General features: G+C 64.0%; 56 protein-coding genes and 1 pseudogene (2 of these 57 only partly in view). 22 read left to right on the top strand and 35 right to left on the bottom strand.

The features are described from left to right. The 4 genes in view from BMX92_RS13310 to BMX92_RS13295 are tightly spaced (each overlapping or abutting the next) and all read left to right on the top strand, a layout consistent with a single transcriptional unit that may run on beyond the window. Positions 1–180, top strand: the final stretch of a protein-coding gene (locus BMX92_RS13310; RefSeq protein WP_093017214.1) for a transglutaminase family protein. The gene continues 3,183 nt to the left of window position 1, outside the view; only the last 180 of its 3,363 coding nucleotides appear in the window; its start codon lies off the left edge, out of view; it ends in the stop codon at positions 178–180. Beyond that, a complete protein-coding gene (locus BMX92_RS13305) occupies positions 180–2,648 on the top strand; it encodes a circularly permuted type 2 ATP-grasp protein (RefSeq protein WP_093017212.1) in 2,469 nt (822 codons plus the stop codon). The genes BMX92_RS13310 and BMX92_RS13305 overlap by 1 nt, the downstream gene beginning before the upstream one ends. Continuing rightward, entirely contained in the window at positions 2,645–3,535 is an 891-nt protein-coding gene (locus BMX92_RS13300) for a transglutaminase family protein (RefSeq protein ID WP_093017210.1), read from the top strand. The genes BMX92_RS13305 and BMX92_RS13300 overlap by 4 nt, the downstream gene beginning before the upstream one ends. After that, positions 3,532–3,714, top strand: a complete 183-nt coding sequence (locus BMX92_RS13295; protein ID WP_093017208.1) for a hypothetical protein — start codon at positions 3,532–3,534, stop codon at positions 3,712–3,714. Before BMX92_RS13300 ends, BMX92_RS13295 begins: the two co-directional genes overlap by 4 nt. A gap of 154 nt (positions 3,715–3,868) precedes the next feature. Here the strand turns inward: BMX92_RS13295 and BMX92_RS13290 are convergent, their stop codons facing one another. From BMX92_RS13290 to BMX92_RS13280, 3 genes are read right to left on the bottom strand one after another with little or no spacing between them, the layout of a single operon-like run. Next, the gene (locus BMX92_RS13290; RefSeq protein ID WP_093017206.1) at positions 3,869–4,189 is read right to left on the bottom strand and encodes a hypothetical protein; all 321 of its coding nucleotides are present in this window, start codon (positions 4,187–4,189) and stop codon (positions 3,869–3,871) included. A 6-nt stretch (positions 4,190–4,195) separates the two neighbouring features. Then, the gene (locus BMX92_RS13285) at positions 4,196–5,566 is read right to left on the bottom strand and encodes a cytochrome P450 (RefSeq protein ID WP_093017204.1); all 1,371 of its coding nucleotides are present in this window, start codon (positions 5,564–5,566) and stop codon (positions 4,196–4,198) included. Beyond that, positions 5,563–6,696 (bottom strand): hypothetical protein, encoded by a 1,134-nt coding sequence (locus BMX92_RS13280; protein WP_093017202.1) that lies wholly within the window; start codon positions 6,694–6,696, stop codon positions 5,563–5,565. Before BMX92_RS13280 ends, BMX92_RS13285 begins: the two co-directional genes overlap by 4 nt. A gap of 21 nt (positions 6,697–6,717) precedes the next feature. On the opposite strand from BMX92_RS13280, the gene BMX92_RS13275 reads away from it, so the two are divergent. Together BMX92_RS13275 and kdsA are read left to right on the top strand one after the other, a co-directional pair. Further along, positions 6,718–7,011: a hypothetical protein gene (locus BMX92_RS13275; protein ID WP_093017200.1), complete on the top strand. Its 294-nt coding sequence runs from the start codon at positions 6,718–6,720 to the stop codon at positions 7,009–7,011. Between the two features lie 5 nt (positions 7,012–7,016). Continuing rightward, positions 7,017–7,844 (top strand): 3-deoxy-8-phosphooctulonate synthase, encoded by an 828-nt coding sequence (kdsA, locus tag BMX92_RS13270; RefSeq protein WP_093017198.1) that lies wholly within the window; start codon positions 7,017–7,019, stop codon positions 7,842–7,844. Between the two features lie 29 nt (positions 7,845–7,873). On the opposite strand, the gene BMX92_RS13265 is transcribed toward kdsA, so the two are convergent. The 5 genes from BMX92_RS13265 to BMX92_RS13240 form a co-directional block, all read right to left on the bottom strand. After that, the gene (locus tag BMX92_RS13265) at positions 7,874–8,212 is read right to left on the bottom strand and encodes a hypothetical protein (RefSeq protein WP_093017196.1); all 339 of its coding nucleotides are present in this window, start codon (positions 8,210–8,212) and stop codon (positions 7,874–7,876) included. A 91-nt stretch (positions 8,213–8,303) separates the two neighbouring features. Continuing rightward, positions 8,304–9,569, bottom strand: coding sequence for a glutamate-5-semialdehyde dehydrogenase (locus BMX92_RS13260; RefSeq protein ID WP_093017194.1), 1,266 nt, complete (start codon positions 9,567–9,569; stop codon positions 8,304–8,306). A 237-nt stretch (positions 9,570–9,806) separates the two neighbouring features. Beyond that, positions 9,807–10,907 (bottom strand): helix-turn-helix transcriptional regulator, encoded by a 1,101-nt coding sequence (locus BMX92_RS13250; protein ID WP_093017190.1) that lies wholly within the window; start codon positions 10,905–10,907, stop codon positions 9,807–9,809. A gap of 109 nt (positions 10,908–11,016) precedes the next feature. Next, positions 11,017–11,661, bottom strand: coding sequence for a class I SAM-dependent methyltransferase (locus BMX92_RS13245; protein WP_093017188.1), 645 nt, complete (start codon positions 11,659–11,661; stop codon positions 11,017–11,019). Between the two features lie 132 nt (positions 11,662–11,793). Further along, positions 11,794–14,088 (bottom strand): CDC48 family AAA ATPase, encoded by a 2,295-nt coding sequence (locus BMX92_RS13240; protein WP_093017186.1) that lies wholly within the window; start codon positions 14,086–14,088, stop codon positions 11,794–11,796. Between the two features lie 334 nt (positions 14,089–14,422). On the opposite strand from BMX92_RS13240, the gene BMX92_RS13235 reads away from it, so the two are divergent. Together BMX92_RS13235 and BMX92_RS13230 are read left to right on the top strand one after the other, a co-directional pair. Next, positions 14,423–15,304, top strand: a complete 882-nt coding sequence (locus tag BMX92_RS13235; protein ID WP_093017184.1) for a LysR substrate-binding domain-containing protein — start codon at positions 14,423–14,425, stop codon at positions 15,302–15,304. 72 nt (positions 15,305–15,376) lie between these two features. After that, positions 15,377–16,534: a GGDEF domain-containing protein gene (locus BMX92_RS13230; protein WP_093017182.1), complete on the top strand. Its 1,158-nt coding sequence runs from the start codon at positions 15,377–15,379 to the stop codon at positions 16,532–16,534. A gap of 283 nt (positions 16,535–16,817) precedes the next feature. Here the strand turns inward: BMX92_RS13230 and BMX92_RS13225 are convergent, their stop codons facing one another. Continuing rightward, positions 16,818–17,489: a glutathione S-transferase family protein gene (locus tag BMX92_RS13225; protein WP_093017180.1), complete on the bottom strand. Its 672-nt coding sequence runs from the start codon at positions 17,487–17,489 to the stop codon at positions 16,818–16,820. A gap of 57 nt (positions 17,490–17,546) precedes the next feature. Between BMX92_RS13225 and BMX92_RS28030 the strand changes: the two genes are divergently transcribed. The 3 genes from BMX92_RS28030 (at position 17,547) to BMX92_RS13215 (ending at position 20,225) form a co-directional block, all read left to right on the top strand. Next, positions 17,547–17,681: a hypothetical protein gene (locus BMX92_RS28030; protein WP_256213420.1), complete on the top strand. Its 135-nt coding sequence runs from the start codon at positions 17,547–17,549 to the stop codon at positions 17,679–17,681. Beyond that, complete coding sequence (gene acs / locus BMX92_RS13220; RefSeq protein ID WP_093017178.1) at positions 17,674–19,617, top strand: acetate--CoA ligase; 1,944 nt, start codon at positions 17,674–17,676, stop codon at positions 19,615–19,617. The genes BMX92_RS28030 and acs overlap by 8 nt, the downstream gene beginning before the upstream one ends. 95 nt (positions 19,618–19,712) lie before the next feature. Beyond that, positions 19,713–20,225, top strand: coding sequence for a cytochrome b (locus BMX92_RS13215; RefSeq protein ID WP_093017176.1), 513 nt, complete (start codon positions 19,713–19,715; stop codon positions 20,223–20,225). Between the two features lie 350 nt (positions 20,226–20,575). Here BMX92_RS13215 and BMX92_RS13210 read toward each other — a convergent pair whose 3' ends face one another. Both BMX92_RS13210 and BMX92_RS13205 read right to left on the bottom strand, forming a co-directional pair. After that, on the bottom strand, positions 20,576–21,784 hold the full coding sequence (locus BMX92_RS13210) for a UbiH/UbiF/VisC/COQ6 family ubiquinone biosynthesis hydroxylase (protein WP_093017174.1): 1,209 nt from the start codon (positions 21,782–21,784) through the stop codon (positions 20,576–20,578). Between the two features lie 137 nt (positions 21,785–21,921). After that, complete coding sequence (locus tag BMX92_RS13205; RefSeq protein ID WP_093017172.1) at positions 21,922–23,013, bottom strand: branched-chain amino acid aminotransferase; 1,092 nt, start codon at positions 23,011–23,013, stop codon at positions 21,922–21,924. Between the two features lie 158 nt (positions 23,014–23,171). Between BMX92_RS13205 and BMX92_RS13200 the strand changes: the two genes are divergently transcribed. Together BMX92_RS13200 and BMX92_RS13195 are read left to right on the top strand one after the other, a co-directional pair. Beyond that, positions 23,172–24,191 carry a threonine aldolase family protein gene (locus BMX92_RS13200; protein ID WP_093017311.1) on the top strand — a complete coding sequence of 340 codons (1,020 nt, stop codon included), beginning with the start codon at positions 23,172–23,174 and terminating at the stop codon, positions 24,189–24,191. Further along, complete coding sequence (locus tag BMX92_RS13195) at positions 24,184–25,080, top strand: DMT family transporter (RefSeq protein ID WP_093017170.1); 897 nt, start codon at positions 24,184–24,186, stop codon at positions 25,078–25,080. Before BMX92_RS13200 ends, BMX92_RS13195 begins: the two co-directional genes overlap by 8 nt. On the opposite strand, the gene BMX92_RS27355 is transcribed toward BMX92_RS13195, so the two are convergent. The 11 genes from BMX92_RS27355 to BMX92_RS13145 form a co-directional block, all read right to left on the bottom strand. Continuing rightward, positions 25,077–25,244 carry a hypothetical protein gene (locus BMX92_RS27355; protein ID WP_177185039.1) on the bottom strand — a complete coding sequence of 56 codons (168 nt, stop codon included), beginning with the start codon at positions 25,242–25,244 and terminating at the stop codon, positions 25,077–25,079. The two genes, BMX92_RS13195 and BMX92_RS27355, sit on opposite strands and share 4 nt — an antisense overlap. Positions 25,245–25,321: 77 nt before the next feature. Then, the gene (locus BMX92_RS13190; RefSeq protein ID WP_093017168.1) at positions 25,322–26,119 is read right to left on the bottom strand and encodes an NAD(P)-dependent oxidoreductase; all 798 of its coding nucleotides are present in this window, start codon (positions 26,117–26,119) and stop codon (positions 25,322–25,324) included. A 98-nt stretch (positions 26,120–26,217) separates the two neighbouring features. Continuing rightward, the gene (locus BMX92_RS13185) at positions 26,218–26,577 is read right to left on the bottom strand and encodes a HesB/IscA family protein (protein WP_093017166.1); all 360 of its coding nucleotides are present in this window, start codon (positions 26,575–26,577) and stop codon (positions 26,218–26,220) included. Next, the gene (locus tag BMX92_RS13180; protein WP_093017164.1) at positions 26,577–27,038 is read right to left on the bottom strand and encodes an SUF system Fe-S cluster assembly protein; all 462 of its coding nucleotides are present in this window, start codon (positions 27,036–27,038) and stop codon (positions 26,577–26,579) included. Before BMX92_RS13180 ends, BMX92_RS13185 begins: the two co-directional genes overlap by 1 nt. Beyond that, entirely contained in the window at positions 27,035–28,240 is a 1,206-nt protein-coding gene (locus BMX92_RS13175; RefSeq protein ID WP_093017162.1) for an aminotransferase class V-fold PLP-dependent enzyme, read from the bottom strand. Before BMX92_RS13175 ends, BMX92_RS13180 begins: the two co-directional genes overlap by 4 nt. Next, complete coding sequence (locus tag BMX92_RS13170; RefSeq protein ID WP_093017160.1) at positions 28,237–28,989, bottom strand: SufD family Fe-S cluster assembly protein; 753 nt, start codon at positions 28,987–28,989, stop codon at positions 28,237–28,239. The genes BMX92_RS13175 and BMX92_RS13170 overlap by 4 nt, the downstream gene beginning before the upstream one ends. 118 nt (positions 28,990–29,107) lie before the next feature. Then, positions 29,108–29,854, bottom strand: coding sequence for a Fe-S cluster assembly ATPase SufC (gene sufC / locus BMX92_RS13165; protein WP_093017158.1), 747 nt, complete (start codon positions 29,852–29,854; stop codon positions 29,108–29,110). A 16-nt stretch (positions 29,855–29,870) separates the two neighbouring features. After that, positions 29,871–30,326, bottom strand: coding sequence for a hypothetical protein (locus BMX92_RS13160; protein ID WP_093017156.1), 456 nt, complete (start codon positions 30,324–30,326; stop codon positions 29,871–29,873). A 129-nt stretch (positions 30,327–30,455) separates the two neighbouring features. Further along, positions 30,456–31,940 (bottom strand): Fe-S cluster assembly protein SufB, encoded by a 1,485-nt coding sequence (gene sufB, locus BMX92_RS13155; RefSeq protein WP_093017155.1) that lies wholly within the window; start codon positions 31,938–31,940, stop codon positions 30,456–30,458. Next, positions 31,937–32,347, bottom strand: a complete 411-nt coding sequence (locus BMX92_RS13150) for an RrF2 family transcriptional regulator (RefSeq protein WP_093017153.1) — start codon at positions 32,345–32,347, stop codon at positions 31,937–31,939. Before BMX92_RS13150 ends, sufB begins: the two co-directional genes overlap by 4 nt. 119 nt (positions 32,348–32,466) lie before the next feature. Next, positions 32,467–33,408: a helix-turn-helix domain-containing protein gene (locus BMX92_RS13145; RefSeq protein WP_093017151.1), complete on the bottom strand. Its 942-nt coding sequence runs from the start codon at positions 33,406–33,408 to the stop codon at positions 32,467–32,469. A 353-nt stretch (positions 33,409–33,761) separates the two neighbouring features. Between BMX92_RS13145 and BMX92_RS13140 the strand changes: the two genes are divergently transcribed. After that, positions 33,762–34,814: a quinone-dependent dihydroorotate dehydrogenase gene (locus BMX92_RS13140; RefSeq protein ID WP_093017149.1), complete on the top strand. Its 1,053-nt coding sequence runs from the start codon at positions 33,762–33,764 to the stop codon at positions 34,812–34,814. A 234-nt stretch (positions 34,815–35,048) separates the two neighbouring features. Continuing rightward, positions 35,049–36,749: a gamma-glutamyltransferase gene (gene ggt, locus BMX92_RS13135; RefSeq protein WP_093017309.1), complete on the top strand. Its 1,701-nt coding sequence runs from the start codon at positions 35,049–35,051 to the stop codon at positions 36,747–36,749. Between the two features lie 76 nt (positions 36,750–36,825). Here the strand turns inward: ggt and BMX92_RS28025 are convergent, their stop codons facing one another. The 4 genes from BMX92_RS28025 to BMX92_RS13120 form a co-directional block, all read right to left on the bottom strand. After that, positions 36,826–37,119 (bottom strand): hypothetical protein, encoded by a 294-nt coding sequence (locus BMX92_RS28025; RefSeq protein WP_256213419.1) that lies wholly within the window; start codon positions 37,117–37,119, stop codon positions 36,826–36,828. Then, positions 37,077–37,316, bottom strand: coding sequence for a hypothetical protein (locus BMX92_RS28020; protein WP_256213418.1), 240 nt, complete (start codon positions 37,314–37,316; stop codon positions 37,077–37,079). Before BMX92_RS28020 ends, BMX92_RS28025 begins: the two co-directional genes overlap by 43 nt. Before the next feature lie 74 nt (positions 37,317–37,390). Then, the gene (locus BMX92_RS13125; RefSeq protein WP_093017307.1) at positions 37,391–37,807 is read right to left on the bottom strand and encodes a SufE family protein; all 417 of its coding nucleotides are present in this window, start codon (positions 37,805–37,807) and stop codon (positions 37,391–37,393) included. Positions 37,808–37,916: 109 nt separating this feature from the next. Further along, positions 37,917–38,432, bottom strand: coding sequence for a hypothetical protein (locus tag BMX92_RS13120; protein WP_256213417.1), 516 nt, complete (start codon positions 38,430–38,432; stop codon positions 37,917–37,919). Positions 38,433–38,559: 127 nt separating this feature from the next. Between BMX92_RS13120 and BMX92_RS13115 the strand changes: the two genes are divergently transcribed. Continuing rightward, positions 38,560–39,444: an aldose 1-epimerase family protein gene (locus BMX92_RS13115; protein WP_093017303.1), complete on the top strand. Its 885-nt coding sequence runs from the start codon at positions 38,560–38,562 to the stop codon at positions 39,442–39,444. A 143-nt stretch (positions 39,445–39,587) separates the two neighbouring features. Beyond that, positions 39,588–41,165 carry a peptide chain release factor 3 gene (locus BMX92_RS13110; protein ID WP_093017147.1) on the top strand — a complete coding sequence of 526 codons (1,578 nt, stop codon included), beginning with the start codon at positions 39,588–39,590 and terminating at the stop codon, positions 41,163–41,165. Between the two features lie 18 nt (positions 41,166–41,183). On the opposite strand, the gene BMX92_RS13105 is transcribed toward BMX92_RS13110, so the two are convergent. Next, positions 41,184–42,434, bottom strand: coding sequence for a spinster family MFS transporter (locus BMX92_RS13105; RefSeq protein WP_093017145.1), 1,251 nt, complete (start codon positions 42,432–42,434; stop codon positions 41,184–41,186). Between the two features lie 97 nt (positions 42,435–42,531). Beyond that, positions 42,532–44,841 carry a TonB-dependent receptor gene (locus BMX92_RS13100; protein ID WP_093017143.1) on the bottom strand — a complete coding sequence of 770 codons (2,310 nt, stop codon included), beginning with the start codon at positions 44,839–44,841 and terminating at the stop codon, positions 42,532–42,534. Positions 44,842–45,002: 161 nt separating this feature from the next. Between BMX92_RS13100 and BMX92_RS13095 the strand changes: the two genes are divergently transcribed. Continuing rightward, entirely contained in the window at positions 45,003–45,617 is a 615-nt protein-coding gene (locus tag BMX92_RS13095; RefSeq protein ID WP_093017141.1) for a TetR/AcrR family transcriptional regulator, read from the top strand. Positions 45,618–45,821: 204 nt separating this feature from the next. Here the strand turns inward: BMX92_RS13095 and fdxA are convergent. The 3 genes and pseudogenes from fdxA to mgtE all read right to left on the bottom strand — a co-directional run. Continuing rightward, positions 45,822–46,160, bottom strand: a pseudogene (gene fdxA / locus BMX92_RS13090) (ferredoxin FdxA); the annotation flags it as partial. A 307-nt stretch (positions 46,161–46,467) separates the two neighbouring features. Beyond that, complete coding sequence (locus tag BMX92_RS13085) at positions 46,468–46,866, bottom strand: DUF1489 family protein (protein ID WP_093017137.1); 399 nt, start codon at positions 46,864–46,866, stop codon at positions 46,468–46,470. Positions 46,867–46,908: 42 nt separating this feature from the next. Then, positions 46,909–48,342, bottom strand: coding sequence for a magnesium transporter (gene mgtE / locus BMX92_RS13080; protein ID WP_093017135.1), 1,434 nt, complete (start codon positions 48,340–48,342; stop codon positions 46,909–46,911). 145 nt (positions 48,343–48,487) lie between these two features. Here mgtE and BMX92_RS13075 point away from each other — a divergent pair, with 145 nt between their 5' ends. Beyond that, positions 48,488–48,940: a peptidylprolyl isomerase gene (locus BMX92_RS13075; RefSeq protein ID WP_093017133.1), complete on the top strand. Its 453-nt coding sequence runs from the start codon at positions 48,488–48,490 to the stop codon at positions 48,938–48,940. A 70-nt stretch (positions 48,941–49,010) separates the two neighbouring features. Here the strand turns inward: BMX92_RS13075 and BMX92_RS13070 are convergent, their stop codons facing one another. Then, positions 49,011–49,697: a hypothetical protein gene (locus BMX92_RS13070; protein WP_093017131.1), complete on the bottom strand. Its 687-nt coding sequence runs from the start codon at positions 49,695–49,697 to the stop codon at positions 49,011–49,013. After that, on the bottom strand, positions 49,697–50,374 hold the full coding sequence (locus BMX92_RS13065) for a hypothetical protein (RefSeq protein WP_093017129.1): 678 nt from the start codon (positions 50,372–50,374) through the stop codon (positions 49,697–49,699). The genes BMX92_RS13070 and BMX92_RS13065 overlap by 1 nt, the downstream gene beginning before the upstream one ends. 315 nt (positions 50,375–50,689) lie before the next feature. Between BMX92_RS13065 and BMX92_RS13060 the strand changes: the two genes are divergently transcribed. Then, on the top strand, positions 50,690–51,244 hold the full coding sequence (locus BMX92_RS13060; protein WP_093017127.1) for an outer membrane protein: 555 nt from the start codon (positions 50,690–50,692) through the stop codon (positions 51,242–51,244). 148 nt (positions 51,245–51,392) lie between these two features. Further along, positions 51,393–51,935 carry a hypothetical protein gene (locus BMX92_RS13055; RefSeq protein ID WP_093017125.1) on the top strand — a complete coding sequence of 181 codons (543 nt, stop codon included), beginning with the start codon at positions 51,393–51,395 and terminating at the stop codon, positions 51,933–51,935. Positions 51,936–52,120: 185 nt separating this feature from the next. On the opposite strand, the gene ppc is transcribed toward BMX92_RS13055, so the two are convergent. After that, positions 52,121–54,823 (bottom strand): phosphoenolpyruvate carboxylase, encoded by a 2,703-nt coding sequence (ppc, locus tag BMX92_RS13050; protein WP_093017123.1) that lies wholly within the window; start codon positions 54,821–54,823, stop codon positions 52,121–52,123. 82 nt (positions 54,824–54,905) lie between these two features. After that, positions 54,906–55,349, bottom strand: a complete 444-nt coding sequence (locus BMX92_RS13045) for a c-type cytochrome (RefSeq protein ID WP_093017120.1) — start codon at positions 55,347–55,349, stop codon at positions 54,906–54,908. Positions 55,350–55,461: 112 nt separating this feature from the next. Between BMX92_RS13045 and BMX92_RS13040 the strand changes: the two genes are divergently transcribed. Then, a protein-coding gene (locus tag BMX92_RS13040; RefSeq protein WP_093017118.1) for an ATP-binding protein crosses the window boundary here: on the top strand, positions 55,462–55,543 show its beginning. The gene runs 1,370 nt beyond the window's last position; the window shows 82 of its 1,452 coding nt (coding positions 1–82); the start codon lies at positions 55,462–55,464; its stop codon lies beyond the right edge, outside the window.

Below are 55,543 nucleotides of genomic sequence, written 5' to 3'. Positions count from 1 at the left end.
CATCCGGGCGGGCGCAATTACGACACGTTGCCGATCAATGGCTATGAAGCCGAAGCGCGGCGCAAGGCGCGCTTTCAGGATTATGGCCACACACCCGGCCCGGTCGACATGCCGGCCGCCGAACTGCCCGGCGAATTTCCCATGACGCTCGACCTGCGCTTCAAACATCCGGGCATGTGATGGCTGCCGATGCAATTGCGCCGCCCTGTTCTGACGACTGGGCGGACGATTATCTGAAGGCTGCGCCGAAGGGCGACCTGTTCGCCGATGCATCGCCCGACATGGCGGCGCACTGGCGCACGATGCTGGGCAGGCTGTCGGCGCAGGCGCAGGCTGATCCGGCGCGGCTGGCGGACCATGTCGGGCGGCAGGCGAGCGATCTGGGCATGGCGTTCCGCCTGACCGGCGACGAACAGGAACGCCCCTGGCCGCTGGGGCCGGTGCCGCTGCTGATCGGTGCAGAGGAATGGACCCATATCGAGCAGGGCCTGACCCAGCGGGCCGAACTGCTCGAACGGGTGATTGCCGACATTTATTCCACCCAGTCGCTGGTGCGCGACGGCAAGCTGCCGGCCAGCATCGTTACCGGCAGCCCGCATTATTGGCGGGTGATGACCGGTACGCCGCCGCCGCGCGGCCATCATCTCCATTTCTACGCCGCCGATATCGGGCGCGGCCCGGCGGGCGAATGGCGGGTGCTGGCGGACCGGGTGCGAACGCCCGTTGGCGTGGGCTATGCGCTGGAAAACCGGCTGGCCCTCTCGCGCGCGACCGGCGACCTGCTGGGCGCGATGCATGCGCGCAGACTTGCGCCTTTCTTCGCCGATCTGCGCCGGGGGCTGGCGGCCGACTGCGCCCGCGCCGATCCGCGCATCGGCCTGCTGACGCCCGGCCGTTTCAATCAAAGCTATGCCGAGCAGGCGCATCTGGCCCGTTACCTCGGCCTGTTGCTGGTCGAGGGCGACGATCTGATCGTGTCGGACGGGCGATTGTTCATTCGCACGATTCAGGGGCTGAAGCGCATCGACGGCCTGTGGCGCTGGATGGACAGCCGGTTCCTCGATCCGCTGGCATTTGACAGCAAATCGCGGATCGGTGTGCCGGACCTGTATGACGCCTGCGCACGCGGCGGGCTGATGGTCGGCAACTGGCCGGGCGCCGGCGTGATCGAATCACGTGCCTTCGCCGCCTTCCTGCCGCAACTGGCCAAGGCGGTGCTGGGGCAGGACCTGATCCTGCCCAACATCGCCACCTGGTGGTGCGGCCAGACGCGCGAGCGCGAGCATGTCCGCGCCCGGCTCGACAATCTGGTGGTCGGTTCCGCCTTCGATCAGGATGTCGCTGGCCTGCCCGACGCGCATTTCACGCCGGGCGCCTCGCTCGACGCGGCACAGCGTGATACGCTGCTGGCGGCGATGGCGCGGCGGCCGATGGACTATGTCGGGCAGGAGGTGGTGAAGTTATCCACAACCCCGGCGGTGATCGATGGCCGGATCGCCCCCCTGCCCTTTACCCTGCGCGTCTTCGTGGCCCGTGACGGGGCGGGCCAGTGGCGGGTGATGCCCGGCGCCTTTGGCCGACTGGCCGGCCATGGCGATATTCGCGCGGCGCTGATGGGGCAGGCGGACATGTCGGCCGACATGTGCGTCATCGACGCCAAGCCGGTGCCGCCCGACACGCTGCTGGGATCGGGCACACCCGCGATCCGGCGGGTTGGCGGCATGCTGCCGGCCAAGGCGGCGGACAATCTTTTCTGGTTGGGGCGCTATATCGAGCGCACCGAAATGACGCTGCGGCTGATCCGCGCGATCGCGGGCGGATCGATCGAGGCCGATCTGGGCCCGTCGCTCGATTCACCAGCCATGGCGCGGCTGGTCGGGCTGCTGGTGCAATGGGGCGCTGTGTCGGGCAGTGGCGCGGCAATCGGCCCCCTTTGCGCCACCGCGCTGGGCGATGCGCGCCAACCCGGCAGCGTGCGGGCGCTGATGGCCGTGGTCGCCAATATCGGCGAAGGGTTGCGGGACCGGCTGGCGAGCGATTTCTGGCGGCTGGTGCGCCTGCCCCTGCCCAGTTTCGACGGCGCAGTGACGGAGACTTTGCTCGACGCATCATCCCGGATGATCGAGCGGATTTCCGCGCTGTCGGGTCTGGCGGCAGAGAATATGGGGCGCACCGATGGCTGGCGTTTCCACGATATGGGCCGCCGCATGGAGCGCGCGGCCAATGGGTGCCGGCTGATCAGCCTGTTCGGCGGCGACGATGCGTCGGCCGACGACCTGACCGTGCTGCTGGACCTGATGGACAGCCAGATCAGTTATCGCACCCGGTACCTGACCGGCCCGGCACTGCCGCCAGTGCGCGATCTGCTGGCGCTGGAACCCTATAATCCGCGCGCCATCGCCTATCAGGCGCTGCGTCTGGCGGAGCATGTCGCCGCCCTGCCGACCCTGCGCGCCGATGGCATGCCGGAAGAGCCCCGGCGGCTGGCCGACGCGCTGGTCGCGCGGCTGGCCCCGCTGACCGGAGACATGCTGACCTTGGCGGATATTGCCGACGCCGAAAGCCGATTGCTGGGCCTGTCCGACGCGATCGGCCAACGTTACTTCCTGCAACTCCACAAGACGGAAAATGCGGACCTTCTGTCATGATCTACCATGTCCGCCATCGCACCATCCTGCGCTACGCCGCGCCCGTGCAGGTCGCCCGGTTCAACCTGCGGCTGAAGCCCGCCCCTTGGCCGGGGCAATGGACGTCCGATCATGCGCTGTCGGTCAATCCAGCCCCGTCGGTGATCGAATCGCGCCCGGCGGCCTGGCCGGTGCAGGTATCCCGGCTGGTGATCGAAGGATCGATCCGCGAACTGGTGATCGAAAGCAGCTTTCGTGCAGGGGTTCAGGGCGGGGCGATCACCGCCCAGCCTGACGATCCCGACATCGGCACCGTGGCGCAGGCGGCGCTGGTCGATCGCGGCATGGGGCCTTCCGCACCGGCCAACTATCTTTATGCCTCGCCCCGCGCGCCGCTGCTGGCGGATATCGGGACATGGGCGGGCGAGACATTGTCGCCCGACCAGCCGATCGTCGCCGCGGCGCTGGCGCTGGCGCTGCGCATCCAGTCGGAATTCGCTTATCAGCCCGGCGTGACCGATGCCGGCACGCCGGTCGCCGACGCCTTTGCGGCGCGCCATGGCGTGTGCCAGGATTTTGCCCATGTGATGGTGGTCGCGCTGCGGCTGGCCGGACTGCCCGCCGCCTATGTCAGCGGCTATCTGCGCACCGATCCGCCGCCGGGCATGCCGCGTCTGGTGGGGGCGGACGCGATGCATGCCTGGGTCATGTTGTGGTGCGGGCCGACGCGCGGGTGGATCGGCTTTGATCCCACCAATGGCTGTATTACCGGCGACGGGCATCTGTTCGTCGCCATGGGCCGCGACTATGCCGAGGTCGCGCCGATGGACGGGCTGTTCATCGGCGGCACGGGCCAGAGCCTGTCCGTCATGGTCGACGTCGCCCCCGAAGAAGAGGAAGTTGCATGATTGCCGCCATCATCCTGGTCCTGGCCGGGCTTTATTGTCTGGCGCGCGGCGTCATGGACCTGCGCGCGAAGCGCTGGATCTGGGGGGCACTGGGCATCGTGGCGGGAATCGGGATCATGGCTGCGCCGATCCCGACGGAGGTGCAGGTCACTTTGCCGTCGAGCAGCGCTACCCGGTAGAGCATCGAGCCTTAAATAAGACCCGTTCGGCCCTTCGACTTCGCTCAGGAGAGCCTGTCCAAGCCCTGCCCTGTTCTTCAAGAAGTACGGCCCTTCGACAGGCTCAGGGCGAACGGACACAAAGGTGACCCCGATTTTGCGCACGATGCTCGAATCAATCGCCGTTCGTCCTGCCGGCATCGTCGAATATCTCTCGATGCCAGAACATGTCGGGATCACGAAACCATGAGCTATTTTCGGGCGTCTCGAATTTAGCAAGCTGCGACATGCCGATGCCATATCTGCGGCAAAATCCGATGATCTCCCAAATGTCGGCATCGGTCGGCTGGCGATTCAAATTGATGAATAAATCTCCGACCTCCCCACGGTAAGTCTCAACGAAGACCATCCTGTCGAGCCACTTGAAAAAAGCCCGCTCGTCAGCTTCGTGATAAAAGAGGACGTCGGTCGCCACAATCTGAAGCGGTTTCGACATACCCTTTCACCCCACCCGCTCGAACAGCAGCGGCATCCCGGTCCGGGGACGGATGGTGAGGCGGCTGATCGGTTCGGGCTTGAAGCCTGTCGGCACGGTCAGGCGATAGCGGCGGATGACCGAGGCGATCACGGTCATCACTTCCTGCTGGGCGAAGCCCGCGCCGACGCAGACGCGGGGTCCCCGGCCGAAGGGGAACCATGCCTGTTTCGCCATGTCGGCATTGGCCGGATCGTCGAACCGGTCGGGATCGAAGGCATGGGGGCAGGCCCAGTTGTCCTTGTTGCGCTGGGTCAACCAGGGCGCGACCACCAGCATCGCCCCCTGTTCCAGTTGCTTGTCGCGCATCGGCATGGGGCAGGTGACTTCGCGCGGCAGAAAGGAGACGGGCGGATAGAGGCGCAGCGTTTCCTTGAAGATGTTGCGGACCTGCCCCATGTCCTTGAGCATCGCGCCGGTGAACGGAGCGTCGCCCGCCACATCCGCCACTTCGGCGCGGACCCGGTCCTGAATATGGGCGCATTCGGCCAGCATATAGAGCGCCCAGGTCATGGTGCTGGCCGAGGTTTCATGTCCCGCGAGGAAGATGGTCGACACCTGTTCCATCACCTGATCGCAGGTGAAATGGACGCCGGTTTCGGGATGCTTCACCTCGATCAGGGACTGGAGGATATCGCGTTCCAGGGTTTCTCCGCGGGTGTGAAAAGCCTCGTACCGGGCTTCCACGATCGGGCGGAACACGTCGTGGATGGCGCGGGCGGGTTTGCGCGATCGCTTTTCGAACCAACCCGCCGGCAGGCCGTAGAGCCGCAGCATCGATGCGCTGTGGGCCAGCCGCTGAAATTTTCCGAAGGCGGTGTGGATGATGTTGGAGCGGGCCTCGTCCAGCGTCTGGCTGAACAGCGTGCGGAAGATGATGTCGGCCGCGACATGGGTCATCATCGGATCGATATCGACCGGTTTGGCGCGATCCGCCGCGTCGATCCGGGCGAGCAGGGCGTCGGCCGCCGCCACCATCAGCGGCATAGAGCGGCCGAGCGCGGTGTGCGCGAAAGCCGGGTTCACCATCGCGCGCTGGCTTTCCCAATCCTCGCCATTGGCTGAAAAGACCGAATTGCCGATCAGCGGATCGAGATTACGGACCAGTTCGCTATGTTTGGGATAGGCGGTGCCCCCGCGCAATATCTGGTCCACCAATGGCAATTCGTTGGCGATATACATGGTGCGGCCGGGCGTGCGGATTTCGCCCATCTTCATCGTATAGCTCTTGTCGAAGAGCACATGAATCCAGCTATGCCAGCCGCGCAGGAAGCGCTTTATGAGGCCGCGCTTGCTGCTGGGCGGCTGCGGATAGGGCGGCGTGAAGAGATCGGTCACGGGATCGTCCTGAAGGCGGCGACGGCTTCGTCCACGGTGCGGCGTCCGGCGGTCAGGCTGATGAAGTCGATCGGGGACAGGCGGTCGCCCACCCGCAGATAATCGAAATGCGCCTCATATTTGTTCGACCAGCCCCCATGATAATTTTCTGGCTCATAAAAGAGATGGAAGCGCGGCGATAGCATGTCGACGCGGGCGGCACATTGATCCGCGACAAGGCGAAATGGATTGACGTTATAATAGGCCGCGCCATCAGGCGGGGAGCTGATGTCGACATAGCGGAAGCGCGTGTCGGCCAAGGCGCGCAGATCGTCATGATACCAGTCGGCGTCGCGGCGCAGGCCGATGACCGGCACCACCTGCCCCAGACCCAGCATCACGAAATGATCGGGCAGCGTGCCGCTGCGCAGCGCGATCAGGCGGCGCATCAGCCGCATGCCGAGGATCGTGCCCGCGCTGTGGGTGACGAGTTGCACCTCATCCCAGTCGCCGTCCAGTTCCTGCGCGATGCGGGCGACGAACTGGTCGAGCCGTTCATCCAGCGCATCGCCCGGCCCGTCGGCCGCCAGCGCGCCATGATAGGTCATGAAGCGCAGCAGCCATGGCACCACCAGCTTGGCGAGGATGCGGCCGGACAGGAAGGCGCTGCAAGCCATGCCGATGATCGCGCCCGCCCAGAAGGGAAGCAGCAACGACAGCAGCAAGGCGGGCACCAGCGCCAGCAGCAGCGGGATCAGCACCGCCAGCACCGGCGGATAGAGGATGGTGATGACCGGCCCCTTGCGCAGGCGGCGCATGCGGGCGAAGTCCATCAGCCGCGCATGGCCCGCATAGGCGCGGGCGGCGCGCAGGGCGAGGCTCATGGGATTGCGAATCCAGACCTTGCCGATCAGATCCTCCCAGCGGAGATATTCATAGTCGGTTTCGACTGCGGCGGCCAAGTTATCCACAGCCCAGCGCGCGGACACGACCGAGCCTGCTGCGCCCGCCTGTCGCCCGCCCACGGCAATGGGATCGCCGGTCAGCGCGGCATGGCGCGCCGCCTGATCGCGGTAAAGCTGATGATAGAAACGAACGCCGCGTGGATCGAAACCGCCAAGGTAGAAGACTTTACGCTTGAATTTCTGCACTGCCCCGGTCCTAATCGGGACATGACCACGCCCGAACGCGATTACTGCTATTTCATCGACCACCGTAAGTACAACCGCAATGTTGGCTGCCGGAAGCATGACAATATGTACGGCATCAATGGCGGCGGCAGCGAGCGGGACCGGTGGCGTGCCGACATGCATTTTTATCGGCATATGAAATCCAATGGCGATCCGATGGCGTTGCCCGCCCTGCTCGCCTGCCTGACCTTCGGCTGGTTCTGCTGGAACTATCATCCGGGCAAGGGGCTGTGGCGCGGACAATTGTTGCGCCGCTTCGCCAAAGCGCCCAAGTGAGCGGCATGAGCGATCCCAAGCATGTGAAGGTCGGTGCCGTCACCTTCGGCAACGACCTGCCCTTCGTCCTGATTTCCGGCCCCTGCCAGATCGAAAGCCGCGACCATGCGCTGTTCATGGCAGAGGCGCTGGCGAAGGCGGCGGAGGATGCGGGTGCGCCCTTCATCTTCAAGAGCAGTTTCGACAAGGCGAATCGCACATCGGTATCGGGTCGGCGCGGCGTCGGCATCGACGCTGGGTTGCGCATATTGGCCGACGTGAAGGCGGCGCTGGGCTGCCCGGTGCTGACCGACATTCATGGGCCAGAACAGGTGGAAGCGGCGGCGCAGGCTGTGGATATCCTGCAAATCCCCGCCTTTCTCTGTCGCCAGACCGACCTGCTGGTCGCAGCGGGCAAGACGGGCGCGGTGATCAACGTCAAGAAGGGGCAGTTTCTGGCCCCCTGGGATATGGCGGCGGTGGCGCAGAAGGTCGCATCGACCGGGAATGAGCGCATCCTGCTGACCGAGCGCGGGGCGAGTTTCGGTTACAACACGCTGGTCAGCGACATGCGCGCGCTGCCTACGATGGCGCAGACCGGCTATCCGGTGGTGTTCGACGCCACCCATTCAGTGCAGCAGCCCGGCGGGCTTGGCACGGCGTCCGGCGGCCAGCGCGAATTCGCGCCGGTTCTGGCGCGCAGCGCGGTGGCGGCGGGCGTGGCGGCGATCTTTGCCGAAGCGCATGACGATCCCGACAATGCGCCGTCCGACGGGCCGGTGATGCTGCCGCTGGGATGGGTCGGGCCGATGCTTAAAACGCTGCGCGCAATCGATCAGGTGGTGAAAAGGTAGAGTCTGCCTCCCCTATTTGTAGCAGTCAGTCAGCTATTGAGCGAAAACTGAATTCTGATGTGGCGCGACAATACATCGGCCACCTTAACACCACCACTTACCGGGTTTTTCAGGTCAAAGGTAATCGCATCTGCCATCAGGGTCGCTACCGGGGTTCGAAGCGCTTCAGGCGTGCCCGTCTCTCCGATAGAGTACATAGCAAAGAGCTCATTGACCGCTTCATGCTGGGCATCGATCACATATTGCGACGGCTTAGATCGCTCAGTAGACCAAACCCGTCGGAACAATTTCGTTTTCTTATCGGATAAAAGCTGAGGAAGATAAAATAGACCCACCGCAACCACGACGATTAGTATAATCACTTCCATAATACGCCCTTTCCCTACACACCTCCTTATTGCAGCGACGTCCTAAAATTGTGTTTTATCAAGCGGACGGCAGTTGCGTTACCATGGACTTTTACGGCCGCGCCTGACCAGTGCCGCGCACGATCCATTTATAGGTGGTCAGCCCTTCCAGAGCCACCGGACCGCGTGCATGGAGGCGGCCGGTGGAAATGCCGATTTCCGCACCCAGACCGAATTCGGCGCCATCGGCGAACTGGGTGGAGGCGTTCCACATCACGATCGCGCTGTCGACGGCATTGAGGAAATGTTCGGCCACCGCCGCATCGTCGGTAATGATCGCATCGGTATGATGGCTGGCATGGGCGGCAATATGGGCGATCGCCTCCGCAACGCCGTCGACCAGCCGGATCGACACGATCGCGTCCAGATATTCGGTATCCCAGTCCGCTTCCGACGCCGCGATCACGCGGGCGTCCATCGCCTGTATCGCTTCGTCGCCGCGCACTTCGCATTGCGCGTCGAGCAGCGCCTGCACCAGCGCGGGCGCCTGCCCATAGGCGCGGTCGATCAGCACCGTTTCGGTCGATCCGCAAATGCCGGTACGGCGCATCTTGGCATTGACCACCAGATTGCGCGCCATGGCGGGATCGGCCGCGCCGTCGACATAGCTGTGGTTGATGCCGTCCAGATGGGCGAGCACGGGCACGCGCGCTTCCTCCTGCACGCGCGCGACCAGGCTCTTGCCGCCGCGCGGCACGATCAGGTCGACAAATTCCGAGGCCCTTAGCAGCGCGCCGACCGCCGCACGATCGGTGGTGGGGACCAGTTGCACGGCTTCGGCCGGCAGCCCGGCGGCGACGATCCCTTCCACCATCGCAGCGTGGATGGCGCGGTTGCTTTCCTTCGCCTCGCTGCCGCCGCGCAGGATGACGGCATTGCCGGCGCGCAGGCAGAGGGCAGCGGCATCCGCCGTCACATTGGGGCGGCTTTCATAGATGATGCCGATCACGCCCAGCGGCACGCGCACGCGGGAAAGCTCCAGTCCGTTGGGGCGCACCACCTTGTCGATCACGCTGCCGAGCGGATTGGGCAGGCCGGCGACCTGCTCCACGCCGGCGGCGGCGCCCTCGATCCGGCCTTCGTCCAGCCGCAGCCGGTCCAGCATCGCGGGCGACAGGCCGTTGGCGGCGGCATTTTCCATGTCGCGGGCATTGGCGGCGAGAATCGCCGGCGCCTGATCCCGCAACGCCTGGGCCGCGCGGCGCAGGGCATCCGCCTTCTGCGCGTCGCTCGCCTGCGCGATGACGGCGGCGGCCGTGCGCGCGCGCGCGCCGAGCATCGCGATCAGCATTTCGGGGGTCTGGGTCAGGTCGTTCATGCAAAGCTCTCGCCGGAAGATCGGCCGCGCCTGTAGCATGAAAGCGCCATCCGGCAAAAGCCTGTCAGGTCGATGATCACGGATATCGAGGAGGTGGTGCCGACGGCCGAACCATGGGTCGCATATGGTCCGGCCATCGGCGGGCAGAAGAACCCTGCCTCGCCATCCTTCCTATCCGCTTCGCCGGTCGCCCACATACCCCATAAGGGGTAGAGCCTCAGAAATGCGGCGAAAATCTCAGTGGCTGATCAGGCCGACGATGCGGACAAGCTGGGATTCCCGCTGGCATCCGGTCTTGTCATAGATGCTGCGCAACTGAACCTTCAGCGTGGCGGCGGAGACGCCCCGCGCGGCGGCGATGTCCGGTCGCGACTGGCCGGCAGCCAGACGAATGGCGATGTCCGCTTCGGCGGGCGTGAGGCGGAAGGTGCGCGTCAGCAACTGCACATGGCGGTCGCTGGGCGCGCCGACCCGCGCGATCGCAATGGCGCGCGGCGCAAAGGGCAAGGCCCAGGGCCGCACCGGCAGCGGATAAAATTCCAGCATGATCGCGACCCCGCCATCGGCATCGGCCAGCGCCACCGGATCGGCGGCGCGGCCGGGCGGTTCGATGACGGTGCGCACGGCGCGCAGGATGGCGCGTGTCTCGTCCGCCCGGTCGCTGGCGAGCCATCCATCGCTGACCCGGATACGGCTGGTCGACAACAGATTTTCCGCACGGGGCGTCATGCCGCCGACCCGCCCGGTTGCGTCGAGCAGCCAGCAGGCCCGGTCCATCGCCTCGAACGTGCCGGCCAGCAGGGCGAAACCCTGCTGCTCGATCGCCTGTTGCAGGCGGACGGCGGTGCGGGCGTGGCCGGCAATGTCTGCGAACAGGGCGCGTTGCCCCTCGGTCGTCCGGCCATCCTTGCTGCCGCGCAGCAGGGCGAGGCCGATCATCTGATGGTCGCTCGCCACCAGCTTGGACTGACAGCCGTCGAAAATGTCGAAATCCGAACAGAGGTCGAGATAATCGTCGGCACGCAGCGACCGGCGGGCGATATCATAATGGGCTTCGTGGACGATGGCGGGCCGATCGGGCAGGCGATCCGCCGCGACACGGAAATTGAGATCCGGCGCGCTCTGTTCGATCGACGCGCTTTTGGCGAGAATGCTGTCGTCGATCTCGCTGATCCAGTTGAAGGCGGACGCGCCCGCGCCAAAGCCGATCAACTGGCCATGACGCGATCCTGTCGCCTGCGCCATCGCATGGATGGCCTGTCCCCATTTTTCCGGCTCCAGTGCGGCCGACAGGAAGATGTCGGCCCAGTCATCCTTGCTGCTGGCGGATGTCGCCATCTCTAAATGCCCCCATGCCCCGGATCGGCGTTATCCGAAGGACAGGTGAAGTCAAACAAGATGTCGTGGCGGCACTTTATCCTTTTTTATTCTTGATCGAATTCAAGAATTAGGCGGCCTGTGCCATCAGATCCTGCTTCACCGCGCGAATCATGCGGCAGGGCGGGATATTGCGCCATTCCAGCGAGTCGCTGACATCATCGAACAGCGGCGTCAGCATGTCGCAGACATAACGCGAATATTGATAGATCAGGAAGGCGCCGCCCGGACGCAGCGCGGCGCGGGTTTCGGCGCAGATCGCCGTGCCCACGCCGTCCGGCAGGGTAGAGAAAGGGATTCCGGACAGGACATAGTCGGCCTGATAATGGCCCGCTTCCTTGATGAAACGGCGCACGTCTGCGGCCGAGCCATGGACGACGCGCAGGCGGGGATCGTCAATCTCCGCCTCCAGATAGGCGACGAAGTCCAGATTGAGGTCGATCGTCAGCAAGGTCGCATCGGCGGGCAACCGATCGAGGATCGAGCGGGTGAAGGTCCCCACGCCCGGTCCATATTCTACGAACAGGCGGGTGTTGCGCCAGTCGACCTGATCCAGCATCCGGTCCACCAGCGTAGCGGACGAGGGGATGACCGATCCGATCATGCCGGGATGCTTCATGAACTGGCGAAAGAACATGCCCCACTGGCGGAAGAATGATCCGGTCGACCCGGTACCAGCCTTATTCTTGTTCTTCTTCAACGGAATGGAGGCCATCAACGCTCGCCTGTCTCTATCATGGTCACGGCCTTGCAAATCCGAAGCCGACTGGCAAGCGGCTTTGCAATAAGGCCGTCACAAAACGCAAGGGCGGCGGACTTGTTCAATCCGCCGCCCCGGCGCCTGCCGTCAATCGGCGCGATCGCGCGGCCGCAACATGCCGGGCGAGACAAAGCCGATCGGATCGACCTGCATCGCCCGCTGCTTCAGTTGCGACTGGATTTGCTCATATTCGCGCTCCATTTCCGGCGTGACCGAGGCGCGCGTATCCTCCAGCGCGGCGTCGAAATGCGCCTGCGTGACCGAGGCGACACTGAGCGACTGGCGCAGCGCCACCAGACCGGCCCGCCGCACCAGATCTTCCAGATCGGCGCCGGTGAAGCGTTCGGTCTGCGCCGCCAGCGCGTCCAGATCGACATCGTTCGCCAGCGGCATCTTGCCGGTATGGATGCCCAATATGCGCCGCCGCCCGGCCTGATCGGGCACCGGCACATAGATCAGCTCATCGAACCGGCCCGGCCGCAGCAGCGCCGGATCGATCAGCGTCGGCCGGTTGGTCGCGCCGATGACGACCACCGACTGCAACTCCTCCAGCCCGTCCATTTCGGCGAGGATGGTGTTGACCACCCGTTCCGTCACCGCCGGTTCACCAAGGCCACCGCCGCGCGCGGGGACCAGACTGTCCAGTTCATCGATGAAGATGACGGTGGGCGCCACCTGCCGCGCACGGGCGAACAGGCGGGCGATCTGCTGTTCGCTTTCGCCATACCATTTCGACAGGAGGTCGCTCGACTTGGTGGCGATGAAATTGGCCTGCGCCTCCCGTGCGACCGCCTTGGCCAGCAGGGTCTTGCCGGTGCCGGGCGGGCCGTAGAGCAGGAAGCCCTTGGCCGGGCGGATGCCGATGCGGCGGAAGGCGTCGGGGTCCTTGAGCGGTAGCTCCACCCCTTCCTTCAGGCGCATCTGCGCATCGTCCAGCCCGCCGATATCGGACCAGCCGATATTGGGCGCCTGCACCATCACTTCGCGCATGGCGGAAGGCTGGACCCGCTTGATCGCGGCCATGAAATCCTCGCGCGTGACGGAGAGTTCCTCCAGCACGTCGGCGGGGATCGTGCCTTCCTCCAGATTGAGCCGGGGCATGAAGCGACGCACCGTCTCGATCGCCGCCTCGCGGCTGAGCGCCGCGAGGTCCGCACCGACGAAGCCGTAGGTCATGCGCGCCAGTTCGGCGAGGTCGACCTTGTCCCCCAGCGGCATGCCGCGCGTGTGAATGCCCAGGATTTCGCGGCGGCCACGCTCGTCGGGAACACCGACAACGATTTCCCGGTCGAACCGGCCGGGACGGCGCAGCGCCTCGTCGATCGCCTCGGGCCGATTGGTGGCGGCGATGACGACGAGGTTGGTGCGCGGTTCGAGCCCGTCCATCAGCGTCAGCAACTGGGCGACGAGGCGCTTTTCCGTCTCGCCGGTCACATTGCCACGCTTGGGCGCGATCGAATCGATCTCGTCTATGAACAGGATCGAGGGCGCGGCCTTGGCCGCCGCCTCGAATATCTCGCGCAGCTGCTTTTCCGATTCGCCATAGGCCGACCCCATGATCTCCGGCCCGTTGATCAGGAAAAATTCCGCTTCCGATTCATTGGCGACGGCGCGGGCGAGCCGGGTCTTGCCAGTGCCCGGCGGGCCGTGCAGCAAGACGCCCTTGGGCGGATCGACGCCCAGCCGTTCAAACAGTTCGGGATAGCGCAGCGGTAGTTCGACCATTTCGCGCAACTGGTCGATCGTTTCGGCCATGCCGCCGACATCGTCATAGGTGACGTCGGCCCGGCGCGATTCGCGCGGCTCCTCATATTCGGCGCGCAGTTCGACTTCGGTCTCCGCGTCGATATGGACGACGCCCTTGGGCACGGTCGACACCACGACCAGGCGGATTTCCTGAAGGGCATAGGCCGGTGCGGCCAGCATCTGGCGCAGTTGCGGCGGCATGTCGCCGGGCGGCACCTGTTGCTGCCCGGCGGTCGCGACGACATCGCCCGCCGCCAGCGGCCGCTGAAAGAAAACACGCTTGAGCGCTTCGGGATTGCCCTGCAACCGCAGGTTATTTTGTGCAGGCGCGAACACCACGCGCTGGGCCGGACGGGGTTCTATTTTTGCGATCTGGACGAAATCGCCCGATCCGACACCGGCATTGGCGCGTTGCAGACCGTCCAGCCGGAGCACGTCCAGCCCTTCATCTTCCTTATAGGGGCGCACCACCCGGGCGGAGGTCGGCCGCTTGCCGACAATCTCTATCACATCGCCTTCGGCCAGATGCAGTTCGGCCATGACGGCCAGCGGCAGCCGCGCCAATCCGCGTCCTGCATCCTCCGGCCGCGCATTGGCGACCTGAATCCGGCGTCCTGTCTGTTCCTGATCGGCCACGCATCATCCCCGCTTATGGTTCGCCAAGGAGATAGGAAACGCAGTCACGATCGGAAAGACCCCGTGGTCACAACCGCGCCGGACAAAAAAAGGGCCAGCCCGAAAGCCAGCCCTGAAAGTTTTTAGGAGAGGATGCCTGAAAGGCCTGTTCTATGTGCAGTGCGGCATGATTTTTTGCAAGTGCGAAATAATCCGATGAGTTGCAAAAAATGCATCTTGCCATTTCTCCCATTTTCCTGCTCTCTGTGCATAGGATGCTTGGAACCAGGATGCGCGCCGTTCGATAAATAGAATTGACGCGGCGCAGCGGATCGGCTTCGGAATTTTACAGATTATGCGCAGATTGCCGCCCCTAACGGCCCTTGAGGCCTTTGTTCAGGTCGCCCGCCTTGGCTCCGTCAAGGCGGCCGCCGAAGAGCTTGCCCTGTCCACGCCGGCGCTGAGCCGCCGGGTACAGGCGCTGGAACGCTTTATCGGTCGCCCATTGTTCGACCGGAAGCATCAGGCACTGGAGATCAATGTCGACGGGCAGCGCCTGCTGGACGATATCGCCCCCGCACTCGATTCGCTGAGCCAGGCGCTGGAAAATATCCAGAGCGGCGGCAACCAGCTGCGCCTGCGGCTGGCGGTGATGCCCCTGTTCGCGACTCAGCGCCTGTTCCCGCATCTGGGCCGGTTGCGCCAGCAGCATCCCCAATTGCATATCGACATCGAAACGACGCCGCACGCCGTAGCGCGCCTCGGCGAAGGGCTGGACGCGGCGATCGTGCTGATGGCAAAGGATATCGATCCGGCGCTTTATGCGCATGAGCTGGATCATGAGGAAGTCTATCTGATCGGCCGGCGCCAACTGGGCGAAGGGCCGCAGGCGCTCAAATCGCCCGAGGAGCTGGCGCAGCAGACCGTGCTGCTGCATCGCGACATGGCCTTGTCTTTCGACGCCTGGAAGGAAGCGGCCGGCCTGCCCGACCTGCAACCGCTGGCGATCGACAATTATGATTCGGGCCAGTTGATGCTGGAGGCGGCGGCGCAGGGGCTGGGCGTGGCGGTGATGCATGCCAGCCATTATGAACAGTCGGGCGATCCGCGGCTGATGCGGCTGTTCCCGATCCATGTCGACAGCCCCTATCGCTACTTCTTCGTCTGTCGCCCGCGGGCGTTGCAGACGCGGGCCGTGCGCATCTTCCGCGACTGGCTGATTGCCGCAGATATCTGAAGGATCGGGTGCCGCCATGATTCTTTGTGGCCGCCCCCTTAACCTTGTTTGGCCGCAGCCGTTATTGCCATCATGACTGGGGCAACATCTTCATCCGCTAGCCCGCAACATGGGCTAACCGACCGTCTGGCGCGCTGGGCCAGGGGGCTTTCCGGCAAGGTCGAGGAGTCGGAGGAGGAGGAAGAGCAGCGGCCGCGAACCGGCACCGCCTCCAATCGGGAAATCAACCGCCGTCGCCAGCTTTATGGGGATATCGGCGATTTCCTGTTCGCTCATGACCTGGACCTGACGCCGATCAATTTCAGCGTCGCGCTCGATTATCTGACCGGCGCCAATATCGGCGTGGAAAAGGCGATCCGCGCGGTCATGATGGAACGAGGCAAGATCACCAATAGCTGGATCGAATCGGTCGCCGCCGAACAGCGCGCCGATGAAATCACGCCCGAATCGCTGGCGTCGATGCTGGACAAGGTCGAGGAAAATCTGGGCCAGTTCACCGGACTGATGCATGAATCGCGCAATTCGGCGAAGGATTATGGCGCCGCGCTTCAGGAGCAGGCCAAGGATCTGGCCGCCGGTGGCGATAGCGAACCGGTGCTGTCACGACTGGTCGGCCTGACCCGATCGATGGTGGAAAAGACGCGGCAGGTGGAAAGCCAGCTGCGCGAAAATCAGAAGCAGACGCAAGCGCTGAAATCGAGCCTGGAGACGGCCCGCCGCGCGGCCGAGCATGACCATCTGACCGGCCTGCCCAACCGCCGCGCCTTTGAAGGCGTGCTGCGTGAGGAACTGACGCTGGCGCAGGAACAGCATGAAACCCTGTCGGTCGCCTTCTGCGATATCGACCATTTCAAGAATATCAACGATACCCACGGTCATGACACCGGCGATCGGGTGCTGAAGTTCGTCGCGGGCCTGCTGGCCAAGATTTCCAACGATCGCTGCCATGTCGCACGCCATGGCGGCGAGGAATTCGTGATGCTGTTCCGCGGCAAGACCGCAGCCGAAACCTGCGAAGCGGTGGACGGTGTGCGCGAGGATCTGGCCAATCGCAGCCTGGTCAACCGCACCAATGGCGAGCGCATGGACCGGGTCAGCTTTTCCGCCGGCGTCGCCAATGTGCTGGCTTATGAAGACCCGCGCGCCGCGCTCAAGGCGGCGGACCGCGCGCTGTATCTGGCCAAGGAACATGGCCGCAATCGCGTCTATCTGGCGGCGGAGACCGACTGACGGCCTTCGCATGCACGTTTATCGCAGCGCGCTTCTAGGCCCAATCGACATTCAGCCCTGACGGGCTGCAAATGGCGGCTTTCCGCGCTTCCGGTGCTCACGTACTTTTAGTACGCTGCGCTCCGGGTCGCGAAAATCCACCATTTTCGCTCCGTCATCATCTGAATGTCGATCGGCCCTAATATGATCCGTTCGTCCCGAACCTGTCGAAGGACGCGCGCAACGTCCTTCGACAGGCTCAGGACGAACGGAGATTGGTGATCCCAATTTAACGCTCGATACTCTAGAAATCGGGCTTTTCATAATGGGGCGGCGGGGTGATGATTTCCATCCGTTCCGACAGGAGCGGGCGGAAGGATGGCCGCGACTTGAAGCCGGCATACCAGCGCTTGACCGGTTCATGCCCGGCCCAGTCGATCCCGCCCAGATAATCCGCCACCGACAGATGCGCCGCCGCCGCGATATCGGCCAGGCTGAGCGTCCCGCCCGCCATCCAGCTGCGATGGTCGAGCAGATAATCCATATAGTCCATATGGACATTGGCGCGCTTCATCGCTTCGCGCAGCACGCGCGCGTCCGGCGGCGCCCGTTCGATCAGCCGCTTCTTCATCCGTTCGTGCAGCAACGGGCCGACCACATCGCCATAAAAGCTCTGGTCGAAAAAGGCGGTCAGCCGTCGCACTTCCGCCCGGCCTGCCGCCGTGCCGGAGACGAGCGGGACTTTCTCCACCGTCTCCTCAAAATATTCGCAGATCGCCTGACTGTCGATCAGGGTGACGCCGCGTTCCTCGTCCGCCATCACCGGGGTCAGCCCGGCGGGATTGAGATCGAGAAATTCGTCGCGCATCGCCCAGGGCGATTCGCGCACCAGATCATAGCCGATCCCCTTCTCCCCAAGGAGAAGCCGGACCTTGCGCGAAAAGGGGCAGAGCGGGAATTGGTAAAGCAACCACATAGGCGATCCCTGTTAGGCGCGCCCGCGCATTGGGGGAAGCGGCAAAATGCCCCGACGATGATCATGCTGCATGGCAATATTGGCCAAAAGGATGGCGGCAAAGGGCATGGTCCTGCCTTTCGATCCTGCTATCAAGGCGATAGAAGTGACCGCAATAATGGTTTCGCGATGGAAAGGATGCTTGATGTCTGACGATTTCTTCCCGGTGCCCGAAAGCTGGGCCAAGGGAGCATTGATGGACCGGGCCGCGCGCGAGGCCGATTATGCGCGCTCCATCGACGATGCCGATGCCTATTGGCTGGAGAAGGCGCAGCGGCTGGACTGGATCAGCGCGCCGACGAAAGCCAATGAAAGCAGCTTCCACGAAGCCGATTTCGGCGTGAAATGGTTTGCCGACGGCATATTGAACGTCAGCGCCAATTGCGTCGACCGGCATCTGGCGGAGCGGGCCGACCAGACGGCAATCCTGTGGGAACCCGATTCGCCCGATGCGGAGCCGCGCCGCTACAGCTATGCGCAACTGCATGAAGAAGTGTGCCGCTTTGCCAATGTGCTGAAGGAAGCGGGCGCCAAGAAGGGCGACCGCATCACCCTCTATCTGCCGATGATCCCGGAAGCGGCCTTTGCCCTGCTCGCCTGCGCGCGGATCGGCGCGATCCACAGCGTCGTCTTCGGCGGCTTTTCGCCCGAAGCGCTGGCGGGCCGCATCATCGATTGCGATTCCAACATCGTCATCACCGCCGACGAAGGCCGCCGCGCGGGCAAGAGCGTGCCGCTGAAGGCCAATGTCGACGCCGCGCTGAAGGAATGCCCCAGCGTCAGGAAGGTCATCGTGGTCAAGGCCACGGGCGGCGCGATCCGGATGCAGGATGGCCGCGACCTGTGGCTGCATGAGAAAGCCGCGACCATGTCCGCCGACTGCCCGCCCGAGCCGATGCAGGCGGAAGATCCGCTGTTCATCCTCTATACGTCCGGTTCCACCGGCAAGCCCAAGGGCGTGCTGCATACGACGGGCGGCTATCTGCTCTGGGCCAGCCTGACGCATGAGATGTGCTTCGATTATCGGCCCGGCGACATCTATTGGTGCGCGGCCGATATCGGCTGGGTCACGGGGCACAGCTATATCGTCTATGGGCCGCTGGCCAATGGCGCGACCACGCTGATGTATGAAGGCGTGCCCAATTATCCGACGCCGGCGCGCATCTGGCAGGTGGTCGACCGGCATCAGGTGCAGACCATCTTCACCGCCCCCACGGCGCTGCGCGCGCTGATGAAGGAGGGCGACGACTTTGTGCATTCCACCAGCCGCAAGTCGCTGCGGGTGCTGGGTACGGTGGGCGAACCGATCAACCCGGAAGCCTGGCGCTGGTATCACCATGTCGTGGGCGAAGATCGTTGTCCGATCATCGACACCTGGTGGCAGACCGAGACGGGCGGCGCAATGATCGCGCCGACGCCGGGCGCCACCGACCTGAAGCCGGGTTCGGCGACCTTCCCCATGCCCGGCGTGGTGCCGCAGATACTGGATGGCGAGGGCAAGGTTCTGGAGGGCGCGACCGAGGGCAATCTGGTCATCGCGCAAAGCTGGCCGGGACAGATGCGCACCGTGTGGGGCGATCATGAGCGTTTCTTCCAGACCTATTTCAGCACTTTCCCCGGCAAATATACCACCGGCGACGGCGCACGGCGCGATGCGGACGGCTATTACTGGATCACCGGCCGGGTCGATGACGTCATCAACGTGTCGGGCCATCGCATGGGCACGGCCGAGGTCGAAAGCGCGCTGGTGCTGCATGAAAGCGTCGCCGAGGCAGCGGTGGTCGGCTTCCCCCATGATATCAAGGGACAGGGCATCTATGCCTATGTCACGCTGAACAGCGGCGAGGAAGCGAACGACGCGCTGCGCAAGACTTTGGTGCAATGGGTGCGGACCGAAATCGGGCCGATCGCCACGCCGGACGCGATCCAGTTCGCGCCGGGCCTGCCCAAGACACGGTCGGGCAAGATCATGCGCCGCATCCTGCGCAAGATTGCCGAGGGCGAGGTGTCGGCGCAGGCGCTGGGCGACACCAGCACTTTGGCCGACCCGTCAGTGGTGGACAATCTGGTCGCCAATCGTCAGGGTTGACGGGCCGTCCCAGCGGGCGGTCCATAACTGAGTGAGGCCATGGGCATCGGGTAGGATGGTCATGGCTTTGGCCGACATCCCAAAAGGAGCAGCCCATGGCCCGTTATACCTCCGTTGCCCGTGCCCTGCACTGGATCATCGCCGTCCTGATAGTGGGCAATCTCTTCTTCGGCTTCGCGCATGAGGCGCTGCCCAAGGACTGGGCCGTCATGCCCGTGCACAAGTCGATCGGCCTGACCGTGCTGGTGCTGACCCTGTTGCGGATCATCTGGCGGCTGACCCATCGCGCGCCGGCGTTGCCCGCCGCGATGCCGCTGTGGGAAAAGGGCGCCGCCCATGCGACGCATTTCATTTTCTATGCGCTGATGCTGATCCTGCCGCTGTCGGGATGGATCATGTCGTCGGCCGGGCCGCGTCCGCTCAACTGGTTCTTCCTGTTCGACGTGCCAAAATTTGGCGTGGCGAAGGGGGACGCGATCGTCGGCCTCTCCCGTGGCGCGCATGAATTGCTGCCCTGGCTGTGGGTCGCGCTGATCCTGCTGCATGTGGGCGCTGCGCTGCGCCATCATTTCATGCTGAAGGACGATGTGCTGCGGCGGATGCTGTGACGCCGACTTGAATTTTTAGCAATTTTATCTTATACGGATAAATGCAAATGTCATGGGTCATCCCTTGATACCAGAACCCCCGTCATTGCCGTGGCGGGGGTTCACTCGTCCAAGGGGCGAGTTGCCGCCCGCCCCTTGTCCGTCGCACACCTTATTCGGAGCGCGAAACCTCCACGATCTTGAGGACCAAGGTCGCAAAGGCAATCATCACCCCAAGGGCGATGCACGCATCTGCAAATGTCATGCGTACTCCTTCATTGATACACGGCTTCATTGCCGCGAGGAGGAGATAAGCATGTGGTGGCGTGGGAACCAAGCCAGGCGCATTGGTAACAGCGGGTATTACCGCACTACACCATCTCGCCCGTGAGCAGCCTTGGCAATGCGCCGGACTGACCGCGGGCTTCGGCCATGAAGCGGTTCTTGAGCATGCCGCTGCGCTGCACCGCTGCCAGTCCCGCGCGACGGACCAGCGATGGGATCTTGCCCGGTATGTCGAACAGACGGACGAGGCCATCCATCGCCACGCTGGTCATCATCGTGTCGAGGCCGCGCCAGCGCTGATAGCGGGCGAGCAGTTGCGCATCGCCCGGATCGAGGCCGAGGCGCATGCCTTCCACCAGCACTTCCACCAGCGCGGCGACGTCGCGGAAACCCAGATTGACCCCCTGCCCCGCGATCGGATGGATGGCGTGGGCGCTGTCCCCCACCAGCGCGAGGCGCGTGTCGGTGATGCGCGCGGCATGGTGGAAGCCCAGCGGATAGGAGGAACGCGGGCCGGCCAGACTGATCTCGCCGAGGAAACCGCCGATCCGCTTCTGCGCTTCGGCCAGCCAGGCGCGTTCGGACAGCTTCATCATCGCGGGCGCCTGCTCGGTCGGCACGGTCCATACGACGGCGGAGCGAGTGCCCGGCAGCATCGGCAGCAGCGCGAAGGGACCGCCGACATAGAAGATTTCATAGGCGGTGTTGGCGTGCGGCACTTCATGGTCGATCGCCGTCACCATGGCGGTATGCTTATATTGCCAGCGCGTCGTGTTGATGCCCGCCGCTTCGCGCGTGGGGCTGTTGCGCCCTTCCGCCGCGACCAGCAGCGCGGCTTCGATCGTCGCGCCGCTCGCCAGCGTCAGCGACACGCCATCGGCATTGCGGTCCACATGCACCGCGCGGTCGGGCTGGAACAGGGTGAGATTCTTTGCTTCTGCCGCCGTCTGCGCCAGCGCGATGCGCAGGTCGCGATTGGGGACCATCGTCCCCATCACGCCGTCATCCTCATCCGGCACGAAATCGAGCGCGCCCGGCTCCAGCCCGTCGCTGACCCAGATGCGGTCGATGGGGCAGCCCTTGCCCGCCAGATGCTTGCCGACGCCAATCGCGTTCATCATGGCGAAGCTGGTCGAGCTGATGGCCGACACGCGGCCATCGAAACCGGCGGCGGTGGTGGCGACCGGATCGGCCGGATCGATCACGGCGCAGCGCACGCCATGGCCGGAAAGAGCGATAGCCAGGGTAAGGCCAACCAGCCCGCCACCCAAAATCACGACATCGAAGCGTTCCATGAAGGCGTGTCTAGGCGCTTGGGAAGGGATTGGGAAGTAAGAGCTTCTACCACCTCCGTTCGGGCAGGGCCTGTCGAAGCCCGCGCGCGCCCTTCGACAAGCTCAGGGCGAACGGAGGTGGTGTTTGACCGCTTCGATTACAGCGTGCGGACCCAGCCGGCGGGATCGGCGACCACGCCGCGCTGGATGCCGGTCAGTTCGGCGCGGAGCGTTTCCGTCACCAGACCGCCGTCGCCATTGCCGATGGTGAAGTCGCCATCCGTGCTCTTGACCGTGCCGATTGCCGTGACGACTGCGGCGGTGCCGCAGGCGAAGGCTTCGCGCAGCTTGCCGCTGGCGGCGTCGGCGCGCCACTGGGCGAAGCTGTAGGGCTCCTCGCGCACATCATGGCCCTTGGCGCGGGCCAGCGAGATGATCGAATTGCGGGTGATGCCGGGCAGGATCGTGCCGGTCAGCGGCGGCGTGACGATCGATCCGTCATCCATGACGAAGAAGACGTTCATGCCGCCCAGTTCCTCGACCCACTTATTTTCGGCGGCGTCGAGAAAGACGACCTGATCGCAGCCATGCTTGATCGCTTCCTTCTGCGCGACCAGCGAAGCGGCATAGTTGCCGCCGCACTTGGCCGCACCGGTGCCGCCGCGCGCGGCGCGGGTGAAATGTTCCGACACCCACAGGGTCACGGCCTTCTTCCCGCCCTTGAAATAGGCGCCGGCGGGCGAGGCAATGACGCAGAAGATATATTCGTTCGACGGGCGGACGCCCAGAAACGCTTCGCTGGCGAACAGGAAGGGGCGCAGATAGAGGCTGCCTTCACCGGTCGGAATCCAGTCGGCATCGATCTTCACCAGTTGCTCGACCGCTTCCAGGAACAGATCCTGCGGGATCGCCGGCATCGCCATGCGCTCGGCCGATTCGGCGAAGCGGCGGGCATTTTCTTCCGGGCGGAACATGGCGACGCTGCCATCTTCCAGCCGATAGGCCTTCATGCCTTCGAAGATTTCCTGCGCATAATGCAGCACGGCGCAGGCCGGATCGAGCATGAAGGGCGCGCGCGGCTCCACCTTGTGGCTGTGCCAGCCCTGCCCTTCGGTATAGCATATGGTCACCATATGGTCGGTGAAGAGCCGGCCGAAACCGGGATCTTCGAGCAATACAGCGCGCTGGTCTGCCGTCACAGCCTGGCTGTTGCGGGTGACGGTGAAGCGCGACGTCTGCTCGGCGGCCATGGTGAGTCTCCTTGGTAATGGCTCGGAAGGGGCCGCCTATGTCACAGAGCGCGGCCCGAAACAATTGGTCATATATGCTGACCCATTTTTCCGCAAAAGGGCCAGACGGGCAGCGCTGGCCTCTTCCCGCGCTGCGGCGGCCCCGCTATCGCTGCGCGATGCATTTCTTCTCCGACAATGTCACGCCGATCTGCCCTGACGTCATGGCCGCGATCGCCGCCGCCGATCATGCCGACCATGGCTATGATGGCGACGCATGGAGCGCGCGGTTGGACGGGGCCTTTTCCGACCTGTTCGAAACGCCGGTGCGGGCCTTGTGGGTGTCCACCGGCACGGCGGCGAACTGCATCGCGCTGGCGACGCTGTGCCCGCCCTATGGCGGCATATTGTGCCATGAGGAAGCGCATATCATCGCCGACGAATGCGGCGCGCCGGGCTTCTTCACCCATGGTGCGACGCTGATGCCGCTGCCGGGCGAGGGCGCCAAGCTGACGCCCGAAATCGTGACCGAGCGGCTGAAGATTATACGCCCCGATGTGCATCAGGCGCCGGCCCGCGCGATCAGCATCACCAACGCCACCGAATATGGGCTGGTCTATGCGCCGGCCGAGGTGGCGGCGCTGGGCGAGGTGGCGAAGGCGCATGGTCTGGGCTTCCATATGGACGGCGCGCGCTTCGCCAATGCGGTGGCGCATCTGGGCTGCGCGCCCGCCGATGTCACTTGGCGCGCGGGCGTGGACGCGCTGTCCTTCGGCTGCGTCAAGAATGGCGGGATGGTCGGCGAGGCGCTGCTCTTCTTCGGCGAGGCGGCCGATGCCCGCGCCGCCGAAGCCCAGCGCTGGCGCAAGCGGTCGGGCCATCTCTTTTCCAAGGGCCGCTATCTGGCCGCTCAGATATTGGCGATGATCGAGGGCGATCTGTGGTTGCGCAATGCCCGCGCCGCCAATGGCGCGGCGCAGGCGCTGGCGGACGGCGCGGCCGGGCGACTGATGCATCCGGTGCAGGCCAATGAACTGTTCGTGCGGCTGAGCGCGGAGGAAGCGGCAGCGCTGCGCGCGCAGGGCTTCGACTTTTACGATTGGGGCGAAGGCGCTGCCCGGCTCGTCACCAACTGGGCGCAGGATGCAGCAAGTGTCGCGCCGCTGGCGCAGGCGCTGAAAGCCCTGACCGGTGGCTGAAGGCCGGGGCGGCGGTGTCGCCATCCCCTTCATATTGGTCACGCTGATCTGGAGTTCGACCTGGATCGTGATCCGCGACCAGATCGGGTCGGTGCCCGCCAGCTGGTCCGTCTGTTATCGCTTCCTGCTGGCCGGCGTGGCCATGGCAGCCTTTGCGCGGTGGCGCGGCATATCGCTCAACATCGGGCGCAGCGGGTTGCTCTATGCGGCGCTGCTGGGCGTCGCGCAGTTCGTGCTGAATTTCAACTTCGTCTATCGGGCGGAACATTATCTGACTTCAGGGCTGGTCGCGGTCGTCTATGCGATGCTGCTGATCCCCAATTCGATCCTGGCCTTCCTGATCTTTCGTCAGCCCGTCAGTCGCGCCTTCATCGGTGGATCGGTGGTGGCGGTGGCGGGCATATTGCTGATGCTGCTGCATGAATATCATGGTGCAACCGTGCGGCCGGACATGGTGCTGCTGGGCGCGGCCTTCTCCTTCGCAGGGCTGATGAGCGCGTCCACCGCCAATGTGATGCAGGGGATGGAGATTGCCCGGCGGCTGCCGATGGTGGCGGTGCTGGCCTGGGCGATGCTGATCGGCGCGGGCGTGGATGCGCTCTATGCCTGGGCGACGGTCGGGCCGCCGACATTCGATCCGCGCATCGGCTATATATTGGGGGTCGGCTGGCTTGGGCTGGCCGGATCGGTCGTGACCTTCCCGCTCTATTTCACCCTGATCCAGCGCATGGGCGCGGGGCGGGCCGCCTATACCAGCGTGCTGATCCCGGTGATCGCGATGCTGATCTCTACGCTGGTGGAGGGTTATCGCTGGTCGGCGCTGTCCATTGTCGGCGCTCTGCTGGCGGTTGCCGGCATGGCGATCGCCCTGCGATCGAAGGCGCGTTAACGCATCGCGCCGGGCTGATAGCGCAGCTTGGCGGCGTTGACCTTGTCGAGCAGGCTGGCGATCGATTGGGGCGCAGCCGCCGCGCGGCCGGGCATGGCGACATCGTTCATCCGATGGCTGAGCGCGGCAAAGCTGCGGTCGATCTGACTGTCGATATGGGTCATGCGGCATCCCTTTATGAAGCGATGCCCCGCTTGTCGACCGTCTCGGTTAACAAGGCGTAAACCACGAAACGAAATGATCAGAGGCAGGCGCGCAGCCCCTCGCGATAGGTCGGATAGCGCGGCAACCAGCCCAGCAAGCGTCTGGCCCGGCCATTGGCGACCCGGCGATTTTCGGCATAGAAGCTGCGCGCCATCGGCGACAATTGCGCCTCTTCCAGCGTCAGGAGCGGGGGGACAGGCTGGCACAGGATGGCACAGGCTTCCTCGATCAGGCGATTCTGCGCGCAGGGCAGATCATCCGACAGATTATAGATGCCGGGCGGCCCGGCGTGGATCGACGCGATGACCCCGGCGACGATGTCATCCACATGGGCGCGGCTGAATATCTGGTCGGGCAGGTCGATACGATGCGCCCGCCCCGCCCGCACGCGATCCAGCGCGCTGCGGCCCGGACCGTAGATGCCGGGCAGGCGAAAGCGGCGCATATCCGGGCGCAGCGCCCCCCAGTCCGCATCGGCCTGTGCCCGGGCGGCGCGGCGGCCGGACCCGGTGGCGCTGCTTTCATCCACCCACGCGCCTGCCGCATCGCCATAGACGCCGGTAGAGGAGAGATAGCCGGTCCAGATGGCGGGCGCGGCCGCAATGGCGGCGGCGTAGCGGGTGAGGACGGGATCGGCCTCCGCTTCGGGCGGAACGGAGGACAGGATGTGGCTGGCCTGCGCGATGGCGGCGCGGACGGCGCTGTCGTCATCGAAGGCGAGAGTTTCGGCGTCGGCGCTGCGGCGGACGCCGGTGATGCGCCATCCTTGCGCGCGCAGGCGGGAGGCAAGGCGGGAGGCGGTATAGCCCATGCCGAGGATGAGCATGTGGGGCATGATCCCGTTCCTCCGTGCTCCTGCGAAAGCAGGAGCCCAGAGTCGACCGGCCTGCCCTCCATACTGGGCTCCTGCTTTCGCAGGAGCACCGATAGCGATTAAACCGTGAAGCTCTCGCCGCAGCCGCAGCTACCCTTGGCATTGGGGTTGGCGAAGACGAAGCCGGCGGTGAAATCATCCTCGACCCAGTTCATGGTCGATCCGATGAGATAGAGGACCGAGGCGCCGTCGATATAGAGGACGCCGCCGGGGGTTTCGATCTTCTCGTCGAACTTGGCTTCTTCGGTGACATAATCGACCGAGTAAGCGAGGCCCGAGCAGCCGCGCTTGGGGGTCGACAGCTTGACGCCGATCGTGCCGTCGGGCGCCTGCGCCATCAGATCGGCGATGCGCTGCTCCGCGCTGGGCGTCAGGAGGACGGCGGCGGGGCGGGCGCGGGTCTTGGTTTCCACGGTCATCAGAGCATCCCCAGTTCGAGCTTCGCTTCGTCCGACATCTTGCCGGGGTCCCATGGCGGATCCCAGACCAGATTCACCTCGACATTGCCGACGCCGGGGACTGCGCCGACGCGCAGTTCGACTTCGCCGGGCATGGATTCGGCGACCGGGCAATGCGGCGTGGTCAGCGTCATGGTGACGACCGCATGGCCATCCGCCGTGACGTCGACGCCGTAGATAAGACCCAGATCATAGATGTTGACCGGGATTTCCGGGTCGAAAATCTCCTTCAGCGCATCGATGATGCCGTCATAGAGATCGCCGCCCGGTTCGCCCGCGGGCACGGCGCTGGGCGCCTGCGTCAGGAAGCCGTCCAGATAGTCGCGCTGGCGCGGCGCGGCCTCCGCCTCTTCGACGCGCGCCTTGGGCGGGGTTTCCACCGCGTCCACTTCTTCCACCATGATCTTCTTTTCCTCGATCATCCGAAGATTTTCCTTACCCGTTCTATGCCTTTGACCAGCGCATCCACATCGCTGTCGTCGCTGTAGATGCCGAAACTGGCCCGTGCGGTCGCCTCGACGCCCAGATGCCGCATCAGCGGCTGGGCGCAATGATGGCCGGCGCGGATCGCGACACCCGTTTCATCCAATATGGTGCCGACATCGTGCGGATGCACCCCCCCCACCTCGAAAGAGAGGATGCCGGCCGAATCTTCGGGGCCAAAGACGCGCACGCTGTTGATCTGGCCGATCGCGGCGCGAGCCTTGGCCACCATGGCGCATTCATGGGCGTGGATGACGTCCAGGCCGATGCCCTGCACATAATCGATCGCGGCGGACAGGCCGACGACGCCGACGATATGCGGCGTCCCAGCCTCGAACCGGGTCGGCGCGGGGGCGTAGGTCGTCTTTTCGAACGTCACCTTGTCGATCATCGACCCGCCACCCTGATAAGGCGGCATGGCGTCGAGCAACTCCTTGCGCCCCCACAATATGCCGATGCCGGTCGGGCCGTAAAGCTTGTGCGCGGAAAAGACGTAGAAATCGCAGTCGAGCGCCTGAACATCGACGGCGAGGCGGGGAACCGCCTGACAGCCGTCGATCAGGATTTTCGCGCCGACCATATGGGCGATGTCGGCGGCGCGGCGGCAATCGAGCACGCTGCCCAGCACGTTCGACACATGGGCGAGCGCGACCATGCGGTGCTGCGGCGTGATCATCGCGCGCATCGCGTCCAGATCGATCCGGCCGTCCTGCGTCAGCGGCACCACGTCGATCTGGGCCCCGACCTTTTCGGCGACGATCTGCCAGGGGACGATATTGCTGTGATGCTCCAGTGTGGACAGCAGGATGCGGTCACCGGCCTTCAACTGCGTGCCGGCCCAGCATTGTGCGACCAGATTGATGCCCTCGGTCGCGCCGCGGACATAGACGATCTCGCTGTCCGACGCGGCGCCGATGAAGCCGGCGACCTTGCGGCGAGCGGCCTCATAAGCAAGCGTCATATTGGCCGAGCGTTCATAGACGCCGCGATGCACGGTGGCATAGTCGGGGCCATAGGCGCGGGCGATCGCGTCGATCACGGCATTGGGCTTTTGCGCGGTGGCGGCGCTGTCCAGATAATGCCAGTCGCCGACACCGGGGAAATCGTCCCGCAAGCGCAGGCCCTGCGCGAGGTCGGTCATACCAGCGCCTCCAGCTTGGCGATGGCAGCGGCTTCAAGCGCATCCTTGACCGCTTCGTCCGCCACATCGTCGAACACGCCCGCGACGAAGGAGCGCAGCAGCAGCGTCTTGGCCGTCGCCGGATCCATGCCGCGCGACGCCATGTAGAAGAGCGCGGCCTTGTCCAGTTCGCCCACGGTCGCGCCATGGGCGCATTTCACGTCGTCGGCGAAGATTTCCAGTTCCGGCTTGGCATTGGCCGTGGCGGTCCGATCCAGCAGCATCGCCTTGATCGACTGAAACGCATCGGTGCGCTGCGCATCGCGGGCGACGTTGATGCTGCCCAGATAGCTGCCCGTCGCGCGCTGGCCCAGGATGGAACGGACCGTCTGGCCGCTGGTCGAATCCGGCCTGGCATGGGTGACGCTGGTAATGATTTCCAGCGTCTGGTCGCCGCCGCCGAGGATCGCGCCATTCAGTTCGAAATGGGCGTTGCTGCCGATCGTGACGGTGAAGGTCACGCGCCCCAGCTTGCCGCCGATATTGAGCACATGGAAATCGCACCGCGCCCCGTCGGCGATGGTGATGACATAGTCATGCACCGCCGCCGCGCCTTCGCCTGCATCCTGCAACAGATGATGGCGCGCCGTTTCGCCCTCCGCCACGTCGATCCGCGTCGGTGCGGGCACGGGCCAGATGGTCGCCACCGCTTCCAGATCGCTGTAGCGCCAGGCCTCATCCTTGCGAGTCGGGATAGCAAGCGCGGTCATGCCTGCCCCCTTAACTTCGCATATTTCCCGCAAATTTCGACATTATATGTCGCAAGTTGGAAATTATCGGAAAGCTGCATGGCCATGCTAGGCTTCAGGAATCGGTGTAGGACAGGGATCACGCGGCCACCACCTCGGCATAGCCTTCACGCTCCAGTTCCAGCGCCAGTTCAGGACCGCCCGACTTGACGATCCGGCCAGCGGCCAGGACGTGGACGAAATCCGGCTTCACATAGTCGAGCAGGCGCTGATAATGGGTGATCAGCAGCACCGCCTTGTCAGGCTTGCGCATGATCGCGTTGATGCCCGCGCCCACGATCTTGAGCGCGTCGATGTCGAGGCCCGAGTCCGTCTCGTCGAGAATCGCCAGCTTGGGATCGAGAATGCCCATCTGCACCATTTCGGCGCGCTTCTTTTCGCCGCCGGAAAAGCCGACATTCACCGGGCGCTTGAGCATCTCCATGTCGAGGCCCAGCAGGCCGGCCTTTTCCTTGGCCAGCTTGATGAATTCGCCACCGTTCAGTTCCTTCTCGCCGCGCGCGCGGCGCTGCGAATTCAGGCTCTCGCGCAGGAATTGCAGGTTGGAGACGCCGGGGATTTCGACCGGATATTGGAAGCCCAGGAACAGCCCGGCAGCAGCGCGCTCATGCGGGTCTTTTTCGAACAGGTCTTCGCCTTCGAAGGTGGCGGTGCCGCCGGTAACGTCATAATTGGGGCGGCCGCCCAGCGTGTAGGCGAGCGTCGACTTGCCGGCGCCGTTCGGCCCCATGATCGCGTGGATTTCGCCCGCATTGATCTGAAGCGACAGGCCCTTGAGGATCGCCTTGCCGTCGATTTCGTTGGTGAGGTTGTCGATCGTCAGCATCACTTATCCCCGAAAATCAGTTGCTCTGCGCGCGCTGGAGCGTCCGCGCGGTCCAGAAGGCCATGTCCCGCACATCGCCCGGCGCGGGGAACAGCGTGTCGATATGGCGCTTGATCGGCATATAGGGCCACCAGTCGGCGTCCGGCTCCGGCGCGCCCTTTTCCAGCAGCGCGACGACGAATTCGCTGACCGGCCCCATGCGGGCCAGATTGGGCGCCTTCGCCTTGTGGAACGCCTTGTCCTTGCGCAGCTTCTCGGTGAAAGCGACATCGCCCGCTTCCAGCGCGGCGCGGCTTTCCGCCTGATAGGCGTCGAGATCGCCGAAATCCTTGGCGGCGCGGGCCTGCAACTCGCCCTCTTCCAGCTCATAATCCTCGGTCAGGATACGGATCGCGGCGGTCCATGACTGCCCGTTGCTAACATCCTCCGCGAAATCGGCGAGGGCATCCTGGATATCGTCTTCGTCGCTCAAGTCTCAGTCCTTCAAGCTCTTAAATTCCACGTCACCCTGAACTTGTTTCAGGGTCCATTTCTCCCCCAACCCTCGCCTGCGACGGCGAAATGGATGCTGAAACAAGTTCAGCATGACGGGGGAATGATATTATCCCACGCTGCCTTCAAGGCTGATGCCTAGCAGCTTCTGTGCCTCGACCGCGAACTCCATCGGTAGCTGTTGCAGCACTTCCTTGGCGAAGCCGTTGACGATCAGCGACACCGCGCTTTCCTGATCCAGCCCACGCTGCATCGCGTAGAAGAGCTGGTCGTCGGAAATCTTCGACGTCGTCGCCTCATGCTCGATCTGGGCGCTGGGATTGCGCACTTCGATATAGGGCACGGTATGCGCGCCGCACTGATCGCCCAGCAACAGGCTGTCGCATTGGGTGAAGTTGCGCACGCCCTCCGCGCCCGGCGCCACGCGGACGAGGCCGCGATAGGTGTTGTTGCTGCGCCCCGCGCTGATCCCCTTGGACACGATGGTCGAGCGCGACCCCTTGCCATTATGGATCATCTTGGTGCCGGTGTCGGCCTGTTGCAGATTGTTGGTCAGCGCGACGGAGTAGAACTCCCCGACGCTATTCTCGCCGTTCAACACGCAGGACGGATATTTCCACGTGATCGCCGACCCGGTTTCCACCTGCGTCCACGAAACCTTGCTGTTGCGGCCCTGGCAGAGCGCCCGCTTGGTCACGAAATTATAGATGCCGCCCTTGCCGTTCTCGTCGCCGGGATACCAGTTCTGGACGGTGCTGTACTTGATCTCGGCATCGTCGAGCGCAACCAGTTCCACCACGGCGGCGTGCAGCTGATTTTCGTCGCGCATCGGCGCGGTGCAGCCTTCCAGATAGGAGACATAGGCACCCTCGTCCGCGACGATCAGGGTGCGTTCGAACTGCCCGGTATTTTCCGCGTTGATGCGGAAATAGGTCGACAGCTCCATCGGGCAGCGAACGCCCTTGGGGATGTAGACGAAAGTGCCGTCGGAAAAGACCGCGCAGTTGAGCGTGGCAAAGTAGTTGTCGTGCATCGGCACGACTTTGCCCAGCCACTTCTTTACGAGGTCAGGGAATTCGCGCACCGCTTCGCTGATCGAGCGGAAGATAACGCCCGCTTCCTCCAGCTCCTTGCGGAAGGTGGTGGCGACCGAGACCGAGTCGAACACGGCATCGACCGCGATCTTGCGGCTGCCCTTCACGCCGGCGAGCATTTCCTGCTCGGCGATGGGGATGCCCAGCTTTTGATAGGTGGCGAGGATTTCGGGATCGACCTGATCCAGCGAATCCAGTTCCACCTTCTTCTTCGGCTCGGCGTAATAATAGGCATCTTGGTAATCGATCGGCGGGACGTTGAGCTTGGCCCAGTCCGGCGCTTCCATCTTCTGCCACATGGCGAAGGCCTTGAGCCGCCAGTCGAGCAGCCATTGCGGCTCCTTCTTCTTGGCCGAGATGAAGCGGACCGTATCCTCGTTCAGCCCCTTGGGCGCGAAATCCTGCTCGATGGCGGACGACCAGCCATGTTCGTAGGTCGACGCGCGATCAGCGGCGTCCTGCGCTTCCTGATTCCGAACGGTGGTTGCTTGTTCAGTCATGCCATTTCTCGTGTCAGACTGGCGATCGTCACCCCCGCGAGCGCTTCGCGGATGGCATTGTTCGCCACATTCATGTGCGGGCGGATGCGGCAATCCTGTTCCAGATTGCAGTCATGCGCCCCTTGTTCGCTGCACGCGGTCATGGCGATCGGTCCTTCGACCGCCTCCACCACATCGGCCAGCGTGATGGTGGCCGGCGGGCGCGACAGGCGCACGCCGCCGCCGGTGCCCCGGCTCGATTCGAGCAGACCGGCGGCCGACAGGCGGCTCACCAGCTTCTGCGCGGTGGGCAGCGGAATACCGGTTTCGGCGCTCAGCGTGGTCGCGTTCATCCGCGCGGCGCCACAATGGCGCGCGGCGGCGGACATCAGCACGACCGCATAGTCAGCGAAGCTCGACAGTTTCATGTCGCGTCACGCGCCCTTCATAAATTGCGAACCATTCTCAAATCGGACTGATTCCATCCGATTGGGCGCATGTGGTCGCACAGAGGCGTTTAATCAAGGAAATTTTGCTTGGGCGCGGCTTAGCTCAGCCGGTTCAGCACGGCCACATCGCCACCCAGCGAACGGCGCAACAGGGTCAGTTGGGCGACCGCCGACGGCTCGGTCTGCAACTGGTGCGGGGTCAGGCCGATAAAATGCTTGATCTCCCGGATGAAGTGCGACTGGTCATAGAAACCGGCCTCTTCGCACAATTGCTGCCAGCTTTCCCCGTCCAGCGCGATCCGCGCCGAACAGCGCAACGCCCGATATTTGCGCGCCAGCAGCTTGGGCGGGGCGCCATAATATTTGTTGGTGAGGCGCGCGAGCTGGCGCGGCGACAGGTCGGTGGTTTCCGCCAGCGTCTCGATCCGCGGCGATCCTTCGTCCATCAGCCAGGCATCGACCGCCGCCAGCAATTCCCATATCGCCGGGCGCGGCGGCCGCACCAGCCTGCCCAGTTCCGCCCAGCACAGGGCCGCCATCGCATCGACATCGTCATCCGCCCCGCGCAGCCGGTCCAGCAGCAGGCGATACAGGTCGCCCTTCTCCGCCGCCAGATCGCACAGCCGGTCCGCCAGCAGGCTGGCGTCGCCGCCATGCAATGCCATCCATCCCGCCGGCAGGATGGAAATACCCAGTACGCGCACCGGCCGGTCCAGTTGAAAACGAGTCGCCGCCGTGGTCGGCCCCAGCAGGCAGACGTCGGGCGTCGCCGTCACGACCCCGTCCTGGAAATGATAATCGCCGCCGCCCTCCAGCATGAAGCGCAGTTGCGGCACGTCAGCCCGTGTTGCGTCTGCGAAACGATCGGCCGAAACGCTGAAGAGATAGAGGGAGCCGAAATAGGCGCGCAAATGGGCAGGGGGCGCGACATAGCTGAGGCGCACAGGCCCCTGCGTCGCCGCCACCGTGTAGGAAAGCGGCCCACGCTCGTCCGGCAGCGCGATTGCGCCACCGATCGTGTCGATATGATGCGACCCCATGTTCTTCACCCCAAGGAAAAACACTATGCGCCAATGGCATGGCGGCGCAAGCGGAATGGCTGGGAAACTGTCACTTTTATGCCGCCAACATGGCGTCGGGTAAAAAAATGACCCGGCGGTTTTCACCGCCGGGTCAGGAAAAGGTCTCATCGGCCATGGGCCTAAGAGCCTTCGGGTCGCAAGACGGCTTTACGCCGGAATCGGTGAAATATTATTGGATAGATCGGACATTTTGCGATTGCTAACGGTCTCAATCATGACGTTTTCTGTCATGAAATAACCTTGCCCCGCTATAGTGTCTCATTGGCAACAGCGACTCGACGCCCCGGCGCATCGCTGGCATAGGCAGCGCCATGTCCTATCGCCTGATCCGCCCGCTGCTCTTCACCCTGGATGCCGAGCGCGCCCATAATCTGTCGATCGCTGCATTGCGGATGATGCCCACCGCCGCGCCGTTGGCGCCCGATCCGATGCTGCAATCGGTGGTGGCCGGCATCCGCTTTCCCAACCCGGTCGGGCTCGCGGCGGGCTATGACAAGGATGGCCGGGTCGCGCACAAAATGCATGGGCTGGGCTTCGGTTTTGCCGAGCTGGGCACGCTGACCCCGCTGGCCCAGCCGGGCAATGTGCAGCCGCGCCTGTTCCGTCTGGTCGAGGACCGCGCCGTCATCAACCGCTTCGGCTTCAACAATGGCGGACAGGGCGCGGCTGCCGACCGCATCGCCCGCTATCGCCGTGCGGTAGGCGACGGCCCTGTCATCGGCATCAATATCGGCGCCAACAAGGAGGCGACGGCCGCCGGGCGCGCCAATGCCGATTATGCGACCGGCGTCACCTGCATGGCGCCGCTGGCCGATTATCTGACGGTCAACATCTCCTCCCCCAACACGCCGGGCCTGCGCGCCTTGCAGGGGCGGGCGGCGCTGGACGATCTGTTGGGCGCTGTGATGGCGGCGCGTCCCGAAGGCGGCCCTCCCATCTTCCTGAAGGTCGCGCCCGACCTGGAACCAGCCGATGTGGAGGATATCGCCGCCGCCTGTATCGATCATCGGGTCGATGCGCTGATCGTGTCCAACACCACCATCACCCGCCCGGCGCTGCGATCGGCCCATGCCGGCGAGACGGGCGGCCTGTCCGGCGCGCCGCTGACCGACCTGTCGCATACGCGGCTGAAGGATTTCCGCCGCCTGCTGGGCGATCGCCTGCCGCTGATCGGCGTGGGCGGCATCGCCAATGCGGAACAGGCCTATGCCCGCATCCGCGCCGGCGCATCGCTGGTCCAGTTGTACAGCGCGCTGGTCTATGAAGGGCCGTATCTGGCGAAGCGTATCAATGCGGGCCTCAAAGCGCTGATGACGCGTGACGGGGTGAAGACCATTGCGGAGCTGGTCGGCGTCGACGCCTGACAGTCTGTTTGGAAAATGCGCGGAAGAGCGCATTTTCAAGGCCGCACCGGCCCGCACCCCCACCCGACCACCCATCAGGGTACCATATCTGGGCGGTCGGGTGGGGGTGCGGGCCGGTGCGGATGCGCCAAGGGCGCATGGCCAAACAGACTCTGACCGGTTCGGGCTTCGCCTCATAACCTGCGTCTATCCCAAGGGGTTGCGATGCGGCGGCAGGGCGATAGGGTGGCGGCCATGATCCTTCGCATTTCTGGCCTGCTGGCCTCCGTCGCCCTCCTTGCCCTGTCACCCCTGCCCGCCGCCGCGCGGGAGCCGGTGTCGACCAACGCTACCGTCTCCGCCGCCGATCCGCGCGCGGCGCAGGCGGGACAGGAGATATTGCGCAAGGGCGGCAGCGCCACCGACGCCGCGATCGCGATGATGCTGACGCTGGGCGTGGTCGAACCGCATAATAGCGGCATCGGCGGTGGCGGTTTCCTGATGCATCATGACGGCAAGACCGGCGTGCTCGACTCGATCGACGGCCGCGAAACCGCGCCCGCCGCCGCCCGGCCGGATCGCTTCATGGGACCGGACGGCAAGCCCCTGCCCTTCATCCAAGCCTGGCCGGGTGGCTATTCGGCCGGCGTGCCGGGCAATCTGCGCCTGGCGTGGGACGCGCACAAGAAATGGGGCAAGCTGCCCTGGGCCGATCTGTTCCAGCCGGCGATCCGCTATGCGCAGGATGGCTATCAACTGGGCGAACGCACAGCCACGGCGCTGCGCGCGACGCAAAATATCTGGGCCGACTTCCCGGAAATCCAGAAATATTTCTGGGTCGACGGCGCCCCGCCGCCGGTCGGGACGCTGCTGAAGAATCCGCCGCTCGCCGCGCTCTACAAGCGGATCGCGGCGGAGGGCCCGGATGCCTTTTACAAGGGCGAAAATGCCCGGCTGATCAGTCAGGCCGTCACCAACGCACCGAAGAATCCGGTGCCGATGACGGAAGCGGACATCGCCGCCTACAAGGCGGAACCGCGCAAGCCGGTCTGCGGTCCTTATCGCGTCTATACCGTGTGCGGCATGGGGCCGGTTTCGGCCGGGGGCATCACCGTGCTCGAAATCCTCGGCATGGTGGAGCGCTTCCCGCTGGCGCAATGGGGCAAGGATGATCCTCGGTCCTGGCATGTCATCGGTGAGGCGATGCAGCTGGCCTATGCCGATCGCGACACCTGGCTGGGCGACCCCGCCTTCGTATCGGTGCCGATCAGCGGCATGATCGACCCTGCTTATCTCAAGCAACGTTCTTCGCTGATCCGGCTGAACAAGGCGCTCAACGTCTACAAGCCCGGCACCCCGCCCGGCGCGCAGCCCCGCACGGCATCGCTGCCCCAGCCCGAAAGCGGCACCAGCCATTTCGTCGCGGTGGACCATGATGGCGACATTGTGGGCTGGACCTCCACGATCGAAAGCTTCTTCGGCAGCCAACTGATCGCCAATGGCGTGATCCTGAACAATGAACTGACCGATTTCAGCTTCTCGCCCGAAAGGGACGGCAAGCTGGTCGCCAACCGGGTGGAGCCGGGCAAGCGCCCGCTCTCCTCCATGTCGCCAACCATCGTCTATGATGAAAAGGGCACGCCCATCTTCACCGTCGGCGCAGCAGGCGGCAAGACCATCATCATGCAGGTGGCCAAGGCGCTGATCGCCCATTTCGACTGGGGCCTGTCCGCGCAGGATTCGATCGCGCATGGGCTGGAATTCTTCAATGGCGACGGTCTGGTGCTGGAACAGGGCACCTCGCTGGAAGCGATGAAGGGGCCGCTGGAGAAACTGGGCCATCGCGTCAGCATCAGCAAGCTGGGCCTGAAGGCCAATGCCGCCGAGCGCATGCCGGACGGTCGCTGGGTCGGCGCGGCCGATCCGCGCAGTCCCGGTGTGTCGTTGCAGGAATAATATCCGTCCTTGCGAGCGCAGTGAAGCAATCCATGGGTACGCCAGTGGATTGCTTCGCTGCGCTCGCAAGGACGACTCAGCCCTTCAAATTCAGCCCTTCGACGTTGAACTGGAAGGGTGCGGTCTTTTCCTTGCCGTCAACCACCAGATCGACCTTCACGCTCTTCGCGTCCCGGATCGCGTCATAGGCCCCCTGCGAGGGCGCGATGGCGATCCCGTCGTCATTGGTCGCCATCCGCCCCTTCCATTCATGCTGTTTGCCATCGTCGGTGGTGGCCTTCACCCGGCAATCGGACAGGTCGCAGGTGAAGGGCGCGCCCACCAGCTTCACCGTGACGTCAGCCCCGCCTTCCTTGAGCGGCTGGACCACAGCACCGAAAAAGTGTCGGGCGCGGTCATCGTCACCACGCTGTTGGTGCTGCCGATATAGGCGACCTTGGCGGCCTTGCCTTCGCCGCCCTCATATTTCCACGACTGGCCGATCTGCTCGCGCTGAGTCGGGGCCTTGGGTTTTTCGGCACAGGCGGCCAGCGTTGCCACGGCCGCAATCATCAGGATGGCGCGCATCGCCTCTCTCCTTCCATTCGGTTACGGAAGGATAATGTTTCGATGGCGGGGAAAGTTGCGTGGTAGGCTGCGCCCTACCCCGTGTAGCGCCCGGCCGTTTCGCGGATCAGGGCGATCATGTTGGGGATGCCACCGGTTCGATTTGATGTCAGATGATTTTGCAGTTCGAATGGACGAAGCGCTTCATCCATGTCGACAGCCAAAATTTCTTTCGGCTGCTGATCTTGAACGATCGTCAAAACCAAAGCGATAATGCCTTTAGTTATTGCCGACGTGCTGTCTGCCAAGAAATGTAGGGAGCCGTCGTCATTGCGTATCGGGTAGGTCCAGACCTGAGCTTGACATCCCCGGACAAGCGTAGCGGGAGTTTTTAAAACATCAGGCATGGCTTCCAGCGATCGACCAAGATCAATAATGAGCCGGTGTCGATCGTCCTTTTCCAAGAACTCAAACTCTTCTTGAATGTCGGCCAGTGAGCGCATGTCGGTCATGCCCGCCATATAGGGCCAAATGGCGAAAGCGAAACCCGCTTTACGCCGATCTCAAGCTGCTCCTGCGAAAGCAGAACTGGGCTCCTGCTTTCGCAGGAGCACTGGAATCTCAACTCGCGACCTTGCATCCTTTGGCCGCCGCCATGCCCCGCAGATAGCCGCGGCGTGCGATGCCGGCCGTTACTGCCGCTTGCAAGCGGCGTTCGGCCGGGGCCGCGCCGCTGATTTCGCGTACCAGCCCGCGGAAGGGGATCAGCGAATTGACGATCGTCTTGCCGACCGCCTCGGCGATCTTGCCGGTACGATTCTCGTTCGCCTTGGCGCCGACGGTGAAATCCTCGCCCAATACGGCATTGAGTTCGCCCAGCGACGCCTTCAGCCCCTTGCAGGTGCGCGAGGGCGGCGCGGCATAGGGATTTTCCACCGCCTTCAGCAGAACGGGCGGAATTTCCTCCTTGTCCAGCCCTACGTCGCGGGCCGGCTGGGTGGCGATCTTGCCCGCCTTGTCCAGATTGCCGTCCTTCTTCTGGTCGGCTTCTTCCTGCTTGGGCTTATCCTGATTTTGGGCGATCGCCGCGCACGGCGTCAGGCCCACCAGGACGATGGCAATGGCAAATGATTTCATGACAGATCCTCCGCTTCGCCAAACCAGTGACGGGGCCTGTCGGTTCCCTTGCGAAACAATCTGGATGGGAGACAGGGGCGCGCCACCGGGCTATGCGAAAATACCGTTCCCGCAGGAGCCGATAGCCTTGTCCGACACCCGTTTCGCCATTTCGTCCTCCGCTCTGTCCGCCAGCATCGATCCGCTGGGGGCCGAACTCTGGTCGCTGACCGATGCGCAGGGTCGCGAACTGATGACAGATGCCGATCCGCGCTGGTGGACCGGCCATGCGCCGCTGCTCTTTCCCTTTGTCGGCCGATCGCGCGGCGACATTTATCGGCTCGACGGGCAGGATTATCCGATGGCGCAGCATGGTTTTGCCCGGCGCAAGCCCTTTGCGGTGGTGGAACAGAGAGAGGACAGCCTGCTGCTGCGGCTGGAGGCGGATGAGGAGACGCGCGCGGCCTATCCGTTCGACTTCCGGCTGGACATGGGTTTCGTGCTGGAGGGCGCCAGCCTGCGCATGACCGCCACCGTCAGCAACCGGGGCGAGGCGCTCATGCCCTTTTCCTTCGGCTATCACCCCGCCTTCGCCTGGCCGCTGCCTTATGGCGGCGCGGCGGAGGCGCATCGCGTGACTTTCGAACAGCCCGAACCCGCGCCGATCCGCAAGGTTGGCGAGGAACCGGGCCTGATCGCGCGCGAAACCATAGCCTCGCCGGTCGAGGGCGACACGCTGATCCCGACCCACGCCATGTTCGAAGGCGATGCGCTGATCTGGGACGATCTGGCCAGCCGGTCGCTGACCTGGGGCGCGCCGGGCCGGCCGCATCTGAAGATCGATTTCCCCGACACGCCCTGGCTGGGCCTGTGGCAAAAGCCGGGCGCCCATTATCTGTGTGTCGAACCCTGGGCCGGGATGGCCGATCTGGAGGGGTTTGACGGCGATGTCTGGGCCAAGCAGGGCATCATGGCGCTGCTGCCGGGGGATAGCCGCAGCTTCCGCATGGACGTGACGCTGGCAGACGTGTAACGGCGCATCCTTGGTTCCGTTCGGGCTGAGCGAAGTCGAAGCCCTCCACTGAGCGTAGCGAAGTGCCTTCACTCCGTTCAGGCGAGCCCTTCGACTTCGCTCAGGGTGAACGGGTTTTGTTACTCGCGACCCAGAAAATCATCATGACCATCCCATCCCGCCGCACCTTTGCGATCATTTCCCACCCGGACGCCGGTAAGACCACGCTGACCGAAAAGCTGCTGCTGGAAGGCGGCGCGATCCATCTGGCGGGCGAGGTCAAGGCGCGCGGCGCCAACCGCCGCGCCCGCTCCGACTGGATGAAGATCGAGCAGCAGCGCGGCATTTCCGTCACCTCCTCGGTCATGACGTTCGAGCGGACACGCGATGGCGAGACGATCACCTTCAACCTGCTCGACACGCCGGGCCACGAAGACTTTTCCGAAGATACCTATCGCACGCTGACCGCCGTCGACAGCGCCGTCATGGTGATCGACGCGGCCAAGGGCATCGAGCCGCAGACGCGCAAGCTGTTCGAGGTGTGCCGCCTGCGCAACCTGCCGATCATCACCTTCGTCAACAAGGTCGACCGCGAAGGCCGCGAAATTTTTGGCCTGCTGGACGAAGTGGCCGATCAGTTGCAGCTCGACGTCTGCCCGATGAGCTGGCCGGCCGGCATGGGCGGCGAGTTCGAAGGCATTTACGACTTCGCCACTAACCGGCTGATGCAGCCGGTCGGCCCCAGCCGCGAATTTGACGGCACGCGCCACCAGTTTGATGGCCTGGACGATCCGGCGCTGGCCGATCATCTGTCCGACCGCGCGCTCGACAGACTGCGCGAAGAGGCGGAGCTGGCGCAGGGCGGCTATGCCGAATTCGACCATGACCGGTATCGGGCGGGCGATCTGACCCCGGTCTATTTCGGGTCGGCGCTCAAGCTGTTCGGCATCACCGAACTGATCGATGCCCTGTCCGCCCATGCCCCCGCGCCCCGATCGCAACCGGCCGAACCCGCCGCCGTCGAACCCGACCAGAGCGAAGTCACCGGCTTCATCTTCAAGGTGCAGGCGAATATGGACCCGATGCACCGCGACCGCATCGCCTTCATGCGGCTGGTGTCGGGCAAGTTCAAACGCGGCATGAAGCTGACGCCGTCGGGATCGGGCAAGGCGCTGGCGGTGCATTCGCCGATCCTCTTCTTCGCGCAGGATCGTGAACTGGCGGACGAGGCTTTCCCCGGCGACATCATCGGCATCCCCAATCATGGCGCGCTGCGCGTGGGCGATACGCTGAGCGAAAAGCCGGGCCTGCGCTTTACCGGCCTGCCCAATTTCGCGCCGGAAATCCTGCGCCGCGTGCAGTTGAAAGACCCGACCAAGACCAAGCAGCTGCGCAAGGCGCTGGACGACCTGTCGGAAGAAGGCGTCATTCAGGTCTTCTATCCGGAAATCGGCAGCAACTGGATCGTCGGCGTGGTCGGCCAGCTTCAGCTCGAAGTGCTGATCTCCCGGCTGGAGGCCGAATATAAGGTCGCGGCGGGGCTGGAGCCCTCCCCCTTCGACACGGCCCGCTGGCTCAGCGGCGATGATGCCGCGATCAAGGATCTGGTCAGCTATAATGGCGCCAACATGGCCAAGGATCGGGACGGCAATCTGGTTTTCATGGCGCGGAGCGCCTGGGACATCGGCTATCAGCAGGAACGCCATCCCAAGGTGAAGTTCAGCGCGACCAAGGAACGGTAAACCCGGTGGGTCGTGGCGTTACGCCGCGACCCAATCCTTGCGCAGCGCCTTACCCGCCAGCGCCATGAACAGTCCGGCGAGCAGATAGAAACCCAGCGCCGCGACGATCGCATAGCGCAGCGACTCAATGCCGTAAGTCGGCGTCAGCGCGTCGGACAGGCTGCCGACCGCCCAGCTGCCCAGCCCCAGCCCGACCAGATTATTGATCAGCAGGAAGGTTGCCGAGGCGCTGGCCCGCATCTGTGGCGGCACCAGATGCTGCACGGCGGTCAGCACCGGGCCGAGCCAGACATAGACCAGCGCCTGCGGGATCAGGAACAGGGCGAAGGCGAAGGTAACACTGTTCGACAGCACGCCGATCACGAACAGGGGCATGCCGACCACATAGCTGACCGCCGGCACCCAGGCATAATAGGCCTTGTCCCGGCCACCCATGCGATCACCCAGGAAACCGCCCAGCAGCACGCCCGCCACGCCGCCGAGCAGCAGCAGCCCGCCCAGAAATTGCCCCGCGCCGATCAGGTCCAGGCCGAAGCTGCGCATCAGCAGGCTGGGCAACCAGAAGGCGACGCCATAGCCGCACATCGAACTGCATGCCGCGCCCAGCGCCAGCATCCAGAAGCTGCGCTTGGCGGCGAGGATGCCGAACACGGCGCTGACCGGCACGGCATCGCCTGTCTGCGCCGGCCGCGCGGGTTCGCGCACCACCAGACGGAAGAGCGGCGCGATCAGGATGCCCATGATGCCCACTGCGATGAAGGCGGTGCGCCATTCGACCGTCTGCGCGATATAGCCGCCCAGCAGCACGCCGCCCGCCGACCCCAGCGGAATGCCGAGCGAATAGATGGACAGCGCCCGCGCCCGCTGATGCTGGGGGAAATAGTCGCTGATGACGGCGTAGGAAGGCGCGACGCCGCCGGCCTCCCCCACGCCCACGCCGATGCGGAACAGGAACATCTGGGTGAAATTCCCCGCCACGCCGCACAGGGCGGTAAAGCCGCTCCAGATGGCGAGGCTCACGGTGATGACCCAGGTCCGGCTGGTCCGGTCCGCCAGCAGCGCCAGCGGGATCGCCAAGGTCGAATAGAGCAGCGCGAAGGCGATGCCGCCCAGCGCGCCGAGCTGGCTGTCGGTCAGTTGCAACTCGGCCTTGATCGGCCCGGCGAGGATGCCGAGAATCTGCCGGTCGAGGAAGTTGAACGTATAGACCAGCAGCAGCATCGCCAGCACGACGCCACGATAGGCGGGGGAAGAGGTTCGGTCGGTCATAGGCGCTTACCCATCTCCGTTCGGTTCGAGCTTGTCGAGAACCACATGCGCCGGGTTCTCGACAAGCTCGAACCGAACGGGAGGGGTTGGGCGAAGATCAGAATTTTACCGTGCCGGTCAGGAAGACCTGTCGCGGATTGCCGTAGAAGGCGGTCAGCACGCCTTCCCGGCCCAGCGTCGAGACGCCGGTGGCCGACTGATAATTGTAGCCCGAGGTGATATAATGTTTGTCGGTCAGGTTCTTGCCATGCAGGCCCAACGAATAATGATCGTCGGCGGAGGTCCACACGATACTGGCATCCCACAGCGCATAACCCGGCTGGTCGAGCGCCGGGATCGGCACTTCGAACTGATGGGTCAGGCTGCGATAGGACAGGGTCGTCGACAGGTCGAGCGATCCGCCTGCCATCGCCACGCCGCCGCTCAACGTGCCCGACACTGTCCATTTGGGCGTATTCTGGAAGGTGCGGATATCCGACACATCCACCCCGGTCGGGCCGATGAAGCGCTTATATTTGGCGTCGACATAGCCCAGCGCACCGACGAAGCGCAGGCTTGATCCGTCACCCGCAAAATCGCGCGCCAGCAGGGCATTAGCTTCGACCTCGACGCCCTTTATATCCGCCTTGGCCGCGTTGGTAGTAATGCCGCAGAAGCTCTGCAACCCGCCGACCAGACAGCCGACCGATCCGGGAATCTGCACATCCTTGTAATTGGCGTAGAAGCCCGCGAGGCTGAGGCTCAGGCGGCGATCGAACAGGGAAGCCTTGTAACCGACTTCATAGCTGTCGACCTTTTCCGGGTCGAAGGACAGGAAGTCGTAGATTTCCTGATAGCTGCGCACCCCGTCGCCATTGCTGTCGGGCGCCGATGTGCCCGACCCGCGCGGGTCGAAGCCGCCGCCCTTGAACCCCTTGCTATAGGAGGCATAGACCATGTGGTCCTGCGCCGGCTTGTAGCTCAAGGACGCGCGCGGCGTAAATTCCTTGAAGGTGCGGGTGCCACGGAAATTGGTCGCGGTAGCGATCACGATCGGATCGGCGCCGCCAAATTCGGGCGAGGTGCCGCTGATCCGGTTTTGCTTGAGGATATAGGCCGACCGCTTGTCATTGGTGTAGCGCCCGCCGACCGAGAGGCTGATTTGGTCGGTAAAATCGAAGGTGAAGTCGCCGAACACCGACCATGTGTCGGTCCGCACATCGCCCGCCGTATAGCCATTAAGGCCGGGGAAGCCGATCGCCGCGCCGGTCAGGCCCAGCAGCACGTCGAAGGAGGTCGCCGCCTTCGCATCGAGATAATAGAAGCCCAGCAGCCCCTTCACCCGGTCGCTTTCATAGAGAAGCTGCCATTCCTGGCTCAACTGCTCGTTGCGATAGACGGCGGGGACATCGACATCGACCGAAGGCAGCGCGTCGAAGTCGATCGGGGTGTAGCTGGTATCCTTGCGCCAGGCGCTGATCGACCGCAGGGTGAAATGATCGGACAGTTCGGCGGTGATGTTCATCGCCAGACCATAGGCCTTCACATCCTGTTTCGGATTGTTGAGCCCGGCGCGGGTATCGAACACATCGTCCAGCACGGGCGCGCCCGATATCAGGCCGGGGATCAGGCGATGGCCATTGCGAGCATTGGACTTGTCGCGGGTATAGTCGCCCGAAATGCGGATCAGCACCGGCTGGCCGTTGCCGCCAATCTCCACCGTGCCGCGCCCGGCCCAGACGTCCTTATTGTAGTTATCGATGCCCAGCGTGAGGTTCTCGCCAAAGCCGCCACGCGACAGCCGCGCCATCGATGCGCCGACGCGAATCAGGTCGCTGATCGGCGTGCTGACGGTCAGCACGCCATCCGCCTGATCATAAGTGCCGTAGGTGCCGCGCAGCTTGAGCGAAAATTCGTCGGGCAGCGACTTGGTCACATATTTGACCGCACCGCCGATGGTGTTGCGGCCATAGAGCGTGCCCTGCGGTCCGCGCAGCACTTCGATCCGCTCGACATCATAGATATCCAGCACCGACGCCTGCGGGCGGTTGAGATAGACATCGTCCAGATAGATGCCGATGCCCGCTTCGAATCCCGGCACCGGGTCCTGCTGGCCCACGCCGCGAATAAAGGCGGTCAGCGTCGAATTGGTGCCGCGCGAATTTTCCAGCGTGGTGTTGGGGGTAACGTTGGAAATATCGGTGATGTCCAGCGCGCCGCTGCGCTCCAGCGCCTCGCCGGAAAAGGCGCTGACGGCGATCGGCACGCTCAGCAGGCTTTCTTCGCGGCGACGGGCGGTGACGACGATATCGGTTCCGGTATCGTCCACCGCCGGGCCATTATCCTGCGCCAGCACGGGCAGGGCGATCACGCCACCCCAGGCGGCGGAAGCAAGCGCAAGCGCACGTAATGTCTGATGGGCCTTCATCGGGTCGGTCCTCTCCTGAAATTGGCGCGCCCGGTCTGCCGGGTCGCTTGGCCTTGACCGACTCGATAATGAAAGTTGAACCAGCTTTCAACTTGAAATAAGAGGCAGGGGACGAGAGCGTGGTGCTGCGGCAAAAAGAACACAATATTTCAGGAGTGGACATGACGGAAAACGCCGCCGCAAAGGACGACAAGACGCCGCGCACCGCACGGGGCGAGCGTACCCGCCGCGCGCTGCTATCCGCAGCTGCGGCCGAATTTGGCGAGAAGGGATTTCACGAAGGATCGATCAGCGGCATCACCCGCCGGGCGGGCTGTGCGCTGGGCAGTTTCTACACCTATTTCGACAGCAAGGACGATATTTTCCGCGCGCTGGTGAACGACATGTCCGGGCAGGTGCGCGACTATGTATCGCCACGCATCGCCGATGCGCGCGACGGGATCGATGCCGAACGGGTCGGTCTGCTCAGCTTTCTGGAATTCGCCCGCGCGCACAAGGAAATCTATCGCATCATCGACGAGGCGGAGTTTGTCGATCAGGCCGCCTATCGCGCCCATTATGAGAACACCGCCAGCCGCATGGCATCCCGCCTGACCAAGGCGGCGGAGCGCGGCGACGTGCGCGCCGATGTGGAGGAAGTCCATGCCTGGGCGATCATGGGCATGAACGTGTTTCTGGGGCTGCGCTATGGCGTATGGGACGACAGCCGCCCGGCCGAAGACATCGCCGCCATCGCCAACGCGCTGATCGAACGGGGGATCGGGCGGAAGGGGTGAGACTGCCCCCGTTGCACCCTGCTTGCTCTAATGACCGGGATTGAACGAAAAGAGCAGCATGCCCAGCAAGATCAAGGCGCCAGCGGAAAGAGCAAAAAACAGGGCCAGGCCGCCGATCAACAGCATCACTCTTCGCAACAGGGAGGGCTTCTGCTTGCATTTGGCGCAGGAGTCGACGTGCGTTGACCTGATGCGCGGCAGTGGATCACCTGCTCCGGGTTCAGGCGAAAAATAGCGATCGAATTTCCCGGTTTCCGATCGGAAACGGTCTGCGTCGGGTAAGCCTTGTTTGCCCTTGGCGACGATGTTCGGCCACAGCAGCGAATATTGCGCGTTCAGTTCGATCCACGGCTGAGCGCGCGGTTCCGTGTCGAAGACGATGGCGTCCACCGGGCATTCCTCAATGCAACAACCGCAATCGACGCATTCCAGCGGATTGATGACGAGCATATTCTCGCCTTCATAGAAGGCGTCGACAGGGCAAACCTCCACGCAATCCCTATATTTGCATTTGATGCATGCGTCTGTGATGACACCCGCCATATGCACCTCCCCGGCTGCGACATGCCTAACATAGGCGGTTTCACCCCATGGTTTTGCGGTGAAATACTACTGCGACTGCAAGCGCATGTATCAGACAGGGGAAGGCGGGATCTGAGAGTCTGTTCGGGAATGCGCCTTTGGCGCATCCGCACCGGCCCTCACCCGACCGCCCAGCAGGGTACCATATGTGGACGGTCGGGTGGGGTTCAAACGAGTCACGTGCCTCGTTTGAAGGCCGGTGCGGCTACAAAAATGCGCTCTTTCGCGCATTTTTCAAACGGGATCTGACAGCCCGCCGCGATTGCGGTCAGACCAGCCCCAGCCGCGTCAGTTCGCCCAGCAGCGCGGGCGGCATGGCGTCTCGGTCGTCCATCTCGCCATCGTTCAGATCGGCCGGGGCGTCCTTCCCCTCCAGATAGCGCCAGCCCTGATGCGCGCGCTTGGGCTGGCTGCGCACGGGGATCAGACGCGGTTCCAGCCGGACCCAGTAGCGGCCCTGCCCCGTCTCCTCGAAACCCAGGATCGGGCTGCGGCCGACCAGCATATGGCCGTGAATCCAGTAGAGCGATCCGCCCGCCATCTCCTCCACCCGCTTGGGCAGATAGCGGGTGGTGATCCGCGCCTCCCCGGCATGGCTTTCCAGCCAGGCGCGCAGGGTGGCGGGGCTTTCGCTCTGAAAGGCGATCTTGGTGATGTGCAGCGGCATGAGCGGGTCTAGATGGGCGCGGGGCTGTTATGGATCAATGCGTCAGGTCAGGAAGATCGTCGCCAGCCCGAGGAAGGTGAAGAAACCCAGCGAGTCGGTCATCATCGTGACGAACACGGCCGACGATACTGCCGGATCGATATTGGAACGGTCCAGCGTCACCGGGATCAGCACACCGGCCAGCCCCGCCACCATATTGTTGATCAGGATCGCGGCGGCGAACACCAACGAGAGTCCCAATTGGCCATAGACCAGATAGGAGCCGATGCCGATCAGCACGCCCAGCACCGATCCGTTGGTCGCGGCGATGCGGAATTCGCGCCCGATCATGCGCATGGTGTTCGAACTCGTGACCTGATTGGTGGCGATGGCGCGCACCATTACCGCCAGCGTCTGCGTGCCCGCATTGCCGCCCATGCCCGACACGATGCCCATCAGCGCCGCCAGCAGCGCCAGATGCTCGATCGTGTTTTCGAACAGGCCGACGACCGAAGCGGCGATCATCGCGGTGCCCAGATTGACCACCAGCCAGACAAGGCGCGTGCGCACCGTCATCAGGATCGGCTGGTTGATGTCGCCTTCGCCCGCACCCGACAGGCGGAGGATATCCTCGCCCGCTTCCTCGGAAATGATGTGGACGACGTCATCGACCGTGATCATGCCGACCAGGCGCCCGCTGCCATCCACCACGGCGGCGGAGATGAGCGCATATTTCTGGAAGCGCAGCGCAACCTCTTCCTGATCCATGTCGACCGGGATCAGCGTCTGTTCGCGCTTCATCAGGTCCGCCATGGCGATGCCGCGCGGGCAGGTCAGCACCCAGCTGAGCTGGCAGGTGCCGATCGGCTTGTGCGCGGCATCGACGACGAAGATTTCCCAGAAGTCGCGGGTCAGATCCTGATTGTCGCGCAGATAGTCGATCACCTGACCGACGGTCATATGTTCGGGCACCGCGACCAGATCGCGCTGCATCAAACGGCCGGCGGATTCCTCCGGATAGGACAGCGCGCTCTGGATCGCGGCGCGGTCTTCCGGCTCCATCGCGTCGAGGACGGCCTGCTGGTCGGCCTCCTCCATATCCTCGATGATGGCGACGGCGTCGTCGGTGTCGAGTTCGGCGGCGAATTCGGCGACCTGTTCTGGCGCAAGCGCGCCGATCAGGTCGTCGCGGACATAATCGTTCAGTTCGGACAGAACTTCCGCGCCGACCAGATCGCCCAGCGCCGCCGCCACGGCGCCACGCCGCTCCGACGGGGTCAGTTCCAGAAGGTCGGCGATGTCGGCCGGGTGCAGTGGCGAAACGAGGTCACGCGCCGCTTCGCTGTCGCCATCCTCCACCGCGTCGAGCACGGCGGTCAGGAATTCAGGTTTCAGCCGGTCATCCTCGTCCAGGCCGGTTTCGGCCTGATCGATCAGAATGTCGTCAAATTCTTCCCCATGCACAAGGGGTTCGGCTGTATCGCCGCGCTCGCTCATAGCGCCCCCTACTGTCCGGTTCCTGTAACATTCTGTCGCTTTCGCCGATGCACAAAAGAATTGCAATGGGGGGACAGCGCTTCCATCCGCCTCATTAGCCTTTATATGGGCTCCCCATACCCTTCCCCGGCAAGAGAGGATTCCCATGGCCGACGAAACCCTGACCTTCACCCTCGACAGCGGCGGCGACGTCGTGATCAAGCTGCGTCCCGACTTGGCGCCCGGCCATGTCGAACGCATCACCACGCTGGCCAAGGATGGCTTCTACGACGGCGTCGTGTTCCACCGCGTCATCCCCGGCTTCATGGCGCAGGGCGGCGACCCGACCGGCACCGGCATGGGTGGATCGAAGCTGCCCGACATCAAGGCTGAATTCAGCCGCGAACCGCATGTCCGCGGCGTCTGCTCGATGGCCCGTTCGTCCAACCCGAACAGCGCGAACAGCCAGTTCTTCATCTGCTTCGACGATGCCACCTTCCTCGACGGCCAGTACACCGTCTGGGGCGAAGTGACGTCGGGCATGGACTATGTCGACGCGCTGCCCAAGGGTGAGCCGCCGCGCACCCCCGGCAAGATCATCAAGGCGACCGTGGCCTGAGCGCCAGCCGCCTGGATTGATGGATAAATAAATATGCCCGGCCTTTCCAAAAGGCCGGGCATATTTATTTTCAGGGCTTGTCGGCCATGCCGTCTGTCATCGAGATGGCTTTGGGCGGTTCGGCTGCATTGTCCCCCGGCGGCACTTTGGGCGGCACATAGGCGGCAATCGATTCGATATGCCAGCGCCGCTGCGTCTCGGTCGATCCGGGCACGTCGTTGACCCGGCGCAGCACGACCTGCCGCAGCGTGTAGAAGGGCTTTCCATTGGCCTTGATCCGGCCATAGAGCTGCACCGGCACGGTGACATAGGAGGAACCGGCCGCACCTTCGGGATCGGACGGGGCGCCGATATTGGCGTGGATTTCGCCGAAGCCCCGGAAGCGCGCCTCGAAATGGGCATCGTCCTGCGCGCCGATTGCCCCCTCCGGATCCCAGAGATCCTGCGCATCCTCGAACCGCTTTTCTTCCAACAGGCCATAATAGCCCTGCACCACCTGCGCCGCGCCCTGTGCGCTGTCGGGATCGATCGATCCTTCGGCCAGCGGCGCGGGATCGACCGGCAGGCCACCGGGCGTGCCGGGGGCCGGCGGGTTGAGCGGTTCCATCAACGCCATCGCTTCGGCGCGAACGTTATTTTCGACCTGTGTGCTGTTGGCGCCGTTGGCCAGATTGTCGATCGCGCTCTCTTCCCGCCCGTCGCACGCGGCGACGAGCAGGAGTGGGAGCAATATGGAGGTCCTGATCCCTGCCAGCATCAGTTGTCGCGCGTCCGGGGCATCGCGCCGCCACGGCTGGGCGCGCGCATCGGACGATCGGCCCGTGGCTGGCTCATCTGCGGGCGGGGCTGCGGTTGCGGACGCGCCTGCTGCGGGGGACGAAGACCGGGCTGGGGTTGCGGGCGAGCACCGTCATTGCCGCGCCAGCGGCCCGGTCCACGATCGCCGCCCCGTGGCGGACGTTGCCCGTTCCAATTGCCATCGCCCGGCGGACGATTGGGGTCGCGATTGCCCCAATTGCCATCCCGATCGCGGCCACGCCCATCGCCCGGACGACCATCACCGGGGCGTCCATAGCCGGGGCGCCCATCCCCTGGACGACCGTCTCCCGGCCGTCCGGCACCAGGACGATCGCCCCTGCGGCCTTCCCAATAGCGGCGCTGGCCGTCATTCCAGCGGTGACGTCGACCGCCACGATCATAGACATAATAGCCGTTGCCCGGATAATAGAAGCCGTCATACCAGCCATAGCCGCCGGGATAATAGCCCGCGCCATAATAGGGATCGTAATAATCGTTCCCATAATAGCCATTGCCATAATAGCCGCTGCCGACGCTGACGCCGCCATAGCCATAACCATCATCATAGCAGCCACTAAGCATCAATGTGCCCGCAAGGCCCATGGCCGCCAGAAACCGATGTCGGATGCCCGTCATCGCCTGTCTCCTCAAATCATCCTATGCCCTGCGTAACGCGGCCAGCTTGAATTGGTTGTGAATGGATTATCCTTTCCATGCCAGCATTTATCGCAGGTTCAGAAAAGCCGCCTTCTGTTCATGGAAATGACAGAAAGCGTGTTCTTTCCGTCACATAATCGGCTTTTGCCCGATTTTTCGATGTCGTTCAGGAAACCTTCCGGCCCGCTCATCCATTTCTCCCCTGCCGACACCGAGCCGCTTTGAGCGCTCCGTTAGGCCCGGCGGGTCCACACCGCCGCATTCCAATCATCAACGAATAAAAGGGTCACACCCATGAAGACACTGGTTTTCACGGCCGCCGCTGCTGCGTGCCTGCTCCCCGCCGCCGCCTTTGCACAGGACGATGCCGGCTCCACCAAGCGCCTTGAGCCCTATGTCGGCGTGATGGCCGGCGTGCATAATTATGACAGCGAAACCAGCAAGGAAGGCATTCCGCCGGTCGGCTATAAAGGCCGCATGGTCGAGGGTGTCGCTGGCGTGAATTATAATGTTGCCGGGCCGGTCGTCGTCGGTGTCGAAGGCACCGCGTCGAAGGGCGTGAGCGGCGATATCGACTGGGAATATGGCGCGGCGGGCCGCGTCGGCGTGAAGGCAGGCAAGGACAGCCTGATCTTCACCAAAGTCGGCTATCAGTGGACCAATTTCGACGCGCTGGGCAAGGATAGCCGCGACTATCATGGCATGACCTATGGCGCGGGCGTCGAACTGTCGCCCGCTGACATGGGTGGTTCGGCCCAGAGCAGCAATGTCCGCCTGCGCGTGCAGGCAGATACCACCGGCAACTTCCATTCGATCCGCCCGATGGCGGGTGTTGTCGCCAAGTTCTGAATGGATGCGCGGGCGGGCTGAACGGCTCGCCCGCGCGCTTTGACATCGCGCATCGTCGATCCACCCCGACGTTGCGCACGGATCATCTCCCTTTGGCGGGAGTTGGGGTGCGGGACGGCATTTGGACTGCAGCCGTTCCGCATTCCCCGTGATCACCGGGTGCGGCAACAGGCCCCGCACAGAGAGCCTTGTCGGCGACTGGCCGGTTGCGAGCGATGCGACGCTGGCGGGCGAGAGCATTACCTTGCAGTTCCGCAAATATGGCGATGGCGACCTCAGCCGAACCCTGTCCTACACTTTGGCCCCCGATGGGCGAATGACGGTCGAGCGTGGCGACGACCACCATGTCTGCTGCTTTGGCGGGGTTGACGGCCATTTCATCGATAGTCGGAAAATATATGGCTTACCCCAAGGCAGGGCCATGCAGTTGCGCCGCATGTTCGGACGGCTGCGGCCGGAAAAGCTGACGGCCGACCTGCCTTTCGTCCTGCCGACGGGCTGCACCTATATTTTCGATGGCCGCACGGTGGCCGGCGTGAATTTCGACAAGGGGGCTGCCGGCGGCTCTTTCATTTTCCAGTCTGGATGTGACGGAGACGGAGCGCGGCAGGTGCAGCGCATGTTGCGTGCGATGCAGACGCTGCTGCCACCGGTCAACAATAGCCGGGCCTATCTGCCGCCCGCCACCTGAAGCGCGAAGAAAAACCCCCGGCAAATGCCGGGGGTCGAGGTTCAGGGGGAGTGCCAGCGGCAACAGAGGGGGGTCTGTCTAGAGGCGCCGCTGACAAGGAGAGAGATAGGCCTGATGTGCGTCCGGGGAATGTCCGGTTTGTTGCAAAAGGCCATATGGGCGATTTTAAGGGAAATCCCTCTCCGCTAGCCGCTGTTGCGGAGCGCGGTGGCGATGGCGTTGATCGACAGTTCGATGCCTTCCTTGATCCGCGCATCATCCTCACCCGCGCGGTGACGCTTGAGCAATTCGACCTGAAGCAGGTTCAGCGGTTCGATATAGGGCAGGCGCAGGCGGATCGAGGTTTCGAGGGCCGGACTCTTTTCCAGCAGGCGGGACTGGCCGGTGGCCGCCAGCAGCCCGTCATGCGCCTGTCCCCAACCATCCCTGATCCGGCCGAAAAGCTCTTCCGCCTTGGCCTGATCCTCGACCAGCGGCAGATAGCGCGCGGCGATGCCGAGGTCCGACTTGGCCAGCACCATCTCCAGATTGGCCAGCGCCGATTTCAGGAAAGCCCAATGCTGCGCCATATCGGCCAGCAGCGCCTTGTCCTCAAACAGGGTCAGCGCATGGCCCACCCCATACCAGCCCGGCAGCATGACGCGCGCCTGCGCCCAGCTAAATACCCAGGGGATGGCGCGCAGATCCTCGATCGCATTGCTCTTGGTCCGGCTGGCCGGGCGGGAGCCGATCTTGAGGCCCGAAATTTCCTGAATCGGGGTGAGCTGGCGGAAAAATTCCTTGAAGCCATCGGTGCCGTAGACGAGGTCGCGATAGGCGGCGAAGGCGTTTTTCGACAGTTCGTCCATCGCGCCGGAGAATCGCGCCGCGTCCCGCGCCGAAATCCCCTCCGGCTCCAGACTGGCGAGCAGGGTCGCGCTGGTCATCGCTTCCAGATTGGTCATGGCGACGTCGCGCGTGCCGAATTTGGCGGCGATCACCTCCCCCTGTTCGGTGATGCGGATGCGGCCCTGCACGCTGCCGCGCGGCTGCGCCTGGATCGCCTTGAACGCCGATCCGCCGCCACGCCCGACCGCGCCGCCGCGACCGTGGAAGAGCTGCATCGCGGCGCCGGCATCGGCAAAGACCGGCTCCAGCGCCTGACTGGCCTTGTACAGGCTCCAGGTGGAGGTGATGTAGCCGCCATCCTTGTTGCTGTCCGAATAGCCGATCATCACTTCCTGATGGCCGCGCGCCTTCACCACGCCGGCGATCTCGGGCAGGCCGAAATAGGCGGTCATGATGCTGGGCGCGGCCTCCAGATCGGCGATGGTTTCGAACAGCGGGATCGCCATGATCGCCGCCTGCGGCGCGGCGCCGTCCACGCCCGCACGCCACAGGCCCGCTTCCTTCAGCAGGATATTCACCTCCAGCAGATCGGAGACGCTTTCCGCCTTGGAAATGATATAATGGGTGATGCAGGGCGAACCGTAGCGCTTGTGCGCAGTCGCAGCGGCATGGACGATCGCCAGTTCGGACGCGGTTTCCTCCGAATAATCGGAGAAGCGCGATCCCAGCGGCCGGTTGTTCGCCAGTTCCTTCCGCAACAGGGCGATGCGGGCGTATTCGTCGAGCGAGAGATAATCCGCCTCGACCCCGGCGACTTTCAGCAATTCGCCCACGACCCGTTCATGCACGGCGCTATTCTGCCGCATGTCGAGCGTGGCGAGGTGGAAGCCGAAGGTTTCGACCGCGCGAATCAGGCGACCAAGCGCCCCTCCGGTCGATAGCGCCCCATCGCCCTCGCTCGCCAGCCCCTGCGCCACGGTGACGAGGTCGCGGCGGAAATCCTGCGGCGTGGCATAAGCTTCGCCCTTGAGCGCCGACGGTCGGGCGGGCTGCCCGCCGGTCAGGGCGACGCAGGTGGCGGCAAGCCGGGCGTATATGCCGGAAATGGCGCGGCGATAGGGCTCGTCCTTGCGGCTGGGCGAGGCGTCGCCGCTGGCTTCGGCCAGGTCCAGCACGGCCTGCGGCACATGGGCGAGTTCGGTCGACAACGACAGTTCGGCGCCCAGCGCGTGCAGCGCATCGAGATAATAAGCGATGGCCGCCTGACAGCCGCGTTTCAGCGCGAATTCGAGCTGCGGCGCCTGCACGAAGGGATTGCCGTCGCGGTCGCCGCCGATCCAGCTGCCGACTCGCAGGAAACTTTGCGGGCGGGCGCCCAATACCCGCTCCCAACGGGCATAGAGGGCGGGGAGCACGGGCAGGAAGGTGTCGCGGAAATAGGCGAGAACATTTTCGATCTCGTCAGCGACGAACAATTTTTCCCGGCGCAGCGGGCGCGTCTGCCAGAGCAAGGCGATCTGGCGGAAGATTGCCTCATCCAGATTTTCGCCCTCGTCCGTTTCAGTGCGACCGGCATCCTTGAGCAGCATCAGGTCGGCGATACGATTCTTGTGGTCGATCATGCTCTTGCGCCGCACCTCCGTCGGGTGGGCGGTGAGCACCGGGACGATCAGGCTATGGGCGAGCAGATCGAGCACCGCGTCGCGGCCGATGCCTTCCGCTTCCAGCCGGGCGAGTGCGGAAGCGACGTCCGCGCCCGGTTCCGCCGCGACGCCCTGCCGATCCTCGGCCAGATTGGCGAGCATTGAGAAGAGCATGAAACCACGGGTGAAATTCAGCGTATCGTCAAGGTTCAGCGCTTCCAGCCCGGTGTCGGTCAGGTCCGCGCCCTGCAAGCCCCGCGCCCGGTCGACCGAGGCGGACCGGATATATTCGGTCTGCTTGTAGAGCTTGTCGCCGCCATAGGCGCGTATGACGTCACCGAGCAGCCGCCCGAGATAGCGGATATCGGGATTCTGCGTGATCGCAGGCGCGGATTGGGCGGTTGCGTGACTCTCCATAGCACGTGATGCTGCACTGCGGCATGGCAGTGGTCAAGGCACCCGATCGTATATTCGTAGATGACCGTCCTACACCGCTGTTTCAGGGCTTCGGATCGGACTGGCGGCGCAGATAAGCGATGATATCCGCCCGGTCGAGCGGATCGGCGATGCCGGCAAATTGCATGTTGGTGCCGGGCACGACCTGCCGGGGGTTGGCGATCCATGCGTCGAGAGTCGGAGCGTCCCAGCGGCCGCCCTTGTCGATCATCGCCTGCGTATAGCCGAAGCGGTCGCTATGCTGGCCCATCACCTGATCATAGACGCCATAGAGATTGGGGCCGCCAAAGTCGGGGGCATCTTTGCTCGCCTTGTGGCAACCGGCACAGACGCCGAATTTGCGCGCGCCCGCATCGGCATCCGCGACCTTCATCAGCGCATCGAGCGAGGGGTTGGGGCCGGCCGCGCGCAGCCGTTCCTCCCGCCGATCGTCGCCACAGGCTGAAAGGGACAGCAGGATCAGCGCCGCCGCAATGGAAAACCGCAAATGAAGACTCCTTCTGCTTCGCCCTTAGCGGATCAACATGGGCCGGGGACAGCGGACCGTTTGTCCCAACAGGCCCTTGCGCTCCCCTGCCCGCTTGGGCCAAAGGGCATCAGTGACCGCCAGCATCAGCATAGGAACCGACAGCCACGGCAAGGACGTGCTGGTCGATGTGGAAGAATTGCTCGCCACCCGGC

The organism is Sphingobium sp. YR768, assembly GCF_900111125.1.
GTDB lineage: Bacteria > Pseudomonadota > Alphaproteobacteria > Sphingomonadales > Sphingomonadaceae > Sphingobium.
Note: the sequence above shows the minus strand (reverse complement) of the source record. Positions and strands in the feature narration are given on the sequence as shown.

What these genes read in the sequence shown, in the direction of transcription:
- sufB (WP_093017155.1), bottom strand. Translation starts at nt 31,940, where the DNA reads ATGACTGAACAAGCAACCACCGTTCGGAATCAGGAAGCGCAGGACGCC.
- BMX92_RS13290 (WP_093017206.1), bottom strand. Translation starts at nt 4,189, where the DNA reads ATGTCGAAACCGCTTCAGATTGTGGCGACCGACGTCCTCTTTTATCAC.
- BMX92_RS13065 (WP_093017129.1), bottom strand. Translation starts at nt 50,374, where the DNA reads ATGACGGGCATCCGACATCGGTTTCTGGCGGCCATGGGCCTTGCGGGC.
- BMX92_RS13185 (WP_093017166.1), bottom strand. Translation starts at nt 26,577, where the DNA reads ATGACCGTGGAAACCAAGACCCGCGCCCGCCCCGCCGCCGTCCTCCTG.
- BMX92_RS13070 (WP_093017131.1), bottom strand. Translation starts at nt 49,697, where the DNA reads ATGCTGGCAGGGATCAGGACCTCCATATTGCTCCCACTCCTGCTCGTC.
- BMX92_RS13180 (WP_093017164.1), bottom strand. Translation starts at nt 27,038, where the DNA reads ATGATCGAGGAAAAGAAGATCATGGTGGAAGAAGTGGACGCGGTGGAA.
- BMX92_RS13085 (WP_093017137.1), bottom strand. Translation starts at nt 46,866, where the DNA reads ATGCCGCTGCACATCACCAAGATCGCCTTTCAGAGCGAAAGCCCCGCC.
- BMX92_RS13140 (WP_093017149.1), top strand. Translation starts at nt 33,762, where the DNA reads ATGTCCTATCGCCTGATCCGCCCGCTGCTCTTCACCCTGGATGCCGAG.
- BMX92_RS27355 (WP_177185039.1), bottom strand. Translation starts at nt 25,244, where the DNA reads ATGACCCATATCGACAGTCAGATCGACCGCAGCTTTGCCGCGCTCAGC.
- BMX92_RS13235 (WP_093017184.1), top strand. Translation starts at nt 14,423, where the DNA reads ATGCGCAGATTGCCGCCCCTAACGGCCCTTGAGGCCTTTGTTCAGGTC.
- sufC (WP_093017158.1), bottom strand. Translation starts at nt 29,854, where the DNA reads ATGCTGACGATCGACAACCTCACCAACGAAATCGACGGCAAGGCGATC.
- ggt (WP_093017309.1), top strand. Translation starts at nt 35,049, where the DNA reads ATGATCCTTCGCATTTCTGGCCTGCTGGCCTCCGTCGCCCTCCTTGCC.
- BMX92_RS13170 (WP_093017160.1), bottom strand. Translation starts at nt 28,989, where the DNA reads ATGACCGCGCTTGCTATCCCGACTCGCAAGGATGAGGCCTGGCGCTAC.
- BMX92_RS13150 (WP_093017153.1), bottom strand. Translation starts at nt 32,347, where the DNA reads ATGAAACTGTCGAGCTTCGCTGACTATGCGGTCGTGCTGATGTCCGCC.
- BMX92_RS13190 (WP_093017168.1), bottom strand. Translation starts at nt 26,119, where the DNA reads ATGCCCCACATGCTCATCCTCGGCATGGGCTATACCGCCTCCCGCCTT.
- BMX92_RS13225 (WP_093017180.1), bottom strand. Translation starts at nt 17,489, where the DNA reads ATGTGGTTGCTTTACCAATTCCCGCTCTGCCCCTTTTCGCGCAAGGTC.
- BMX92_RS13145 (WP_093017151.1), bottom strand. Translation starts at nt 33,408, where the DNA reads ATGGGGTCGCATCATATCGACACGATCGGTGGCGCAATCGCGCTGCCG.
- BMX92_RS13125 (WP_093017307.1), bottom strand. Translation starts at nt 37,807, where the DNA reads ATGACCGACATGCGCTCACTGGCCGACATTCAAGAAGAGTTTGAGTTC.
- BMX92_RS13210 (WP_093017174.1), bottom strand. Translation starts at nt 21,784, where the DNA reads ATGGAACGCTTCGATGTCGTGATTTTGGGTGGCGGGCTGGTTGGCCTT.
- BMX92_RS13205 (WP_093017172.1), bottom strand. Translation starts at nt 23,013, where the DNA reads ATGGCCGCCGAGCAGACGTCGCGCTTCACCGTCACCCGCAACAGCCAG.
- BMX92_RS13265 (WP_093017196.1), bottom strand. Translation starts at nt 8,212, where the DNA reads ATGGAAGTGATTATACTAATCGTCGTGGTTGCGGTGGGTCTATTTTAT.
- BMX92_RS13175 (WP_093017162.1), bottom strand. Translation starts at nt 28,240, where the DNA reads ATGACCGACCTCGCGCAGGGCCTGCGCTTGCGGGACGATTTCCCCGGT.
- kdsA (WP_093017198.1), top strand. Translation starts at nt 7,017, where the DNA reads ATGAGCGATCCCAAGCATGTGAAGGTCGGTGCCGTCACCTTCGGCAAC.
- BMX92_RS13230 (WP_093017182.1), top strand. Translation starts at nt 15,377, where the DNA reads ATGACTGGGGCAACATCTTCATCCGCTAGCCCGCAACATGGGCTAACC.
- BMX92_RS13300 (WP_093017210.1), top strand. Translation starts at nt 2,645, where the DNA reads ATGATCTACCATGTCCGCCATCGCACCATCCTGCGCTACGCCGCGCCC.
- BMX92_RS13250 (WP_093017190.1), bottom strand. Translation starts at nt 10,907, where the DNA reads ATGGCGACATCCGCCAGCAGCAAGGATGACTGGGCCGACATCTTCCTG.
- BMX92_RS13120 (WP_256213417.1), bottom strand. Translation starts at nt 38,432, where the DNA reads ATGAAATCATTTGCCATTGCCATCGTCCTGGTGGGCCTGACGCCGTGC.
- BMX92_RS13100 (WP_093017143.1), bottom strand. Translation starts at nt 44,841, where the DNA reads ATGAAGGCCCATCAGACATTACGTGCGCTTGCGCTTGCTTCCGCCGCC.
- BMX92_RS13295 (WP_093017208.1), top strand. Translation starts at nt 3,532, where the DNA reads ATGATTGCCGCCATCATCCTGGTCCTGGCCGGGCTTTATTGTCTGGCG.
- BMX92_RS13060 (WP_093017127.1), top strand. Translation starts at nt 50,690, where the DNA reads ATGAAGACACTGGTTTTCACGGCCGCCGCTGCTGCGTGCCTGCTCCCC.
- BMX92_RS28020 (WP_256213418.1), bottom strand. Translation starts at nt 37,316, where the DNA reads ATGCGCGCCATCCTGATGATTGCGGCCGTGGCAACGCTGGCCGCCTGT.
- BMX92_RS13275 (WP_093017200.1), top strand. Translation starts at nt 6,718, where the DNA reads ATGACCACGCCCGAACGCGATTACTGCTATTTCATCGACCACCGTAAG.
- BMX92_RS13105 (WP_093017145.1), bottom strand. Translation starts at nt 42,434, where the DNA reads ATGACCGACCGAACCTCTTCCCCCGCCTATCGTGGCGTCGTGCTGGCG.
- BMX92_RS13095 (WP_093017141.1), top strand. Translation starts at nt 45,003, where the DNA reads ATGACGGAAAACGCCGCCGCAAAGGACGACAAGACGCCGCGCACCGCA.
- BMX92_RS13305 (WP_093017212.1), top strand. Translation starts at nt 180, where the DNA reads ATGGCTGCCGATGCAATTGCGCCGCCCTGTTCTGACGACTGGGCGGAC.
- BMX92_RS13110 (WP_093017147.1), top strand. Translation starts at nt 39,588, where the DNA reads ATGACCATCCCATCCCGCCGCACCTTTGCGATCATTTCCCACCCGGAC.
- BMX92_RS13075 (WP_093017133.1), top strand. Translation starts at nt 48,488, where the DNA reads ATGGCCGACGAAACCCTGACCTTCACCCTCGACAGCGGCGGCGACGTC.
- BMX92_RS28030 (WP_256213420.1), top strand. Translation starts at nt 17,547, where the DNA reads ATGATCATGCTGCATGGCAATATTGGCCAAAAGGATGGCGGCAAAGGG.
- mgtE (WP_093017135.1), bottom strand. Translation starts at nt 48,342, where the DNA reads ATGAGCGAGCGCGGCGATACAGCCGAACCCCTTGTGCATGGGGAAGAA.
- BMX92_RS13260 (WP_093017194.1), bottom strand. Translation starts at nt 9,569, where the DNA reads ATGAACGACCTGACCCAGACCCCCGAAATGCTGATCGCGATGCTCGGC.
- BMX92_RS13200 (WP_093017311.1), top strand. Translation starts at nt 23,172, where the DNA reads ATGCATTTCTTCTCCGACAATGTCACGCCGATCTGCCCTGACGTCATG.
- BMX92_RS13215 (WP_093017176.1), top strand. Translation starts at nt 19,713, where the DNA reads ATGGCCCGTTATACCTCCGTTGCCCGTGCCCTGCACTGGATCATCGCC.
- ppc (WP_093017123.1), bottom strand. Translation starts at nt 54,823, where the DNA reads ATGGAGAGTCACGCAACCGCCCAATCCGCGCCTGCGATCACGCAGAAT.
- BMX92_RS13245 (WP_093017188.1), bottom strand. Translation starts at nt 11,661, where the DNA reads ATGGCCTCCATTCCGTTGAAGAAGAACAAGAATAAGGCTGGTACCGGG.
- acs (WP_093017178.1), top strand. Translation starts at nt 17,674, where the DNA reads ATGTCTGACGATTTCTTCCCGGTGCCCGAAAGCTGGGCCAAGGGAGCA.